The organism is Streptomyces sp. CoH27, from assembly GCF_020181035.1.
GTDB classification, from domain to species: domain Bacteria; phylum Actinomycetota; class Actinomycetes; order Streptomycetales; family Streptomycetaceae; genus Streptomyces; species Streptomyces camelliae.
The window spans coordinates 507,481-552,873 of the sequence record NZ_JAIQYY010000002.1; the positions used below are offsets into that span (position 1 = coordinate 507,481).

Here is a 45,393-nt window from a genome sequence, read left to right on the forward strand (position 1 = left end):
GGGACCGGCCGCCGGGCTGCGGTTCACGGGGTTCGGCACAACCCCGGCCACCGGGACACGCTCCCCCACCAGCTCCCGGTCCGCCCCCGACCCCTGGTCCGACCCCAACCCCGGCTCCCGGTCCGCCCCCAACCCCGGCCCCTGGTCCGATCCCGGCTCCGGTTCCTGGCCCGCCCCCAACCCCGGCTCCCGGTCCGCCCGCAACCCCGGCTCCGGTTCCTGGCCCGCCCCCAACCCCAACCCCGGCTCCGGCTCCGGCTCCGGCTCCGGCTCCGGCTCCGGCGCACTCTCGTCCGTCTCCCTGGCACCGTCCGGGCTCGCGGCACGGGGAACCGTCGGGGCAGGCCTCGCCGGCCCGGCAGCCCGGGGTGTCCCGACAGGACTGCTCCCCCGCTCGGCACCGGCCGGCGTCGCTGTCTCCGCAGGGTTTGCCGTCCGGGAAGAGCTGGGGCGGCGGGGCCTGGACCGCTCCGGGTACGGCTCCGGGTACGGCTCCGCCGACGGCGTCGCAGCTCATGGGGAGGGCGAGGGCGGCAGGGGCCGCGGAGGCGGCGGGACCGGCCAGCAGCAGCGCGGCACCGGCGGCGAGGGCGGCGGACAGGGCACGGGCGGTGCGGCGCATGGGGCGGGCTCCTCGACGGGCTGCGGCGGTTCGGCCGGGCCGCGCTACGACGGCACTGCCGGGCGGCGCCACGGGTACCGGGCACGGGGCCGGGGCACAGGGTGTGCCCTCGCAGCCATCTCAGCCCGTACGGGGCCGTACCGCGCGCGGCCGGACCCCATTCGCGGGACGTGCACGGCCGGTCGGGTGACGTGGGGTACGGAGGCGGTACGACGGGCTCAGGCGCTGGTGCCGGTGCCGGTGCCGGTGCCGGTGCCGGTGCCGGGGAGCGTCAGGGAGTGCCGGCCCATGCGCGTACCCGGGGTGACAGCCGGGGCGGGGAATGTACGCCGGGCAGGGGGCCGGGCCCGGATCCCGGTCGGGACCGGGAAGCGGACGGCCGCTGAAGAGCCGCGCGGCGGGCCCCGGTCGGGACTGGGAGGCGGGCGCCGGTCAGGTGCTGGATGCGCGGGGGGTCGCTGCCTCGCCGCAGCCGCGTTCGCGGGCGCCCTCGCGGGTGCGGCCCGAGCTGACCAGGCGGCGCGGGTTGCGGCGCAGATACTCGCCCTCCAGCTGCGCCATGCGCTCGTTGTGTGCCCGCAGCGCGTCGTTCGAGCCGTACAGGAGGGTGTCGTGGCGCGTGCGGTGGATCGTCTCCAGCTCTTTCATGAGCTGCTGGTCGTCCAGTCGGCTGGGGTCGACTCCGGTCATGGTGGTGCCCCGCTCGTCCTGTCCGTGGTCCCGGCCCCGAGTGTGTCCGGGGCGGAACCATGGAGCCGGCATTCCTGCATCCACCATACGAAGATCCACGGCCCGGGGCCTTGCGAGAGCCCGGCGGCCCCGGACGGATGGCTTCCGGGGCGCTCAGCGGGCCCGTTCCACCCGGCGTTCGTCCCAGACCGGTTCCGGGGTCTCGCGGACGCGGCCGTCGGTGCCGAAGACCAGGTAGCGGTCGAAGGAGCGGGCGAACCAGCGGTCGTGGGTGACGGCGAGGACCGTGCCGTCGAAGGCCTCCATGCCCTCCTGGAGGGCCTCGGCCGACTCCAGGTCGAGGTTGTCGGTGGGCTCGTCCAGCAGCAGCGCGGTGGCGCCGGCGAGCTCCAGCAGCAGGATCTGGAAGCGGGCCTGCTGGCCGCCGGAGAGCCGGTCGAAGGGCTGCTCGGCCTGCTGGGTCAGTTCGTAGCGGCGCAGCCTGGACATGGCCGCCCCGCGGTCCTGGGCGTGCTCCTTCCACAGGATGTCGAGGAGGGTGCGGCCGTGGAGTTCGGGGTGCGCGTGGGTCTGCGCGAAGTGGCCGGGTACGACCCGTGCGCCGAGCTTCCACGTCCCGGTGTGCGCGACGTCCTCGCCGGCGAGGAGGCGGAGGAAGTGCGACTTGCCGGAGCCGTTGGAGCCGAGGACGGCGACCCGTTCGCCGTAGAAGACCTCCAGGTCGAAGGGGTGCATCAGGCCGGTCAGTTCGAGTCCCTCGCAGGTGACGGCCCGGATGCCGGTGCGGCCGCCCTTCAGGCGCATGGTGATGTCCTGCTCGCGAGGCGGCTCCGGCGGCGGTCCGGCCTCCTCGAACTTGCGCAAGCGGGTCTGTGCGGCGGCGTAGCGGGAGGCCATCTCGTGGCTGACGGCGGCGGCCTGGCGGAGGTTCAGGACGAGCTTCTTCAGCTGGGCGTGCTTCTCGTCCCAGCGGCGGCGCAGCTCCTCGAAGCGGGCGAAACGTTCACGGCGGGCGTCGTGGTAGGTGGCGAAGCCGCCGCCGTGCACCCAGGCGTCGGCGCCGGCCGGACCGGGCTCGACGGAGACGATCTTCTCGGCGGCGCGGGCGAGGAGTTCGCGGTCGTGGGAGACGAACAGGACCGTCTTGCGGGTCTGCCGCAGCTGCTCCTCCAGCCAGCGCTTGCCGGGCACGTCGAGGTAGTTGTCCGGCTCGTCGAGCAGGAGCACTTCGTCGGTGCCGCGCAGCAGCGCCTCCAGCACGAGGCGTTTCTGCTCGCCGCCGGAGAGGGTGCGCACCTGGCGCCACTGGGCGCGTTCGTAGGGCATGCCGAGGGCGGCGGTGGTGCACACGTCCCACAGGGTCTCGGCCTCGTAGCCGCGGGCCTCGGCCCAGTCGGCGAGGGCCTGGGCGTACCGCATCTGGGCGGCCTCGTCGTCGACGGTCATGACGGCGTGCTCGGCCTCGTCCACCGCCCTCGCCGCCTCGCGGATGCGGGGCGGGGCGACGGACACGAGCAGGTCCCGTACGGTCGTTTCGTCGCGTACGGAGCCCACGAACTGGCGCATCACGCCGAGGCCGCCGCTGACGGTGACGGTGCCGCCGTGCGGCTTCAGCTCGCCGGAGATCAGCCGGAGCAGAGTGGTCTTGCCGGCGCCGTTCGGGCCGACCAGGGCGACGGCGGAGCCTTCGCCGACCCGGAAGGACACGTCCCCGAGCAGGGTCCTCCCGTCGGGGAGGTGGTACTCAAGGTGCGCGGCTTCCAGATGTCCCATGGGCAGGCATTCTGCGGGGCGGCCTCGGCCCGGGGCAAACGCTTATCCCCGGCAAACGCTCGTCCCCGGCAAACGCTCGTCCCCGGGCAGGCTTGCCTCGCGGGCACACAGCCGCGCCGGGTACACGCTCGCACCCGGCGCACGGCACGGGCCTGCGCCCCGGGCCGGTCCCCCGCCCTCCCGCTATCCCGCCGTGTCGAGTCCCGCGTCGAACCCCGCCGAGTCGAGCGCTTCCCCCGTCGGGCCGGGCTCTCCGGCCGGTTCCACCGCGGCGCCCTGCCAGGACAGGACTTTCCAGCCATCGGCCGGGGCGCCCTCCAGGATGACGACGCCGGTGTTGTCCAGGGGGCGGGCGGCGACGAAGGCGGCGTCGACGTTGGCGGCGCGTGCGGCGGTCCACACGCGGATCGCGGCGCCGTGGCTGACCATGGCGACGGTGCCGGCGCCGCCGGCCGCGGCCTCGGCGATCACGGCGTCGTAGCGGGCGAGGGCCTCGTCGCCGCTCTCGCCGCCGGGCACGCGCAGCGTGGTGTCCCCGGCCGCCCACGCGAACACCGTGCGCAGGTACTGCACGCCGCCCGGCGAGTCCCCGGGCAGCATCTCCAGGTCGCCGGCGGACAGCTCGCGGATGCCGGCGCGGACGATCGGCTCAAGGCCCCGGGCGGCGGCCAGCGGGGCGGCCGTCAGCTGGGTGCGCAGCAGTGTGGAGACGTAGAGAGCCTCGATGGCCTCGCCGGCGAGCGCCGCGGGCAGTGCGGCGGCCTGTACCTCGCCGAGCGGGGTCAGCCCCGGTCCGGGCACGGCGGTGTCCAGCAGGTGGTCCACGTTCGACGGGGTCTCACCGTGGCGGACGAGGAGCAGACGCATGCGGGGTTCTCCCTTCACGCCGGTCGGGCGCCCGGCGCGCGCACCCACCGGAAAGCGGGCCCTTGCAGGGTAACCACACCTGTCGGCATGCCCGGCCGGCCAAGGTTTCTGACGTTACGTCAGTCCATTATGCAAAACGACGGTCTCATTATTCGGCATGCGCGCGTACGGTGATGCGTACACCGCCGGAACCAGAGGTGAAGGGGAACACCATGCCGAAAGCGCAGGAGACCGCCGTCTACACGCACGGGCACCACGAGTCGGTGCTGCGTTCGCACACCTGGCGGACCGCCGCCAACTCCGCGGCCTATCTGCTCGGTTCGCTGAAGCCGCACATGAAGATCCTGGACATCGGCTGCGGCCCCGGCACCATCACCGCCGACCTCGCGGAACTGGTCCCCGACGGCCATGTCACCGGCGTCGACGCGGCGCCGGGCATCCTGGAGCAGGCCCGGGCCACCGCCGCCGGGCGCGGACTGGCCAACGTGGACTTCGCGGTCGCCGACGTCCACGCCCTGGACTACCCGGACGACACCTTCTGCGTGGTCCACGCCCACCAGGTGCTCCAGCACGTCGGCGACCCGGTGCAGGCGCTGCGCGAGATGCGGCGCGTGACGAAGCCGGGCGGGTACATCGCCGTACGCGACGCGGACTACGCGGCGATGACCTGGTACCCGGTGGTGCCCGGCCTGGACGACTGGCTGGACCTGTACGAGCGGGTGGCCCGCGCCAACGGCGGCGAGCCGGACGCCGGACGCCGGCTGAAGGCCTGGGCGCTGGCCGCCGGGCTGACCGACATCACCGCCACCACCGGCACCTGGACGTTCGCCACGGCCGAGGAGCGGGCCTGGTGGAGCGGCCTGTGGGCGGACCGCACTCTGGCCTCGGCCTACGCCGACCGGGCCACGCAGGGCGGGCACGCGACCGAGGAGCAGCTGCGGGCGGTGTCCGAGGCGTGGCGGGAGTGGGGCCGGCGCGAGGACGGCTGGTTCGCCGTGCTGCACGGGGAGATCCTGTGCCGCAAGGAGCGTGACTGACAGGAGCCGGCAGGCCTGCGGTCAGCGGGGTTCCTCGCCCGTGAAGGAGTACGCGGCCCAGGGGCCGGTGAGCTCCACCCGGACTCCCGGCTCCTCGGGTGTGCGGTCGATCAGTTCCACGAACTCCTCGCAGGCGGCTCGGGGCACCAGGTAGGCGGCGTCGAGCACGTTCCGGACTGCCGGGCCGGACACCGGGCAGGTCTGCGGGGCATGGATGCGGCAGTCCTCCGCCCGTCCGGCCAGGCGCTCGTGCAGGGAGCGGGCGAACGCCTCGCCGGGTGTGGCGACGGCTCCGGGTGCGGCGGCGGGCGCGGGCTCCGTGTACACCTTCACGCCCCACTCCACCCGGCCCTCCAGCCGGTCCAGGACGCGCCGGAAAGCGTCCCCGTGCATCTCCAGCATCGTGCGCACCATGCTGTCGTCCTCGCAGACGGTCGCGAGCCGCAACGGCAGCGGCGTGGTGACCGTGGTCAGCGCGGCGATCACACCCTGGTGGGCACGGGCCGTGGCGGCGAACCACACCGGATCCTGGAGATGCGCCTGCAGTGCCTCCTCGCCGAAGTCGGCCGCCGGGACCGTACTGACGACCGCGACCAGATCGCGGTGGCGCAGCAGGCCCGGCGGCACGCCCGCGACGCCCGTCAGCTGGGCCTGCAGGGGCGTGCCGAAGGGGCGGCAGACCGCGTAGACGTAGCGCAGCCCGGACATGGCGCCTCCTTCCGCCGCGACCTCGTACCCGCCCCCTGCCGTTCTCCTCGCTCCGTACAGTGTTCCTCGCCGCCGTCGTACGGCGAAACTGTCCGGCTCCACCGTCGTACGGCGGAACTGTCCAGGTCCAGCCTGACCCGGCGGCCGCGTCCGCGCCACAGATCGCGGCTCAGTGTGCGGCCGTCGTCTCCTCCACCAGCAGTCTGGCGGCCTGGACGATGCCCACGGCGTCGATGCCGGCCGCGTGCAGTTGCTGGTCGGGGGCGGCCGAGCCCGGCATGGTGCGGACCGCGAGCCGGACCAGCCGGGGCACCGGGCGGCCGTCGGCGAAGACCTCCGCGACGGCGTCGCCGAGGCCGCCCTCGGGATGGTGGTCCTCGACGGTGATCAGGCAGCCGGTCTCCTCGGCGGCCCGGCGCAGGGTCCCGGCGTCCACGGGCTTGACCGAGTACAGGTCGATCACGCGCACCCGGATGCCGTCCTCGGCGAGCCGGTCGGCCGCCGTCAGCGCCTCCGGCACGGTCACCCCGGCCGCGACGATCGTCAGCCGGTCCTCCTCACCGGACCGCAGTGTCCTGCTGCCGCCGACCGGGAACTCCTCGCCGGGGCCGTAGAGCACCGGGGTCGCGCCGCGCGAGGTGCGCAGATAGCGGATGCCGTCGAGGCCGGCCATGGCCGCGACCAGGTGGGCGGTCTGGTTGGCGTCGCACGGGTACAGCACGGTCGAACCGTGCACGGCGCGGAACATGGCCAGGTCCTCCAGGCCCATCTGGGAGGGCCCGTCCTGCCCGATCGCGACACCGGCGTGCGAGCCGACCAGATTGATCCCGGAGCCGCTGACGGACGCCATGCGCACGAAGTCGTGAGCGCGGGTGAAGAACGCGGCGAACGTCGAGGCGTACGGCAGCCAGCCGCGCGTGGCCAGGCCGACGCAGGCGGCGACGAGCTGCTGCTCGGCGATGTAGCACTCGAAGAACCGCTCGGGGTGGGCCATGGCGAACTCCTCGGTGCGGGTGGAGTCGCCGACCTCGCCGTCGAGGGCGACGACATCGCCGCGGGCGGTGCCGAGCGCGGCGAGGGCCGCGCCGAAGGCGTCCCGCGTCGCGACCTTGTCGCCCTCGTCGTAGCGCGGAAGCTGGAGCACCTCGGTGGTCAGGTCGCGCAGCGCGGCGGCGGCCTGCGGCTCGCCGACCCGGACGCGCAGGTCACGCGGGCCGCCGAGTTCGGCGACGGCCTGGTCGGCGTCCGGCAGCGGTTTACCGTGGAGCCCCTCGCGGTCCTCCACGGCGGCCACGCCCTTGCCCTTGAGGGTGCGGGCGAGGATCACCACGGGCTGCCCGATGGTGGACCGGGCCTCCCCGTAGGCCCGGTCGATCGCGTCGACGTCGTGGCCGTCGGTCTCGATGGTGTGCCAGCCGAAGGCCTGGAAGCGGTGGACGTAGGCGTCCAGGTCGTGGCCGTGCCGGGTGGGGCCGCGCTGGCCGAGCCGGTTGACGTCCACGATCGTGATCAGGTTGTCCAGCCGCTCGTACCCGGCGTGCTCGGCGGCCTCCCACACCGAGCCCTCGGCCAGCTCGCTGTCGCCGCACAGCACCCACACCCGGTAGCCGGTCCGCTCCAGCCGCTTGCCCGACAGGGCGATGCCGACCCCTACGGGCAGGCCCTGACCGAGGGATCCGGTGGCCGTCTCAACCCAGGGCAGCCGCCGGGGCGTGGGATGCCCCTCCAGCCGGCTGCCGAGCCCCCGGAAGGTGAGCAGTTCGCCGTCCTCGATCGCGCCGGCCGCCTTGTACGCGGCGTACAGCAGGGGTGAGGCGTGGCCCTTGGACAGCACGAAGCGGTCGTTGGCGGGGTGCTCGGGGCGTTCGAAGTCGTAGCGCAGGTGGTGCGCCAGCAGGACGGCCATCAGGTCGGCCGCGGACATCGAGGAAGTGGGGTGCCCGGAGCCCGCGGCGGCGGAGGCGCGCACACTGTCCACCCTCAACTGCTGGCCCAGTTCGGTGAGTTCGGCGGTATTCATGTTTCTCCACGGCTGTCGGTGCGGGTCGGCTCACGGGAGGCTTTCCGTGTAACCGGCGCCGGAGCACGTAAACCTCCGGCGGGTCACCCGAACGGCATGTCACGCGGGCGGCCTCGTGCCTCCCGGGGCGCCCCAACTAGGCTCAAGACCATGGAGATTCTGGGCGCCTCGCTGCGCATCTGCGTCGACGACCTCGAAGCCGCGGTCCCGTTCTACGAGCGGCTGGCGGGCGGCAGAGCCCTACGGTTCGAGCGCGGTGGGGTGCAGGTCGCCGCGATCGGCTCGTTTCTGCTGATGAGCGGCCCGGAGGCGGAGCTGGAGATCCTGCGGAAGGTGACGGCGACGATCGCGGTGAAGGACGTCGAGGAGGCGCACCAGGTGCTGACCGGCCTCGGCGCCCGGATCCTCGCCGGGCCGGTGCCGACGCCGGCCGGCCGCAATCTGCTGGCGATGCATCCGGACGGCGCCGTCTTCGAGTACGTGGACCAGCAGCGGTCCTGAGCCGCCCCGCTCAGGGCCGCTCAGAACCCGCCGCGCTCAGAAACCCGCCCCGCTCAGGGACCGGCCCGCTCAGGGCCGCTCCGGCCGCATCCGGAAGTCGTGGCGGGCGGGCAGCGGCTCGTCGGTGAGCCGCGCCCACAGCCGGCCGATCGCCTCCTCGCCCTCCCGGAGGTCGGCGACCTCGAAACCCGCGTCGAGGACGGCCCGCGCCGCGTCGGGCCGGCCCTCGGCGAGCAGCAGCTCGGCGTCGAGGAGCCGGAAGCGGCCGCGCTCGCGCACGGCGGGCAGCAGGCGGTCCCATACGGCACGGGCGTCCGCCGTGCGCCCTAGGCGCAGCAGGGCCTGAAGGGTCTCGCGGCCGAGCGCGGCTTGGGCGGCGGTCCAGTCGGCGCCGTCGTCGCGCCGCTCCCGGCACAGGTCGTCGAAGGCGTCGGCGTAGCGTTCGGCGGCCCGTTCGTGGTGGCCGGAGGTCTGGTCGGCGACGGCCAGGCAGCGCAGCAACGGCCAGCGGGAGGGGGCCAGTTGGAGGGCGCGTTCCCAGCTGCGGACGGCCTGGGCGCGGTCGCCGGCGTGCCACTGGGCGATGCCGAGGTGGTACTCGGTGTGCGGGGTGGCGGGCGCGGTCTCCAGCATGTCCCGCCAGTGCGGGGCGACGAGGGTCTCGCCGGGCGGCCGTACCCGGCGCGGCTCGGGCAGCGAGCCGGTGCGCAGCAGCTCCCGCCAGGGTGCCTGGGCCTCGCCGAGGGTGGACTCGGGGAACGGGGTGCCGGGCAGTTTCCAGTCGGCGCGCAGCACCTCCAGGGCGCCCCAGCCGGATCCGGTGGCCAGGGTCTCGCCGGGTTCGGTGTCGGCGCACGGCAGCCAGGCGGCGTAGGCCTGTTCGACGCGGGCGCGGGGCAGGGCCGCCTCCAGCCGGTCCTCGGCGTCCTGGACCACCTGGGCCCACTCCCCCGCGCCCGGCGCACCCGGCGCGTCGAGGGGACCGTACGCCTCCAGCCAGGACACCTCGCTCTCCGCGTCCAGCCGGACGTGTTCGAGCTGGGTGCGGGCGAGGCCGGCCTGGATCTCGCAGTAGCCGCCGGTGCCCGGCTCGGTCAGCCACTCCTGCCAGCGCCGGCCGCCGGGCAGATGGCCCCACACGAAGAGCTTGCGGCCGCGCAGGGTGTCGGTGGAGGTCTGCGCCAGCCCGTGCCCGTCGGCGTCGAGAGCGGCGATCCAGCGGCGCCGGCCGTCGGGGACGTCGTAGAAGTAGTCGGCGGCGTACGGGCTGTTGAGGGGGTGGCTGCGGTCGACGCCGTCGTACGACGGGACGGGCACCCGGCGCAGCCGGCGCTCGTAGCCGAAATGCCAGGCCTGCTCGGCCGGGGCGAGGATCCTGCGTTCCTCGGGTACGGCGATGTTGGACCACCAGTAGGTGGGCACGGGCCGTTCGTGCGGGTTGCGGACGCGGACACCGGCGTAGAGGAAGTCGGAGCCGTCGGGCAGCCACAGGTCGACCTGGAAGGGCAGGTCACGCAGCCGCTCCCACTCCCACAGGCGCAGCATCTGACCGCCGTCGGGAGCCGGGACGCAGGCCGCGTGCAGGGGGGCGCAGGACAGGGTGGTGTGGCCGGTGGCGCCGATGTTCCACTCGATGCCGCCGGAGTACCAGGCGCCGTTGAGGGCGAAGTCGGCGGGCTGGAACACCGGGTTGCGGTACAGGAGTTCGCGTCCGGTGGGCAGGTGGAGCAGGGAGACGATCCGGCCGCCGAGGCCGGGCAGGACGGTGGCGCGCAGCCGGTCGTTCTCGATCACCAGGGTGTCGAGGGCGCGGGGTTCACGGGTTCTGCCGTAGCCGTCGCGGACCCGGACCGGGAGCAGGCTGTGCAGGGGCTCGTGACCGACCTGGCGGGCCATGTCCCGGGGCATGCCGTCCCGGTCCCGGTCGTCGATGCGGTGGACCTCGTCGAGGGGGTGCAGCGGGGGCAGCGGGTTGTCCGGGCCCAGCTGCGCGGCGGGCAGGGTCAGTACCTCACGTCGGATCCTCGTCACGAGTCCCCATGGAACCCGGCGTGCGGTGAGTCGGCCAGGGGAGGTACGGGTCAGGATTGCGCAAAAGCCTCCACGACCGCGTCCGCGAGCAGGGACCGGTCAGCCGGGGTTACGCATCTCCGCGGTCAGTGCCCAGCGTTCGTGGTCGCGCCAGGCGCCGTCGATGTAGATCATGGCGGGCGAGAAGCCCTCCAGGCGGAAGCCGCCGCCTCGGGCCAGCGCGACGGAGGCGGCGTTCTCGGGCTGGACGTTGATCTCCAGCCGGTGCAGGCCCAGTGGTCCGAAGGCGTACCCGACGACCAGGTCGAGGCCCTCGCGCATCAGGCCGCGTCCGGCGGCGTGCGCGAAGGCGCCGTAGCCGAGGGCGCCGCACTGGAAGCCGCCCCGGACGATGTTGTTGATGTTGATGAATCCGGCGATGTCCCCGCTGTCCTTCTCGCACACCAGGAAGCCGGCCTTGGTGGGGTCCTCGATCAGCCGGCCGGCATAGGCGGCGTAGGCCTCGTCGGTGTCCGGCGGGAACAGCCACGGCCGGTGCAGATCCTTGCTCTCGCGGGCACGGGCCGTGAACTCGGGACCGTCCTCGGGGGTGAAGTGGCGGATGGCCACGCGGGGGCCCTCGGCGAGCCAGTGGGGTGCGGTGTGCGGCATCCGGCCAGGGTACGACGTCACCGCCCGCGCCGTCCGCGGGATTCCGCCCGGACGGCGGGGGTGCACGGCACGGACGGCGGGGGTGCACGGCCGGCACCCACCCCGGTCCGGGACGCCGGGGCGGGTCAGCGCAGGGCGGGCTCGTCCAGAGTCAACGTGCCGGAATCCGCGTCGAGTTCGGCGGGGACGCCGAAGGGAATGGTCAGGGCGCCGGCGCAGTGGCCGAAACCGAACTCCTCCACCACCGGCACGCCGAGCCCGCCGAGCCGGTCGGCGAACATCGGCCGCAGTGTGGCGTAGTCGCCGCAGCTCTCCCAGGAGCCGAGCAGGATCCCGCGCACGCCCTCCAGCCAGCCGGAGCGCAGGAGCTGGGTGAGGTAGCGGTCCAGCTGGTACGCGGTCTCGCCGACGTCTTCCAGGCACAGCAGCCCGCCGGCCGCCGAGGGGCGGGCGTGCGGGGTGCCGCGTTCGGTGGCGAGCAGGGCCAGACAGCCGCCGAGAGTGATGCCGCGGGCGCGGCCGGGTACGAGGGCCGTGCCGCCGGAGGTGATGGTGCGGACGGTCTCCGGGGCGAAGAGGGTGGCCCGCAGATGGTCCTGTGCGCGGGCGTTCTTGATGAAGTCGACGCCGGCCGCCATCGGCCCGTACAGGGTGGCGAGGCCGAGGCGGGCGGCGAAGGCCTCGTGCAGGACGGTGATGTCGCTGAAGCCGACGAGGACCTTGGGCCCGGCCGCCCGCATCGCCTCCCAGTCGAGCAGGTCGATCATCCGCTGTACGCCGTATCCGCCGCGGGCGCACAGGACGGCGTCCACGGTGGGGTCGCACCAGGCGTTCTGGAGGTCGGCCGCGCGGTCGGCGTCGGTGCCGGCGAGGTAGCCGAACTCGCCGTGCCGGTCGAGGACATGGGGGGCGACGACCGGGTCGAGGTCCCAGCCGCGCAGCACGTCGAGCCCGGCCTGGAGCCGCTCCTCGGGCACCGGCCCGCTGGTGGCGACGACGGCGACGCGGGCGCCGGGGGCCAGCCGCTTCGGCCGGGTCAGTGCCTTCGCGTCCTTCACGTGCTTCACGTCCCTCGCGTCCTTCACGGGTGCAGCTCCAGTCTCGGGACGTCGGGCACGTCCAGTCCGAACACCTGAGCGTACAAGGACAGTTCCGCCTCCAGCGCACGCACCATCGTCTCGGCCCGCCGGAACCCGTGGCCCTCGCCGGGGAAGGTCAGGTAGGCGTGCGGCACGCCCCGGCCCTGGATCCGGGCGAGGAAGCGTTCGCACTGGGCCGGCGGGCAGATCACGTCGTCCAGGCCCTGGAGCAGCAGGAACGGCACGGTGAGCCGGCCGGCGTGGGTGGTCGGCGAGCGCTCGGTGTACCGGGCCGGCACCTCGGCGAGGGGCCCGATGAGCGACTCCAGGTAGCGGGACTCGAAGTCGTGGGTCTCCCCCGGTCCCCAGGTGGCGAGGTCAAGGACGGGGTAGACGATGGTCCCGCAGGCGTAGACGTCGGTGGTGGTCAGGGAGGCTGCGGCGGTCCAGCCGCCGGCGCTGCCGCCGCGGATGGCGAGCCGGGCGGGGTCGGCGGTGCCCTCCTCGGCGAGGGCGCGGGCGACGGCCGCGCAGTCCTCGACGTCGACCACACCCCACTGCCCGCGCAGCCGCTCCCGGTAGGCGCGTCCGTATCCGGTGGAGCCGCCGTAGTTCACCTCGGCGACCCCGATGCCCCGCGAGGTGAAGTAGGCGATGGTCAGGTCGAGGACGAGCGGCACCCGGCTGGTGGGCCCGCCGTGCGCCCAGATGACGTACGGCGGCGCCTCGCCGTCGGGTGCGATGCGGGCGGGGTGGTGCGGCGGGTGGACGTGGGCGTGCACCTCGCGGCCGCCGGGGCCGGTGAAGGTGCGGGTGCGGGGCTGCGGGTAGTAGGCGGGGTCGACGGCGTCCCGGTGCCGGGCGCCGACGGCGCGGGCCCGGCCGGTGCCGGTGTCCAGCTCGACCACCTCGTGGGCGGTGCGCGGGCCGGCGCCGACCGCGACGACCCGGCTGCCGCGAGCGGCGAGCGTGCCGGCGAACTCGGTCCACGGTCCGGCGACGTCGCCGATCTCGCCGGAGACGGGATCCAGTATCCCGAGTACGGTCGGCCCCCTGCCGTGTACGACCGCGATCAGCCCGCTGTCCAGCGGTGCGAACCAGCGCAGTCCGGGCCGCCACAGCGGCCCGGCGAACTCCTCCTCGCGGGGGCAGAGCGGGGTGCCGTCGTCCCGGTAGAGGTTCCACCAGCCGCTGCGGTCGCTGGTGTACAGAAGACTGCCTTCGGCAGACCATTCGGTCTGCGCGATCGCCTCGTGCGGCCCGCCGGCGACCGTGCGTACGGCATGCAGTATTCCGTCGACACCGATCTCGCCGACGAGCAGCTCCGTCCCCTCCCACGGCATCCGCGGATGGTCCCAGGCGAGCCAGGCGGCCCGGCGGCCGTCGGGTGAGAGGCGGGGGCCGGTGACGAACCGGTGGCGGCCGTCGGTGAGTTCGCGCACCGCGGAGCGGTCCTCGGCGGCGGAGCCGTCCAGCGGTACGGCGGCCAGGACGCGCCGGACGTCGCCGGGGCCGTCCCCGGTGAACTCCTCCAGCACGCACCACACTTCACCGCGGGCGAGGTGCAGGTGCGGGTCGGCCCAGCGCAGTCCCGCGCCGACCGCGGACAGCGGGGTCAGCGGGCGCGGCTCGCCGCCGGGTTCGTACCGGTACAGCCGCTGGTCGGCGAAGTGGGTGAAGACGATCAGCGGCCGGCCGGCCGGCACCGCCCCGGTCCAGGGGCGGCCACCGTACTCGACGACCCGGTTGGCCACGTTCCACGGCGCGGACAGCACCGTCTCCTCCGTGCCCTCGGCCGTGCGCCGCACCAGTGCCCGGCGGCCGCCCTCGGCGGGCCGGGGGTCGGTCCACCACACCTCGTCCCCGACGAAGCCCACCCAGTCCGGCTGTCCGTCGTGCGCGGCGGCCAGCGCCGCGTCGACGGGTGACGGCCACGTTCCGTACGGCGACGTCAGCACGTGTGTGTGCCCTCCTTCTCGGCTTCTTGAGCGGCTCGAAAGGCTGCCCTAGGCCGTGCGCAGGAAGCGGTCGAGGACGCGGACGCCGAAGTGCAGCGCCTCGACGGGCACCCGCTCGTCCACGCCGTGGAACAGCGCCTGGTAGTCGAGATCCTCGGGCAGCTTCAGCGGGGCGAAGCCGTAACCGGTGATGCCGAGCCGGGAGAACTGCTTGGCGTCCGTGCCGCCCGACATGCAGTACGGCACCACATGCCCGTCCGGTGCGAACTCTTCGACGGCGGCCCGCATCCGGGCGTAGGTGGGGGATTCCACCGGCGCCTGCAGGGCCACCTCGCGGTGCGCGAACTCCCAGCTCACGTCCGGGCCGGTGAGCTGATCGAGGGTGGTGGTGAACTCCTCCTCGCCGCCCGGCAGATAGCGCCCGTCGACGTAGGCGACCGCTTCGCCGGGGATGACGTTGATCTTGTAACCGGCTTCCAGCATGGTCGGGTTGGCGCTGTTGCGCAGGGTTGCCTCGACCAGCGCGGCCGCCGGGCCGAGCTTCTCCAGCAGCCGGTCCACGTCCCGGAAGTCGGGCTCGATGCCGTACAGGGCGGCGAGTTCGGTGAGTGCGGCCCGCACCGTCGGGGTGAGCCGGATCCGCCATTCGTGCTCGCCGATGCGCGCGACGGCGGCGGCGAGCCGGGTGACCGCGTTGTCCTCGTTCACCTTGGAGCCGTGCCCGGCCCGGCCGCGCGCGGTGAGTTTCACCCAGCCGGTGCCCCGCTCCCCGGCGCCGATCGGGTAGAGCTGCCGGCCGGCGCCGTCGTGGAAGGTGAAGGCTCCGGACTCGCTGATGCCCTCGGTGCAGCCCTCGAACAGCTCCGGGTGGTGGTCGGCGAGGAACCCGGAGCCGTCCTCGGCGCTGGCCTCCTCGTCGGCGGTGAAGGCGATGACGATGTCCCGGCGGGGCCGTACGCCCAGCCGGGCCCAGGCACGCACGACGGCGAGGATCATCGCGTCCATGTTCTTCATGTCGACGGCGCCGCGGCCCCACACCACCCCGTCGCGGATCTCCCCGGAGAAGGGGTGCACGCTCCAGTCGGCGGCCTCGGCCGGCACCACGTCGAGATGGCCGTGGACGAGCAGCGCGTCGGCGGCGGGGTCGGTGCCCTCGATCCGGGCGACGACGTTGGTGCGGCCCGGTGTGCGCTCCAGCAGCAGCGGTTCCAGGCCCGCGCCGGCCAGCCGTTCGGCGGCGTACTCGGCGGCGGGCCGCTCCCGGCAGTCCCCGCCGCCCCGGTTGGTGGTGTCGATGCGGATCAGACCGGAGGTGAACTCCACGACCTCGTCCAGCGCCTGAAGGTCGGTCTGCCGGTCGGTGTGCTGGTCAGCCATACTGCTCCTCCACGGCGGCGGAGACGATCGTGGTGACCGCCTTGAACGTCCTGATCCCCTCGTACATGGTGGCGCTGGTGTACGCCACCTTCCGCTCCCCGATGCGGGCGACCCCCGGGACGACGGTGGCGGCCATCGCCAGATGCTCGGCGTCGAACTCGACGGCGACGGTGAACGGCCCGGCCTCGACGGGTGCGTGGCGCACCGCGAGCCGGGCGGCCTCCTTCGCGGCGGCGCGGATGTCGGCGGCGGTGCGGGCCGGGGTCCGGCACACCGCCGCGTACCGCGACACATGGTCCTTGACGGCGACCTTCAGCGCCTCGGGGGCGTACCCGAGCGCGTCCTCGCAGGCCACGTCGTCGCCGGTGACGAGGACGACGGGGACGCCGTACTCGGCGACGACGTGCGCGTTGAGCAGACCCTCGCTGGCGCGGGCGTCGTTCAGCCACACGCCGGTGATCTGGTTGGCGAGGTAGGTGTGGGCGAGGACGCCCTCCATGCCGGCGCCGGCGTGGTAGCCGACGAAGGCGATGCCGTCGACGTCCCCGTGCTGCACGCCATCCACCATGGACAGCGCCTTGTGCCGGCCGGTGAGCATCTCGACCCGCTCGTCGAGCCGCTCCAGCAGCAGATTCCGCATGGTCCAGTGGGCCTCGTTGACGAGCACCTGATCGGCGCCGCCGTCGAAGAAGCCCTCCGCGGCGGCGTTCACGTCCGAGGTGAACATCGCCCGGCACCGCTCCCACTGCGGCGTCCCCGGCAGCACATCCGCCGGCCACGTCACCCCGGTGGCACCTTCCATGTCGGCACTGATCAGGATCTTCATGGTGCGTCACGTTACGCGCCGACGGGGGAACTTCCTACGAGGCGGAGATCCCGACTCAGGAGACACGGGAGGTACCTGTCCGGCGGAGCCTGCGGACCTGGCGGACGAGCGGCGCCACCTCGGCGAGCTGGACCACTGCGGAGTGCTGCCAGGAGCACCGTCGATGCCGTCGGCCACCCCCACTCGACCGCATCGGCCGGCCGCAGCACCTTCTAGTGGGGCGGCGTGCCCGCGGCGCCCGTGTCGTGGGAGGGCGCGCAGTGTTCCAGCAGTGCGGAAACCGGGCCGTCGACGAGCCGGTAGCGCACGATCCTGCCCTCCTTCTCGCCCTCGACGACACCCGCGGCGCGCAGCAGGCGGAGCGCCTGGGAGACGGCGGTGTCCCGCATCCCGGTGGCGACGGCGAGGTCCGAGACGGCGATGGGGCCGGCCTCGTGGAGGGCGAGCAGCAGGGAGAGGCGTCCGGGGTCGGAGAGCAGGGAGAAGCGATCGGCCCAGGCACGTACGCGCTCGGGCTCGCCGACGGCGGCGATCGCATCGCAGACCCGGTGGCCGTCGATGGTGCGCTGCCCGGCACGTTCCGCGGGGACGAGATGCATGGCCTCATCATCCCAGCCGCACCGTTCCGGTCGTCACACCTGCATAGTTGTGCAGTCTTGCAGCCCTTGACCGCGGCACTCTAGGGTGGGCGGGCCGTGGTGTTCGGGAAGACCGGTGACGGCCCCTCAGGGGGCTCAGTCCGGAGCGGCCCTCGCCACTGTGATCGGGAAGTTTCCGCCCCACGCATTGCCACTGGCCTCGCGGCCGGGAAGGCAGGGGCGGGCGCGTCGACCCATCAGCCAGGAGACCGGCCACGGCATCACGAAGCTGATCCACGAGGTGCTGGAGCGTGACCGAATGACCGTGTCCTCAGGCGTGCCCGAAACCGCCGCCACCACGTCCTTCCGCTGGCGGCGCGAGGACACCGTCCGAACCGCGGGCCTGCTGGCCGTGATCGTCGCTCTGCATGTGGTGGCCTTCGGGATCCTCTTCGTTCTGGTGATCCCGCATCACTATGAGGTCGGCACCAAGGCGTTCGGGGTCGGCCTCGGCATCACCGCCTACACCCTCGGCATGCGGCACGCCTTCGACGCCGACCACATCGCCGCGATCGACAACACCACCCGCAAGCTGATGGCCGACGGCGAACGGCCGGTGTCGGTGGGCTTCTGGTTCGCGCTCGGGCACTCCAGCGTGGTGGTCGTCATGGCCGCCCTGGTCGCGGGAGGCGCGAAGCTCGCCGGCACCCTGATGAACGACGGCTCCCGGACCCACCAGGTCCTCGGCACCGTCGGCACCACGGTCTCCGGCGGTTTCCTGTACCTCATCGCCGCCCTCAACCTCGTGGCGCTGTTCGGCATCGCCCGCGTCTTCAAGGCCATGCGCGCCGGGCAGTACGACGAGGCCGAGCTGGAGGCGCACCTGGACTCGCGCGGCTTCATGAACCGCATCCTGGGCCGGCTCACCAAGTCCGTCCGCCGCCCCGGCCAGATGTTCCCGCTGGGCTTCCTCTTCGGGATCGGCTTCGACACCTCGACCGAGGTGCTGCTGCTCGCCCTGGCCGGCAACGGCGCGGCCGCCGGTCTGCCCTGGTACGCGGTCCTGTGTCTGCCCCTGCTCTTCGCCGCCGGCATGAGCCTGTTCGACACCCTCGACGGCACCTTCATGAACTTCGCCTACCAGTGGGCCTTCTCGAACCCCGTCCGCAAGGTGTTCTACAACCTCACCATCACCGGTCTGTCCATCGCCGTCGCCTTCTTCGTCGGCACGATCGAGCTGGTCGGCGTCCTGCATGACAAGCTCGGCCTGAGCGATGGCGTCACCGGCTGGATCGCGGGCCTGAACCTGGACAACGTCGGCTACGTCATCGTCGGCCTGTTCGTCGTCGTCTGGGTCATGGCCATCGCCTACTGGCGCCTGGCCAAGGTCGAGGAGCGCTGGAGCGCCCGCACCACGGAGACCGGCTGACTCCTACGAGGCGGTGCCACCGGGACCTGGGCCAGGGCCTGCTGCGCGTAGGCCGTCAGCCGCGTCTCGTGGTCCGCCACCGCCGTACGGTCGACGGCCGTCAGCCCGGGAGGTCCCAGCACATCACGGTTCCGTCGGACGGCGGTCGGTGACGATCTCGTCCCCGTTCTCCATGGACCGAGAACCTTGGGGCCGCCCGGCTCACGTGGGCGGAGCATGACCGCGACGAGCGCACGGGCGGGAGGCTCGGGCCCCCTGCGCACCCCCGGGTGAGACGGTGCGGGGCCCGCGCGCCTGCCGGGTCCTTCTGTCCGGCTACTTCCCGGCGAGGACGAACCAGCGGGCCGGCAGGTCGATGCGGGTGCCGTCCACGAGGTGTTCGGTCTGCGGCAGGGTCGTCTCGCCCTCGGCGAGGACCCTCAGGCCGGCCGCGGCGAGCAGCTTCGGGATCTCCTCGTCGTCGGCGTCGGCGGGCTTGAGCCCGTGCTGGAAGACGCGCTGGAGCTTGGGCCCCGGGCCGCCCGGCTGGGACGCGGCACGCCTCAGCACGTCCCGGGAGCCGGAGGTGAGTTCGACGACGAACGCGCGCCCCGCGCCGCCGATGATCTCGGCGACGGCGGCGGCGACCGCGTGCCGCGCCTCCGGTTCACTCTGATGGATGACGGCCCGCATATAGACGTGGGCGTCGCCGAGCTGCTCGTGCAGGGCACGGACGGCGCCCGCGTCGGTGAGGTCGAGCTGCTGGAACTCCACGGTGTCGCCGGGCGTGGCGCGGCGCGCGTGCTCGACGGCGGCGTGCGAGAGGTCGACGCCGACGGCGCGGGCGAACCGGGTGGCGAGATAGCGGGTCGTGGTGCCGTTGCCGCAGCCGAGGTCGACGATGGTGCGCTCCGCATCGGCGTGAGGCAGCAGCAGGGCGCTGTGCGGCTCGGCGGAGAGGGCGGGATCGCAGTCCCAGATCGCTTCGCCCGCCTCGTCCGAGGTCTCGCTCCAGTAACCTTCCCAGGCGTTGCGGTAGTTGTCCGAGACGTTCATGCGCTCTCCCCACGGTTCGGTTCCGTGATCGGGATATCGCGGAGGCCCAGGCCAGGGCAAGATGCGAGCGCCCACCTTCACGAGATGTACGGGCGCCTGACAGGCCGGGGGCGTGCGCAGACAGGGCGCGCACCCCACGCGGCCCCGTGCGTGACGCCCGCTCACCCCCGTCCGGTGACCGCCTGTTCGAACCAGACCGTCTTGCGGTGGCCGCTCGCGGTGGCGCCCCACTCCCGGGCCAGTCGGCTGACCACGCGCAGGCCCCGTCCCGACTCGTCGTACGGGCCGGGGCCGAGCATGGTGGGCAGGGCGGGTTCGTCGTCGGTGACCTCGAAGAGCAGGGCGTCGGCGCGGACCACGCGCAGGTCGACGGGCCGGCTCCCGGCGTGCCGGACGGCGTTGGTGACGACCTCGCTGACCAGCAGCTCGGCGGTCTCCACCGCCTGCGGCAGGCCCCAGGCGAGGAGCTGGGCGCGGACCAGGCGGCGGGCCCGGCCGACCTCGCGCGGGTCGGGGTCGAAGCGCCATTCGGCGACGTGGTCACCGGGGATGCCGTTGAGGCGGGCCATGAGCAGGGCGACGTCGTCCTTGCGGCCGCCTCGGGTGTTGAGGGCGCGGATGATGGTGTCGCAGGCGTCGTCCATGGAGGCGGCGGGGTGCGCGGCGGACTCGCACAGCGCGGCGAGGCCCTCGCCGATGTCGGAGCCGCGCACCTCGACCAGGCCGTCGGTGCACAGCACCAGCCGGTCACCGGGCGCGACCTCGACCCGCACGGACTCGAACGCGACACCGCCGACGCCTATGGGGGCGCCGGTCGGCAGGTCGAGGAGTTCGCTGCTGCCGTCCTCGGCGCGCACCAGGACGGGCGGGATGTGGCCGGCGTTGGCGAGGTGCAGCTCGCCGCGGATGGGGTCGTAGACCGCGTAGAGGCAGGTGGCGAGGTAGGTGTCGCCGAGCCGGCGGGCCAGGTCGTCCAGGTTGCGCAGAAGCTGGGCGGGTGGGGTCTCCATCGCGGCCATGGTCTGTACGGCGGTGCGCAACTGGCCCATCATCGCGGCCGAGTTGAGGCCGTGGCCCATGACGTCGCCGACGACGAGGGCGGTGCGCGAGCCGGGCAGTTTGATGGTGTCGAACCAGTCGCCGCCGATCCGGCCCAGCCGGGTGCCGGGCAGATAGCGGGTGGCGACGTCGCACCCCGCCATCCGCGGGTTCACCTGCGGCAGCATGCTGTCCTGGAGGGTGTCGGCGACGTTCTCCTGGTAGGTGTACATGCGGGCGTTGTCGAGCACGAGGCCCGCGCGGGCGGCGAGTTCGGCGCCGGTGGTGCGGTCCATGTCGTCGAACGCCACCCGGTCGGGGCGGCGCATCAGCACCATGAAGCCGAGGACGACGTTGCGGGCCTTGAGCGGCACGATCAGCAGCGAACGGCCGCCGATGAGGGGCCTGAGGTCGCGCTTCTCGAACTCGCCGGAGATCCGCTCGGACAGCTCCTCGGTGACCCGCGGGATCAGCACCGGCTCACCGGTCACCATGCACCTGTAGAACGGGGTGTGCTCGGGGAAGGCGAAGGCCTCGCCGACGGGCACGGTGTCGTCCCAGCGGCCCGGTTCGTCGTTGTGCTCGACCCAGACGCGGAACATCACGGTCTGCGCGTCCGGCGGGCCGTCCGGGAAGCCCTCGCCGGCGAGGACGGCGGCGCGCAGATGGGTGCCGGCGAAGTCGGCGAACCGGGGTACGGCGGCGCTGGTGACCTCGCGGATGGTCTCGCCGAGGTCGAGGGAGGAGCCGATGCGGGAGCTGACCTCGTTGAGGAACTCCAGCCGCTCGCGCACCGCCGCGTACTCCAGGTCCTCCTCGGCGCCGGCCGGGACCAGGACGGGTGCGCCGGTGCGCTGCTGCGGTACGACGGGTTCGGCGCGGCGGCGGCCCGGGCGGCGGGGCACGCCCCAGTACGGGGTGACGGGCACCCGTTCGGACTGGCTGAACTCCAGGACGGGATAGCCCAGTTCGAGGACCTGGGCGACGATGCGGGAGCTGAGTCCCGGGCCCATGTTGGGCAGGATCTCGGGCAGCCGCCGCTCCAGCTCGTCGGAGGCGGGCAGCTCGGTGTGGCGGGCGAAGCCGGGTGAGATGCGCTCGGCGGTCTCGTCGTCGTAGCCGCGTTCCTCGCGCAGCCGGCCGGCGTCGGCGGCGAGCACGAGCAGGCGGGACGGGCCGGGGCCGACCAGCGGGTAGGCCCACCACAGCACGTCGAGCCGCTCGCCGGCGGGAACACCGGGTGCGGCGATGCGGGCACGGCCCGCCGTGGCGTAGCCGGTGTGCCCGTCGAGCGAGGCCTCCAGGTCGGGGCCGGGCCCGTCGTGACGCGGGTACGCGCCGGGCATCGCGTCGTCGTTTACGTCGCCGTGCGCGTCGTCGGGGAGGGCTCCGGAGACCGGCAGCAGATCGGCCGCGGGCCTTCCTACGGCGTCTTCGCGTCCGGCGCCGAACAACCGCCGGGCTCCGCTGCTCCAGTGGGACACGAGGCCGGCGCGGTCGACGACGACCACGGCCAGCGGAATGCGGCCGGCGGCGGCGTCATCCGCGCCGCGGCCGGGAGGCGTGTCCCGCGTGCTGCCACGGTCGTCGCCGAAATCCATGGCCCAGGCCCTTTCTCCCCGCGGCTGTTCGCAAACGATCTGTGAAGCCTGCCACTACCGTACGGCGGCGGCCGGTCGCGATGTGTGCCAATCCTGGAATTGGTTTCACCGCATCGCACCGGCGCGCAGCTCAGCGCCCCGCGGACGCCCCCCGCCCCCGCCTGGTCAGTCCTCGTGCCCCAGCTGCAGGTCGCGTTCGGTGCGGCCGCCGCCCGCGACCTGGAGCACGGTGGCGACCGGCGGGTATCCGGCGGCGATGACGGTGTACTCGCCGGAAGACAGGTCGACGAACCGGAACGTCCCGTCCGCTCCGGTGGTGAGGGTGTCGACGACGTCGCCGGCGGCGTCGAGGAGGGTGACACGCGCGTCCTCGACGGGCCGGCCGCCGCTCGCCTGGACGGTGCCCCTGAGCATGGCGCCGCCCGCGAGTTCGACGTCCTGCCGGGTCTCGCGGGAGGCCTGCACGGTGACGGGAAGGGCGGCCGGCCGGAAGGCGGGGGCGCTGGCGGCCAGGGTGTACTCGCCGGCGACGAGTTCGGTGATGACGTAACCGCCCTCGCGGCCGCTGCGGGTGGCGGCGACGACCTCGCCGTGCACGTTGGTGAGGGTGACGGTGGCGTCCCGTACGGGGCTGCCGTCGGCGGTGCGGACGCTGCCGGCGAGGCGTCCGGCGCCACCGAGGACGACGTCGAGCTCGACGGGCCGTTCGCCGACGGTGACGGAGACGGCCTGCGGCTGGTGGCCGCCGGCGGCGGCGATGAGCACGTACGAGCCGGAGCCGGGCGTGCTGAGCGCGTACCGCCCGTCCTCGCCGCTCGCGCCCCGGCCGATCTGCTGTCCGGCGACGTCGATGAGGGTGAGGGCGGCGCGGGGCACCACGGTGCCGTCGGGGTGCTGCACGGTGCCGCAGACCGGGATTCCGGCGGTGTACGGCGAACGGGCCTGCGGGATCGGGGGGTTCACGGTCTCGGGCCCGGTCTCGGCGGTGGGATGGGACACCAGGGGTTTCTCCTTGAGGAAGAAGGCGAGGAGCAGGCCGGCGAGGAGCACCGGGACGAGGTAGAGGAAGATCCGGGGCATCGCGTCGGCGTAGGCACGGATGTAGGCGTCACGCAGCGCCGGGGGCAGCGCGTGCACGAGCTGCGGGGTGATGGAGTCGGCGTCGGGCAGCCGGGCGCCCGCGCGCGGGGGCAGTTCCCGGCGGAGCGCGGCGGTGAGCCGGCCGGCGAAGAGGGTGCCGAAGACCGCGGCACCGACGCTGCCGCCGATCTGGCGGAAGTAGTTGTTGGCGCTGGTGGCGGTGCCGAGGTCGGAAGGCCGTACGGAGTTCTGCACGGCGAGGACGAGGACGGGCATCACGAGGCCGATGCCGGCACCGAGGACGGCCATCCAGATGCTGTAGTTCAGCCGGGGCGTGTCGGTTTCGAGGCGGGACAGCAGCCACATGCCGACGGCGGAGACCGCGCCGCCGAGCACGGGGAAGACCTTGTAGCGGCCGGTGCGGCTGATGAGCTGGCCGCCGATGACCGAGGCGCCGACGATCCCGGCCATCATGGGCAGCATCAGCAGCCCGGACTCCGTGGCGCTGACGCCGTCGACCATCTGCAGGAAGGTCGGCAGATAGCTGGCGGCGCCGAACAGGGCGACGCCGATCACCAGGCCCACCAGGGCGCTGACGTTGAAGACGGAGTCGCGGAACAGCCGCAGCGGGATGAGGGGTTCGGCGGCGAAGCGCTCGGCGACGAGGAAGAGGGCCGTGGCGGCAAGGGCACCGGCGCCGAGGCCGATGATCTGCCGCGAGCCCCACGCGTACTCGGTGCCGCCCCAGCTGGTGAGCAGCACCAGGCAGGTGGAGGCGGCGGCGAGGAGCATGGCGCCGAGGACGTCGAGGCGGCCGCGGGTGGCGGGCCTGGGCAGCTTCAGGACGGCGGTGACCACGGCCAGGGTGATCAGGCCGAAGGGGACGTTGACGTAGAAGCACCAGCGCCAGGAGAGGTGGTCGGTGAAGTAGCCGCCCAGCAGCGGGCCCGCGACGGAGGCGAGGCCGAAGGCGGCGCCGATCAGGCCCATGTAGCGGCCGCGTTCGCGGGGCGGCACGATGTCGGCGATGATCGCCTGTACGCCGATCATGAGGCCGCCGGCGCCGACGCCCTGGACCGCGCGGAAGGCGATGAGCTGGTCCATGGACTGGGCCCGGCCGGCAAGCGCGGAGCCGACGACGAAGACGGCGATGGCGAACTGGAAGACGCCCTTGCGGCCGACGAGGTCGCCGAGCTTGCCGTACAGCGGCAGCCCGATGGTGGAGGTGAGCAGATAGGCGGTGATCGCCCAGCTCATCCGGTCCAGGCCGTGCAGTTCACCGACGATCTTCGGCAGCGCGGTGGCGACGATCATCTGGTCGAGCGCCGCGAGGAGCAGGGCGAGCATCAGCCCGAGGAAGACCAACCGCACGCGCCGAGCGCCGAGTCGGGGGACTGCCTCTGCGGTCGCCGGTGCGGTCGGCGCGTCGCGGGGTGTGTTCTCCCCCGCCGCCGGCGCCGCGACCGGCTCGTGCGTCACCAGAGTCGTCCCGCCCACGTACCGCTCCCCTCGTCACATCTGTCACATGTCCCGCGTACGGCGGCAACGGGGAACAACTGCGGCGGGTTACGGCCTGGTTCCGGACGGGAGGGAGATCCACTCGAACCGGTGAAGGGGCACAACGCCCCTTCACCGCAGGAGGCTTGGGCTACTTCTCGACCTCGGCGGCGAGGCCCGCCAGCACAGCGTCGTAGATCCGGCCGAGGCCCTTGGGCGCGAAGGTCTTCTCGAAGAAGCCGCCGATGCCGCCGGCGCCGTTCCAGGTGGTGGTGACGACGACCCGGGAGCTGCCCTCGCCCGCCGGGGTGACCGTCCAGACGGTGACCATCGAGGAGTTGCGGTCCTTCTCGACGAGCTGCCCGTCGGTGGGCTCGCTGACCTCCAGCAGGCAGTCACGGACCCGCTTGCTGGTGGCCTGGAGCTTCCAGTGGACGAGGGTGCCCTCGCCGTCGCCGCCCTCGCGGACCTCGTACTCGCTGAAGTGCTCGGGCAGCAGCTTCTGCCGCGTGCCGCGGTAGTCGGCGAGGGCGTCGAACACCTTCTCCGCGTCCGCCGCGACGACCCGCTCCGTAGTGGCCTCGACCTGCGCCATTGCGTTCCTCCAGGACCTGGTTTCTCGGGATGGGACCAAGCCAACCACCCCGGCGCCCGGCGCCCCAAATCGGGGTCGTCGACACGGGGCGCACGATCATGGGAACAGATGTTCTATTGTGTGCGGCAGTGCTACCGAGGAGGCGTCATGCGCTGGGACAACCTCACGGAGGAGAGCGAACACGGCCGGGCCGAGGCCGCCCTGTTCGGCGCGGACGCGGTGACGACCCGCACCTTCGACATGCCCGAGTTCCGGGGGATCACCTTCCACGAGGTCCGGGCGCGCTCGGTGCTGAACCGGGTGCCGGGCGCCTCACGCATGCCGTTCGAGTGGACCGTCAATCCGTATCGCGGCTGCACGCACGCGTGCGTGTACTGCTTCGCCAGGAAGACCCACGGCTATCTGGACCTCGACACCGGCATCGGCTTCGACACCCAGATCGTGGTCAAGGTGAACGCGCCCGAGGTGCTGCGCCGCCAGCTCGCCTCCCCCCGCTGGCAGGGCGAGCACGTCGCGATGGGCACCAACGTCGACTGCTACCAGCGGGCCGAGGGCCGCTACCGGCTGATGCCGGGCATCATCTCCGCCCTCACCGAGCGCGCGAACCCGTTCTCGATCCTCACCAAGGGCACGCTGATCCTGCGCGACCTGGACCTGCTGGTGCGGGCGGCCGAGGTGACGGACGTCGGCATCTCGGTCTCGGCCGGCTTCCTCGACACCGAGCTGTGGCGCACGGTGGAGCCGGGCACGCCCGCGCCCGAGCGCCGGCTGGACGTCGTACGCGCCCTCGGCGAGCGCGGCATCGGCTGCGGGGTGCTGATGGCACCGGTCATCCCGTTCCTGAGCGACCATCCGGACCAGCTGCGCGCCACGGTACGGGCGATCGCGGCGGCCGGGGCGACCTCGGTGACCCCGCTGACGCTGCATCTGCGGCCGGGCGCCCGGGAGTGGTTCATGGCCTGGCTCGCCCGGCACCATCCGCACCTGGTGCGGCGCTACGAGCGGCTGTACGCGGCGGGCGCCTACGCGCCCACCTGGTACCAGCGCCGGATCACCCGTCAGGTGCACGAGCTGGCACGGGAGTACGGCATCGGGCCCACGCGCGCGGGAGCGGCCCGCCGCATCCGCCCGACGTCCGCGGCCCCGGACGGGCCGGACGCGGAGCCGGCGGCCGAGCCGACCCAGCTCACCCTCATGTGACCGCGTCCGGGTGAGGACGTTCGAGGGCTTCGCGCGGCCCAATCGGGTCAACTCCGGGCGCAACACGTTCTCCAGGGCCCCGGTCCCGGGACGATGCGGCGAGGGCCGTGATCCTCGCGGTCCGCCGATCCCTCCGCGTCCGTCCCGGGAGGACCCATGAGAACTCGCGCAGTTGTGCTGTGCGCTGCCGCCGCCGTGCTGGCGGGGGCGGTCACCGCCCTGCCCGCGCAGGGGGCCGCGGCCGCCCCCGCCGCACACCTCGCCTGGCAGAAGTGCGGTACCGGCGACTACCCGACGCTGCAGTGCGCGTCCCTGGCGGTGCCGCTGGACCACGCGAACCCGGCGGGCCGGCAGATCACGCTCGCCCTGTCCCGTGTCCCGCACACCTCGCCGGACTTCCAGGGCCCGCTGCTGGTCAACCCGGGCGGCCCCGGCGGCAGCGGCCTCACCCTCGCCGGGTTCGTCGCCTCCGCACTGCCGAAGAGCGTCGCCGCCCGGTACGACGTCATCGGCTTCGACCCGCGGGGGGTCGGCAGGTCGGCCCCGGCCCTGGACTGCGCGCCCGGCCACTTCAAGGCGGTACGCCCGGACACCGTGCCCACGACGGCGGCCCTGGAGCAGGCGAACCTCGCGCGCGCGAAGTCCTTCGCCACCGCCTGCGGCCGCAAGCACGCCGATGTGCTGCCGTACATCGACACCGTCAGCGCCGTACGCGACATGGACGCCATCCGCGCAGCGCTCGGCGCCCCGAAGATCAGCTACTTCGGCTACTCCTACGGCACCTACCTCGGTGCGGTCTACGCCAAGCTGTTCCCCGAGCGGGTCCGCCGTCTGGTGCTGGACTCCGTCGTCGACCCGGCCGGGGTCTGGTACGCGGACAACATCGGCCAGGACTACGCCTTCGACGACCGCCACCGCGCCCTGATGGCCTGGATCGCCCGGTACGACTCGACGTACCACCTCGGCAAGGACCCCGAGAAGATCGAGGCCATGTGGTACGCGATGCGGGCGGCGCTGGCGAAGAAGCCGGCCGGCGGCACGGTGGGCGCCGCCGAACTGGAGGACACCTTCGTCCCCGGCGGCTACTACAACGGCTACTGGCCCTACCTCGCAGGGGCGTTCGCGGCGTACGTCCGCGACAGGAACGCCGAGCCGCTGGTGGCGGCGTACAAGAACTTCGGCGCCGTGAACCACACGGGCGACAACGGCTACAGCGTCTACTCGGCGGTGCAGTGCCGGGACACGGCCTGGCCCGCGTCCTGGAACCGGTGGCGCGCGCAGACCTGGGCGGTGTACCGCAAGGCGCCGTTCTTCGCCTGGAACAACGCCTGGTACAACGCGCCGTGCGTCTTCTGGCCGGGTGCGCGGCGCGAGCCGGTGAACATCGCCAACGGCAAGCTGCCGCCGGTGCTGCTCTTCCAGGCGACCGACGACGCGGCGACGCCCTACCCGGGCGGGGTCACCGTGCACCGGCTGCTCGCCCGGTCCAGCCTCGTGGTCGAGGAGGGCGGCGGCAACCATGGGATCACGCTGAGCGGGAACGCCTGTCTGGACCGGTATCTGAGTGACTATCTGACGGACGGGCGCGTGCCGCGCAGCCTCGCCGGCGTGGCCGACGCGGTGTGTGCGAAGTCGGCCGATCCCAAGCCGTTGGTGGCGAAGGCCGCAGCCATGTCTGCGCGGGGGTCGGCGCTGCACGGGTTGCTGGGTTTCCGCCGGTAGACGCGCCTCACGCCTCCTTCTGCCGGGGGATGCGGGCCAGGGCGTGCACGGCCGCCTCCGCGAGGGCCGGGTGGGCCAGGGCCTCGTTCAGGACGCGGCGGGCGCGGGGGTCGCCCAGGGAGCCGAGGCCCTCCACGCAGGCGAGGGCGACCCTGCGGTAGGGGTCGTGGGGGCTCAGCCGGCGTTCCAGGGTGGTGATCAGCGCGGGCACGGACTCGGGGGCGCGCAGGGAGGTCAGCAGCCGTACCGGGTGCAGGGCGTAGGCGACGCGCAGTTCGTTCGTGGCGAGGGCGGCGGCCGCGCGGGCCGTGCGCGGATCGCCGAGGCGGGCCAGGGCGTGCGCGGCGGAGGCGCAGCGCGCGGGGTCGCGGTGGTTCAGGAGCAGCACCAGGGATTCGAAGGCGCGCCGGTCTCCCGCACGTCCGAGGCGGAATGCGGCCAGTTCCCTGGCCCACAGCGGCTGTCCGGGCGCGCTGAGCACCTCCGCGAGTTCGTCGTGGTCCTCGGTCGCCAGCAGCCGGTCGAACGCCGCCGTGCCGTACGACTCCTGCCGTAAGCGCTCCGTGAGCGATCGCAACTCTTCGTCCACGAAGTCCAGCGTAGGCGGGTGGCGAGGCCGGGGGGAGCTACATCACAAAGTCGGATTCGGGCGCCCCTCTGGCGCGCTCGTTACCCGCGGGTTAAGCTCAGACGAGCGAGTTACCCACTCGCGTTCTCGCTGGCGACGGTTTGGTGACGCGGCCGTCGCGAGCAGCAGGCAGTTCGGTACGGCTCGTACCGCTGTACGACCCGGCTCCGGGACAGGGCCGGTCGGAATCCCCGCCGTTCTCCGCAGGCGTGTGCGCGCCCTCGGCACCGGCGGCACCGGGCGTGTGCGCTCGCAGCCCGGCAACACCCGCACTCCTTTCCGCTCCGCGGTGCGTCTTCCGGCGCACCCGGCGCGTTCCTCGTCGTCACCCTCATTCCTGGAGTCCCGCGATGGCCACTCCCCTGTCCCCCCAGTCCGGCACCCCGCTGCCCGCCCTCAAGACGATCGCCGTCGTCGGCCTCGGCACGATGGGCACCGGCATCACCGAGGTCCTCGTGAAGGCCGGCCGCGAGGTGATCGGCATCGACGTCAGCGAGGCTCAGGCCGCGCGGTGCCTCGCCGCCCTGGAGGCCTCCACCGCCCGAGCCGTGGAGCGCGGCCGGCTCACCGGGTCCGAGCGCGCCGACGCCCTCGCCCGGGTGCGCACCGGCACCGATCTCGCGGCGGCGGCCGACGCCGACCTCGTCATCGAGGTGGCCCCGGAGTCGTACGAGGTCAAGCACGCGATCTTCCGTGAGCTGGACGGCATCGTCCGCCCGGAGACGGTCCTCGCCACCGGCACCAACGCCCTGTCCGTGACCCGGCTCGCCGCCGACTCGGCGCACCCCGAGCGGGTGCTGGGCCTGCACTTCTTCAACCCGGCGCCCGCGATGAAGCTGGTCGAGGTGGTCTCCTCGGTGCTGACGGCGCCAGCCGCCGTCGCCGCGGTCACCGACCTCGCGATCGAGCTGGGCAAGGAGCCGGTCGCGGTCGGCGACCGTCCCGGCTTCGTGGCCGACGGTCTGCTGTTCGGCTACCTCAACCAGGCCGCCGCGATGTACGAGGCGCGCTACGCCTCCCGCGAGGACATCGACGCGGCGATGCGGCTCGGCTGCGGCCTGCCGATGGGCCCGCTCGCGCTGCTGGACCTGATCGGCATCGACACCGCACGGACGGTCCTGGAGGCCATGTACGCCGCCTCCCGCGACCGGCTGCACGCCCCCGCCCCGATCCTGAAGCAGCTCAGCGAGGCGGGCCTGACCGGCCGCAAGTCCGGGCGCGGCTTCTACAGCTACGAGGCGCCGGGCAGCGCCACGGTCGTGCCGGACGCACTGACCCCCGACGCCGGCGGCACCCACGCTCCCGGCCGCGAGGTCCGCTCCGTCGGCGTCGCCGGCTCCGGCACCATGGCCTCCGGCATCGCCGAGGTGTTCGCCAAGGCGGGCTACGACGTCGTCCTGGCCGCCCGCAGCGAGGAGAAGGCGCAGGCGGCCAAGGCCCGCATCGGCAAATCCCTGGCGCGCTCGGTCGACAAGGGCCGGCTGACCGCCGAGGCCGCCGCCGAGGTGCTGGACCGGATCGCCCCGGCGGGGTCCTACGACGCGTTCGCCGACGTCGACCTGGCCGTCGAGGCGATCGCCGAGGACCTGGCGGTCAAGCAGCAGCTGTTCGCCGCGCTGGACAAGGTCTGCAAGCCCGGTGCGGTCCTCGCCACCACCACCTCCTCGCTGCCCGTCGTCGCCTGCGCCCGCGCCACCTCGCGCCCGCAGGACGTCATCGGCATGCACTTCTTCAACCCGGCGCCGGCGATGAAGCTGGTCGAGGTCGTGCGGACCGTGCTGACCGCCGACGACGTCCACGCGACCGTCCGCGAGGTCTGCGCGAAGATCAAGAAGCACGCGGTGGACTGCGGCGACCGGGCCGGCTTCATCGTGAACGCGCTGCTGTTCCCGTACCTGAACAACGCCATCAAGATGGTCGAGGAGCACTACGCGTCCCTGGACGACATCGACGCGGCGATGAAGCTGGGCGGCGGCTACCCGATGGGCCCCTTCGAGCTGCTGGACGTGGTGGGCCTGGACGTCTCGCTGGCCATCGAGAAGGTGCTGCACCGCGAGTTCCGCGACCCGGGCCTCGCCCCGTCCCCGCTGCTGGAGCACCTGGTGGCGGCGGGCTGCCTCGGCCGCAAGACCGGCCGCGGCTTTCGCGAGTATGCCCGCCGCTGACGGCGCCGGCGACTGGTCCCACGCGGAGACGGACTGGGGCGGACTGCTCGATCCCGCCGCGCATCCCCTCCCCGCCCGGGCAGGCGGTCCCCCGCCCCTCCCGGGCGGGGAAACCCCCACACCTGCGCAAAGAGCTGCGCACATGCAGTACGTTCGGGTCATGTCCCAGCCCGCCAAGTCCTCACGTACACCAGCTACGCCCGACGCGCCGGAAAGTGCCGCAGGCAGCCGCGCCGCCGCCCAGCGGCTCAAGATGCGCCGAGAACTGGCGGCCGCAGCCATGGAGCTGTTCGCGACCAAGGGGTACGAGGCGACCACCGTCGACGAGATCGCGGCCGCCGCCGGGGTCGCCCGCCGCACCTTCTTCCGCCACTTCCGCTCCAAGGAAGAGGCGATCTTCCCGGACCACGACGACACACTGATCCGCGCCGAGGCCGTCCTGAACGCCGCCCCCGCGCACGAGCACCCGCTCGACACCGTGTGCCGCGGCATCAAGGAAGTCATGAGGATGTACGCGGCACGGCCCGAGATCTCGGTCGCCCGCTACAAGCTCACCCGCGAGGTGCCCACCCTGCGCGAGGCCGAGATCGCCTCGGTCGCCCGCTACGAGCGCCTGTTCACCCGCTACCTCCTCGGCCACTTCGACGAGCACGCGCACGCCGACGACGCCAACGACGATCCGCTGCTGGCCGAGGTGGCCGCCTCCGCCGTCGTCACCGCCCACAACCACGTGCTGCGGCGCTGGCTACGGGCGGGCGGCCAGGGCGACGTCGAGGCACAGCTCGACCACGCCTTCGCGATCGTGCGCAAGACGTTCGGCACGGGGATCGGGGCGGGCCGCACCGCGCCGGCGAGGCCCGCCGCGGCATCGACCTCCTACCAGGGCGAGGTCCTGGTGACCGTCGCCCGTACCGACGCCCCGCTGGACGAGGTCATGCGGACCATCGAACAGGCCCTGAAGGAGCACTGACCCCGCTCCCCCGCTGTGATGACGGCCACCCTTCGGGGTGGCCGTTTTGCCATATCAGGCGCTGTTTTCGAGGGGAATTCCAGCGCCGTTCGATCGATCATCGCTCATTTGTTACGTAAAGATTTCATCTGAGACCGCGTTCTGGCACTGAGTGCCTTGCGGCCTGACACGCGGTGTCATACGTTGGAGGTGTCCGGGCTGTCCCGGCAGGCCCACCGCCTGCGCGCCCGAACGCCTGCGTCACAGGCACCCTCCCGCGCCACAAAGCGCTGCCGAAGCACCACCGAGCCGAACCGACGGCCCATTCCCGAACCCTCAGCAGCACTCCCAGCAGCACCGACGAACCCTCAGCGCCCCCTCCCCTCAAGGGGGCGCACACCGCCGGAGGCAACACCGTGACCGTGAAGGACATCCTGGACGCGATCCAGTCGAAGGACGCCACGTCCGCCGACTTCGCCGCCCTGCCGCTCCCCGAGTCGTACCGCGCGATCACCGTGCACAAGGACGAGACGGAGATGTTCGCGGGCCTCGCGACCCGCGACAAGGACCCCCGCAAGTCGATCCACCTGGACGACGTTCCCGTGCCCGAGCTGGGCCCGGGCGAGGCCCTGGTGGCCGTCATGGCCTCCTCGGTCAACTACAACTCGGTGTGGACCTCGATCTTCGAGCCGCTGCCGACGTTCGGCTTCCTGGAGCGCTACGGCAAGCTCAGCGAGCTGACCCGCAGGCACGACCTGCCGTACCACATCATCGGCTCCGACCTCGCCGGCGTCGTCCTGCGCACCGGGCCGGGCGTCAACGCCTGGAAGCCCGGTGACGAGGTCGTCGCCCACTGTCTGTCCGTCGAGCTGGAGTCCTCCGACGGCCACAACGACACGATGCTCGACCCCGAGCAGCGCATCTGGGGCTTCGAGACCAACTTCGGCGGCCTCGCCGAGATCGCGCTCGTGAAGTCCAACCAGCTGATGCCGAAGCCGGCCCACCTGAGCTGGGAGGAGGCCGCGGCCCCGGGCCTGGTCAACTCCACCGCCTACCGCCAGCTGGTCTCCCGCAACGGCGCCCAGATGAAGCAGGGCGACAACGTGCTGATCTGGGGCGCGAGCGGCGGCCTCGGCAGTTACGCCACCCAGTTCGCGCTCGCCGGCGGCGCCACCCCGATCTGCGTGGTCTCCAGCGAGCAGAAGGCCGAGATCTGCCGGAAGATGGGCGCCGAGCTGATCATCGACCGCAACGCCGAGGACTACCGGTTCTGGAAGGACGAGCACAACCAGGACCCGCGCGAGTGGAAGCGGTTCGGCAAGCGCATCCGCGAACTGACCGGCGGCGAGGACGTCGACATCGTCTTCGAGCACCCCGGCCGCGAGACCTTCGGCGCCTCGGTCTACGTCACCCGCAAGGGCGGCACCATCGTCACCTGCGCCTCGACCTCCGGGTACAACCACGAGTACGACAACCGCTACCTGTGGATGTCCCTGAAGCGGATCATCGGCTCCCACTTCGCCAACTACCGCGAGGCCTGGGAGGCCAACCGCCTCGTCGCCAAGGGCAAGATCCACCCGACCCTGTCGAAGGTGTACTCCCTTGAGGAGACCGGCCAGGCCGCCTACGACGTGCACCGCAATCTGCACCAGGGCAAGGTCGGCGTGCTGTGCCTCGCGCCCGAGGAGGGCCTCGGTGTGCACGACGAGGAGATGCGCGCCCGGCACATCGACGCCATCAACCGCTTCCGCAACGTCTGAGAGCCATAGATGACAGAGCGTCAGCCTTCGGACTCCCGGAGGGAAAAGGACCGTCCGTGGCTCATGCGGACGTACGCGGGCCACTCGACGGCCGAGGCGTCCAACGAGCTGTACCGGCGTAACCTCGCCAAGGGCCAGACCGGTCTGTCGGTGGCGTTCGACCTGCCGACGCAGACCGGCTACGACCCCGACCACATCCTCGCCCGCGGCGAGGTCGGCCGCGTCGGTGTGCCCGTCTCGCACCTCGGTGACATGCGCCGGCTGTTCCAGGACATCCCCCTGGAGCAGATGAACACCTCGATGACGATCAACGCGACCGCCATGTGGCTGCTGGCGCTCTACCAGGTCGTCGCCGAGGAGCAGGGCGCGGACGTCACCAGGCTCCAGGGCACGACCCAGAACGACATCGTCAAGGAGTACCTGTCCCGGGGCACCCATGTGTTCCCGCCGGGGCCCTCGCTCCGGCTGACGACGGACATGATCGCGTACACCGTCTCCCACCTGCCGAAGTGGAACCCGATCAACATCTGCAGTTACCACCTGCAGGAGGCCGGGGCCACGCCGGTGCAGGAGATCGCGTACGCGATGTCCACGGCGATCGCGGTGCTGGACGCCGTCCGGGACTCCGGCCAGGTGCCACAGGAGCGCATGGGCGATGTCGTCGCCCGGATCTCCTTCTTCGTCAACGCGGGCGTCCGCTTCGTCGAGGAGATGTGCAAGATGCGTGCTTTCGGCCGCATCTGGGACCAGGTCACCCGCGAGCGCTACGGCATCGCGGACCCCAAGCAGCGCCGCTTCCGCTACGGCGTCCAGGTCAACTCGCTCGGCCTGACCGAGGCGCAGCCGGAGAACAACGTCCAGCGGATCGTGCTGGAGATGCTCGCCGTGACGCTGTCGAAGGACGCACGCGCGCGTGCCGTACAGCTCCCGGCCTGGAACGAGGCCCTCGGGCTGCCCCGGCCCTGGGACCAGCAGTGGAGCCTGCGCATCCAGCAGGTGCTCGCCTACGAGAGCGACCTGCTGGAGTACGAGGACATCTTCGAGGGCTCGAAGGTGATCGAGGCGAAGGTGGACCAGCTGGTCGCCGACTCCCTCGCGGAGATCGACCGGATCCAGGAGATGGGCGGCGCGATGGCCGCCGTGGAGTCCGGCTACCTGAAGTCGCAGCTGGTCGCCTCGCACGCCGAGCGGAGGGCGCGGATCGAGTCCGGCGAGGAGAAGATCGTCGGCGTCAACGCCTTCGAGGGCACCGAGCCGAACCCGCTGACCGCCGATCTGGACACCGCGATCCAGACGGTCGACCCGGCAGTCGAGGCCCGTGTCATCGCCTCGCTCCAGCACTGGCGCGACACGCGCTACCAGCCGCCCTTCAATCACCCGCGCCCCTGCAAGGCGCTGGAGCGCCTGAAGGAGGCCGCCAAGGGCACGGACAACCTCATGGAGGCCACCCTGGAGTGCGCCCGCGCCGGGGTCACCACCGGCGAGTGGGCGGGCGCCCTGCGCGAGGTGTTCGGCGAGTACCGGGCGCCCACCGGGGTCTCCTCGGCGCCCGTCGCCGTCCCCGCCGAGGCCGGCTCGGCGCTCGCCGACGTGCGCGCCCGGGTGGCGGCCACCGCCCGCGACCTCGGCGTCGGCAAACTGCGCTTCCTGGTCGGCAAGCCGGGCCTGGACGGGCACTCCAACGGCGCCGAGCAGATCGCCGTGCGGGCCCGCGACGCGGGCTTCGAGGTGGTCTACCAGGGCATCCGGCTGACGCCCGAGGAGATCGTGGAAGCGGCCCTGGCCGAGGACGTCCACGCCGTGGGCCTGTCGATCCTGTCCGGCTCGCACGCCCAGCTGGTGCCGGACGTGCTCCAGCGGCTGCGTGTGGCCGGTGCCACAGATATACCGGTGATCGCCGGTGGCATCATCCCGAATGGTGACGCCGAGCAGCTGAAGGAAGCCGGAGTGGCCGCCGTCTTCACCCCGAAGGACTTCGACATCACCGGGATCATCGGCCGCATCGTCGACGAGATCCGGAAAGCGAACAAGCTCGACCCTCTGGAGGTCCCCGCATGACGACCGTCAACCGCCTTCGCCCGCGGCGCTCCTGCCTGGCCGTGCCGGGCAGCAACCCGCGCTTCCTGGAGAAGGCGCAGGGCCTCCCGGCGGACCAGGTCTTCCTGGACCTGGAGGACGCGTGCGCGCCGCTCGCCAAGCCCGAGGCGCGGCACACCATCGTCAAGTTCCTCAACGAAGGCGACTGGACGGGCAAGACGCGAGTCGTGCGCGTCAACGACTGGACGACCGAGTGGACGTACCGGGACGTCGTGACCGTCGTCGAGGGCGCCGGCCAGAACCTCGACTGCATCATGCTGCCGAAGGTGCAGACGGCCGAGCAGATCGTCGCGCTGGACCTGCTGCTCACCCAGATCGAGAAGACCATGGGCTTCGAGGTCGGCAAGATCGGCATCGAGGCACAGATCGAGAACGCGCAGGGCCTGAACAACGTCAACGCGATCGCGCAGGCCTCCCCGCGCGTCGAGACCATCATCTTCGGCCCGGCCGACTTCATGGCCTCCATCAACATGAAGTCCCTCGTCGTGGGCGAGCAGCCGCCCGGCTACCCGGCGGACGCCTACCACTACATCCTGATGAAGATCCTGATGGCCGCCCGCGCCAACAACCTCCAGGCGATCGACGGCCCCTACCTGCAGATCCGCAACATCGACGGCTACCGCGAGGTCGCCCAGCGCGCCGCCGCCCTCGGCTTCGACGGCAAGTGGGTGCTGCACCCGGGCCAGGTCGAGGCGTCCAACGAGATCTTCTCGCCCTCCCAGGAGGACTACGACCACGCCGAGCTGATCCTGGACGCGTACGACTACTACACGTCCGAGGCGGGCGGCAAGAAGGGCTCCGCGATGCTCGGCGACGAGATGATCGACGAGGCCAGCCGCAAGATGGCTCTGGTCATCTCCGGCAAGGGGCGTGCCGCCGGCATGCAGCGCACGTCGAAGTTCGAGATCCCGGAGGCCTGAGCGCGATGCAGTTCGGACGCACCTACGAGGAGTTCGAGGTCGGGGCGACGTACAAGCACTGGCCGGGCAAGACGGTCACGGAGTACGACGACCACCTGTTCTGTCTCCTCACCATGAACCACCACCCGCTCCACATGGACACCAACTACGCCGAGAAGACGACGGACTTCGGCAAGAACGTGGTGGTCGGGAACTACATCTACTCGCTGCTGCTCGGCATGTCCGTGCCGGACGTCTCCGGCAAGGCGATCGCCAACCTGGAGATCGAGTCGCTCCGGCACGTGGCGCCCACGTTCCACGGCGACACCATCTACGGCGAGACGACCGTGCTGGACAAGTGGCCGTCGAAGTCGAAGAACGACCGCGGCATCGTGCACGTCGAGACCAAGGGCTACAAGCAGGACGGCACCCTGGTGTGCGTCTTCCGCCGCAAGGTCATGGTGCCCACCGAGACGTACATCAAGGAGCGCGGCGGCGAGCAGCCCGGCCGCCCGGAACTGACCGCACCTGCGGAAAAGAACACGGAGAAGTAGGCCATGGCCCGTCTCGCCCAGACCGCCGGTCTGACCGACGTCCAGCAGGAGATCCTCTCCACCGTCCGGGACTTTGTCGACAAGGAGATCATTCCTGTCGCGACCGAGCTGGAGCACCGCGACGAGTACCCGCAGCAGATTGTCGACGGCCTGAAGGAACTCGGCCTGTTCGGTCTGATGATCCCCGAGGAGTACGGCGGCCTGGGCGAGTCGCTGCTCACCTACGCGCTGTGCGTGGAGGAGATCGCCCGCGGCTGGATGTCGGTTTCCGGCATCATCAACACCCACTTCATCGTCGCGTACATGCTCAAGCAGCACGGCACCCAGGAGCAGAAGGACCACTTCCTGCCCCGTATGGCCGCCGGCGACATCCGCGGCGCCTTCTCGATGTCGGAGCCGGGCCTGGGCTCCGATGTGTCGGCGATCACCTCGAAGGCGGTCAGGGACGGCGACGAGTACGTCCTGAACGGCCAGAAGATGTGGCTGACGAACGGCGGCACGTCGTCCCTGGTGGCCGTGCTCGTCCGCAGTGACGAGGGCCACCCCGAGGGCACGGCGCCCCACAAGTCGATGACGACCTTCCTGATCGAGAAGGAGCCGGGCTTCGGCGAGGTCCGCCCGGGCCTCACCATCCCCGGCAAGATCGAGAAGATGGGCTACAAGGGCGTCGACACCACCGAGCTGATCATGGACGGCCTGCGGCTGCCGGCCGACCGGGTGCTCGGCGGGGTCACCGGCCGCGGTTTTTACCAGATGATGGACGGCGTCGAGGTCGGCCGGGTGAACGTGGCGGCGCGTGGCTGCGGCGTCGCCCAGCGTGCCTTCGAGCTCGGCGTGAGCTACGCCCAGCAGCGGCACACCTTCGGCAAGCCGATCGCCCAGCACCAGGCCATCCAGTTCAAGCTGGCGGAGATGGCGACCAAGGTCGAGGCCGCCCATGCGATGATGGTCAACGCCGCGCGCAAGAAGGACTCCGGGGAGCGAAACGACCTGGAGGCCGGGATGGCGAAGTACCTCGCCTCCGAGTACTGCAAGGAGGTCGTGGAGGACGCCTTCCGGATCCACGGCGGCTACGGCTTCTCCAAGGAGTACGAGATCGAGCGCCTGTACCGCGAGGCGCCGATGCTGCTCATCGGTGAAGGTACCGCCGAGATCCAGAAAATGATCATCGGCCGCAGACTGCTCGAAGAGTATCGATTCCAGGGCTGATTGTCCGGGTACGGGGTGTTTTCTTCGAGAAGAAGATCACACCCCGTAGACATTGTTCAACCGGTCTTCGGCCGCCGACTCGGCTTCCTGGCTTGCCCAGTTACGGCCCGCGACCGGTACGATCCCGGGAAAGCCGCCGTCCCCCGTTACAGCGCGGCATCATCCGCTACGAAGGTCATCCATGCCCCACAGCCAAACCTCTGCACATCGAGACAGCCTGGCCGGCGTACGCCTCGCGCGCGGAGCATCGCCGTGGCTCCTCCCGACCGTCGCCACCGCAGCCCTCAGCCTGGCCCGTGCCCGCCGCTCGGGCGCCGCCAAGGCCGTCGCCGTACCCGCCACCGCGCTGGCGGCGGGCATGCTGTGGTTCTTCCGCGACCCCGAGCGCGAGATCGCCACGGGCCGGGTCATCTCGCCCGCCGACGGTGTGGTCCAGAGCATCATGCCGTGGAAGGACGGGCGTACCCGCGTCGCGATCTTCATGAGCCCGCTCAACGTCCACGTCAACCGCGCGCCCCTGTCGGGCACGGTGACATCGGTCGAGCACATCCCCGGAGGCTTCGTTCCGGCCTTCAACAAGGAGAGCGAGAACAACGAGCGCGTAGTCTGGCATTTCGACACCGAACTCGGCGACATCGAGATGATCCAGATCGCCGGCGCGGTGGCCCGCCGCATCGTGCCCTACATCCCCGAGGGCACGAAAGTCGAGCAGGGCGACCGAATCGGTCTGATCCGCTTCGGCTCGCGTGTCGACCTCTACCTGCCCGAGGGTGTGGAGGTAGCGGTCGAGGTCGGACAGAAGACCGTGGCTGGGGTGACTCGCATTGACCGTGATTGATCCGGAGACCCAGGCGGGCTGGGTGCCCGAGGCCGACGAAGTGGACGAAGACGAGGAGATGCCCCTCTCGCTGCGTCTGTCGATAGCGGACACCCTCACGCTCGGCAACGCCACGTGCGGCTTCATGGCGGTGTACTTCACCACCACCGGCATTCTGATCCCGCACCTCACGGGCAGCCAGGAGTCCGGCATGGCCCGCCACAGCGCGGCCACGGCGGTCATCCTGATGCTCTGCGCGGCCGTCTTCGACCTGTTCGACGGACTGGTGGCCCGCAAGCTGCGCTCGTCCCCCATGGGCGCGGAGCTGGACAACCTGTCCGACCTGATCAGCTTCGGGCTCGCGCCCGCGTACTTCGTCCTCGTCTACGGCATGGTCGCCGACGACGCGCACCAGAGAATGGCGGCGCTGGGGGCGATCGTGGTGCTCCTGGCGGTCGTCCTGCGACTGGCCCGCTTCTCCTGCGTGACGATGAAGGACGGCATGTTCCAGGGCATGCCGTCACCGTTCGGCGCGCTGACGGTCGTCTCGATCGTGCTGCTGGAGCTGCCCTTCGTGGCGACCCTGCTGGCGATCCTGGGCACCGCGTGGCTGATGGTGAGCCGCGTGGAGTACCCGAAGCCGCGGGGCCGCCTCGCCGGGGCCATGCTGTCCTGGATCGTCCTGTCGATGGGCCTTCTGGCCGCCTGGGCCTTCGACGCCCCGAGCGGTCAGCTGCTGCTCCAGACGGGCTGCGCGCTGCAGCTGGTCATGGGCGCGGTGATCCCGCTGTTCGCCACGGCCCGCCGGGTGAACAACTTCCGCGACAACCGACGCGAGGCACGGGCGGCCCAGCTGCCCTGACCCTCGTCTCAGCACTGACGGGTGTGGCCCGAGCCCTTGCGGCTCGGGCCACACCCGTTTCGCGTTCAAGGGCTGCCCCCGATTGCCCATTGAGTAGTCAACTACGGCTGTTCTCCGCCGAGTTGCTGCGGTCCGGCGCAGGGAGCACGGTGGATTCAAGGGGGTTGTCAGGGGCATATGCCCCACTCTGGGGGTTTCTCTCACGCAACCCGATGGGAGGACGTTCATGTCCGCCATCACCATCACGGACCGCAGTATCCCGTTCACCTCGACCATCCCGGCCAACGCCACCCAGCAGGTGCGCCTGTTCGTGCGGGAGTACGACGGCACCCGGCCCGGCCACGAGCGCAGGCCGGTGCTGATGCTCCACGGCAGAAGCGCGCCGGCGGCCGCGTCGTTCGACCTCGTGCTGCCCCACGATTTCGGCGACGGCGGCCCCGAGGACCGCTACAGCTGGGCGCGGTACCTGGCCGGCGCGGGCTACGACGTGTTCATCATGGACATCCAGGGCAACGGACAGTCCACACGCCCGGCGGTGATGGACGTACCGTGCAACGCCAATCCCGCCCAGCAGCTGCCGGTCCTGGTGCCCAACCCGCTCCCCCAGCCGTGCACCCCTCGCTACGACCGCCAGCTGGGCAACTCCGAGAGCGAGTGGGCGGAGCTGACCGCCGTGGTCCGGTTGATCAGGGGGCTGTCCACGGACCGGGACAAGCCGATCGAGTGCATCGGCTGGTCCTCGGCCGCGTTCGTGCTGGGGCCCTATGCCCTCCAGCACCCGGCCGACGTCGCCCGCCTCATCCTCCTGGCCCCGATCTTCCCGCCTCAGGGCCGCTGGTCCACACGGATCGGCGACCCCTTCGGCCGCCCGCCCGAGGCGCCGACGATGCCCGTGTCCCAGCCGCCCAAGCTGTTCGGTTTCCCGCTGAACGTCGGCAGCAAGTCCGGCTTCGCGTCCTCGTGGGACATCGAGCAGGGCGTCCCCGAGCAGCGGGAGCCGGGCATGACCGACCAGGTGTGGGAGGCGATGATCGCCACCGACGACGTCGGCCTGAAATGGGGCCGCCCCTCGGATCCGCACGGGCCGCCCGAGGGCGTGCTGCGCTTCCGGAACAGCTACTGGTGGGGCTGGAACGACGAGACGGTCCCGCTGACGGACGACTCGGGCACGCCCGTGCTCGGCGGCCGGGTGCCCGTGCTCATCCTCTACGGCGCCCACGACACCCAGGCCAACAACTCGCCCGCGCTGCCACCGGCCGCGCACTTCTCGGTCCCGGACCTCTACCAGGCCATCGCCGGGCGCGAGAAACTCATGTTCCGCTACGCCGATGCCGGGCACATGATGGCCTGGGAACGCCCGGCCAAGTTCCTGCACCACATGTCACGCCAGTGGCTGGACGAGGGCAAGGTGGAGGGTCTCACCACCGGGAGCTACCTCCGGGATGCCAACGGCGAGATCACTCCCGTGCACTAGTGCCGCAACAGGCAACGTTCGCCCCGTCGCGACGCCCTGCACGCTCCCCCAGAGGGGGTACCCCCACTCGCCGCACCGGCCGAAAGCCCAAGTACGTCCAGTACGAGGGCTTCCGGCCGGCACTCCCCCAGCCTTCGGCCGGGGGGACCCCCAGAGCACGCACCGGACGCCGCTCCTTGACGGGCAGACGTTGCCTGCCGCGGCACTAGCCGCCGGCCGGGCGGACACCTCGCCCGCCCGCCGTCCGGCTCCGGCTCAGACCAGCCGGTCCCGCGCGATCCGCTCCGCCACGTCCTCCAGGATCGGCCCGGCCTCCGCGATGCACCGCGCCACGTCCGGCTCGACCGAGGTGAGCGGATACGCCTGCCCGATCCCGGCCCGCTCCAGCGCCTCCGGGGGCAGCGCGAGCCGCCCGCACACCGCCACGACCTCCCTGCCCGCGGCCCGCGCCGCCGCGGCGACCCCCGCCGGTGCCTTGCCGTGCAGCGTCTGCTCGTCCAGCGAGCCCTCACCGGTGATCACCAGCGAGGCCCGCGCCAGCGCGGGCGCGAAGCCGAGGACGTCCAGCATGACCTCGATGCCGGGGCGGAAGCGGGCACCCAGCAGCAGGGCGCCGTACCCGATGCCGCCCGCGGCGCCCGCGCCCGGCGCCGCCGCGTACTCGGCGGCCCGCGGCCCCACGGCCGCCTCCAGCACCTTCGCGAAGTGCCCGAGCGCCGCGTCCAGGGCCGCCACGTCGTCCGGCGAGGCGCCCTTCTGCGGGCCGTAGACGGCCGGCGCGCCCTTCGGGCCGGTCAGCGGGTTGTCGACGTCGCTCGCGAGGACCAGTTCGACCGAGGACAGCCGCGGGTCCAGACCGGACAGGTCGGCACGGGCCAGGTCGGCCAGGCCCCCGCCGCCCGGCGCCACCGGCTCGCCGTCCTCGCCCAGGAACCGGGCGCCCAGCGCCGCCAGCATCCCGGCGCCGCCGTCCGTCGTGGCGCTGCCGCCGACGCCGAACACGATCGTCCGCGCGCCTGCGTCCAGCGCGGCCCGCAGCAGCTCTCCGGAGCCGTACGTCGAAGCCGTCAGGGGCGCCAAGACACCGGCCGGGAGGCGCTGCAGGCCGCTCGCCTCCGCCATCTCCACGACCGCGGTGTCCCCGCGCAGCGCGTACGCGGCCGTCACCTCCTGGCCCAGCGGCCCGGCGACCCGCACCTCACGGCGCTCGAAACCGGCCGCGACCGCCGCGTCCACCGTCCCGTCGCCGCCGTCGGCCACCGGCAGCGCCTCGACCGGAAGGTCCGGCACGACCCGGCGCAGCCCGGCCGTCACCCGCTCGGCGACCTGCACGGCCGTCAGCGAGCCCTTGAACTTGTCCGCGGCGATGAGCACCCGACGGGTCTCGTCCGCTGCAGCGTGAGCCACCTTGCTTTCCCCTTGCTCTCCGGGCCCCGCGCACGTCAGGGCCAGTCGCGCCGCTGCGACCTTAACCTCAGCGGGCCCCCGCCGTCATGCCCCGGCCGAAGGCTGGGAACCGGCTGGGAACACTCCGGGGAAAACGGGTACACCCCAGCCATGACCACCCAGCCCACCGTGGCCCCCCGGCGCACCGGGCCCGACCTCGCCGACCGCATCCACGGCGGCTGGCTCGGCCGGATCGCGGGCAACATGCTCGGCAAGCCGGTCGAACAGGGCGAGGTGTGGACCCGCGACCGCATCGACCGCTATCTGGAGCGGGCCGGGGCGCTGCCGCTCACCGGCTATCTGCCCGAGCCCGCCGACCCGGCCGACCGCGCCGTGCTGCGCCCGGAGTGGCGGGCGTGCGTGCGCGGCCGGATCCACGGCAGCTGCCGGGACGACGACGTGGACTACGCGATCCTCGGCCTGGACCTGCTGGAGACCCATGGCTTCGGCTTCAGCACCGAGCAGGTCGGCGACCTGTGGCAGCTGCGGCTGCCGTACCTGCAGACCTTCACCGCGGAGCGGGCGGCGTACCGCAATCTCGTCGGCGGGCTCAGACCGCCGCTGACGGCGACGCACCACAACCCCCACCAGGAGTGGATCGGGGCGCTGATCCGCGCCGACGTCTACGGCTGGACCTGCCCCGGCGACCCGGTGCGTGCCGCCGGGCTGGCCCGCCGGGACGCGGTGCTGTCGCACACCGGGAACGGCGTCTACGGCGCGATGTGGGCGGCCGCGCTGATCGCGGCGGCGTTCACCGCGCCGACGGTGCGGGAGGCGCTGGAGAGCGGGCTCGGGGTGATCCCGGCGGGCAGCCGGCTCGCCAGGACCGTACGGCGGGTCGCGGCACTGCACGAGTCGGGGCTGCCCTGGGAGGAGACCCTGACCGTGATGTCCGGGGAGACCGCCGGGCTGGGCTGGATCCACACGGTCCCCAACGCCGCCGTCCTGACCGCCGGGCTGCTCTACGGCGACGACGACTTCACCCGGACCCTCGCCCTGACCGTGCGCGGCGGCCTGGACACCGACTCCACCGGGGCGGCCGCCGGCTCGGTGGCCGGGGTCCGCACCGGCGCGGCCGGGATCCCCGCCCAGTGGACGGAGCCGCTTGAGGACACGGTCCGCAGCGCGGTGTCCGGCTTCGACGGCGTACGGATCAGTGCGCTGGCCGAACGCACCCTGCGCCTGGTGACGGCCGGGCCCTAGCCGTGCGGCGGCTGGTTACCCTTCCTCAATGACCACGACTTCGCAGACGCCTGACTTCGCCACGTACATCGCGAGCCTGCCCCGTGTCCTCGCCGGCGCCGCCGCGCTCTTCCGGGACGCCGAGGGGCGGGTGCTGCTGGTCGAGCCCAACTACCGTGAGGGCTGGGCGCTGCCGGGCGGCACCATCGAGTCCGACGACGGCGAGACTCCGCGCGAGGGCGCGCGCCGGGAGACGCTGGAGGAGATCGGCCTGGACCGCGCGCTCGGCCGGCTGCTGACCGTGGACTGGGTGCGCGGCGAGGCCCACCCGCCGCTGGTGGCGTACCTGTACGACGGCGGAGTCCTCACGGAGTCCGATCTGACGGCCATCCGCCTGCAGGAGGAGGAGCTCCTGTCCTGGCGCCTGGTCCCGCGCGAGGAGATCACCGCCCACCTCCCCGGCGCCCTCGGCCGGCGTGTCCTGGCCGCCCTGGACGTCCTGGCCGACGGCTCCGGCACCGCCGAGCTGGAGAACGGCCGGCGGGTGGCCTGACCGCCGGCGAACAGGCCGGGGGCCGACCGATATCCGCTCGCTCCGACCGGGCGGGCGTCCTACTCTCGGCCCATGAACAGGCCTCTCGTAGCCATACTCAGTGGCGCAGGTATCTCCACCGATTCCGGGATCCCTGACTATCGCGGGCCGAACGGGCTGTGGCGGCGGGATCCGGAGGCCGAGAAGCTCGTCACCTACGAGTACTACATGGCCGACCCGGAGATCCGGCGGCGGTCCTGGCAGATGCGGCGCGAGAACGGCGCGCTGACGGCCGAGCCGAACGCCGCGCACCGGGCCGTCGCCGAGCTGGAGAAGTCCGGGATTCCGGTGCGGGTGATCACGCAGAACGTGGACGGACTGCACCAGCTGGCCGGCCTGTCCGCCCGCAAGGTGCTCGAACTGCACGGCAGTGCACGGAGCGTCGTGTGCACCACATGTCATGCGCGCGGGCCGATGGAGGACGCCCTCGCCCGCGTCGAAGCCGGCGAGGAGGACCCGCCGTGCCTCGCGTGCGGGGGCATCCTGAAGTCGGCGACGGTGATGTTCGGCGAGCGGCTCGACCCGGTGGTCCTCGGCCAGGCCCTGTCGATCAGCAAGGCCTGCACCGTCTTCGTCGCCGTCGGCAGCAGCCTGCAGGTGCAGCCTGCCGCCGGGCTGGTCGGCGTCGCCGCCGACCACGGCGCCCACCTGATCATCGTCAACGCCGAACCGACCCCGTACGACGACCTCGCGCACGAGGTCGTACGGGAGCCGATCGGCACCGCGCTGCCCCCGCGCCTGCGTGCCCTCGTCACGGAGTCCGGCGCCTAGTACTGCAACCGCATCTGGGGTGACGATCAACGTCGCCTGTCGTTGATGTGACTGTGTGCTGATGCGCTGACGG

The 45,393-nt window shown here is 72.3% G+C and carries 36 protein-coding genes and 1 riboswitch; of the genes, 18 read left to right on the forward strand and 18 right to left on the reverse strand.

Going from position 1 to position 45,393, the window contains the following annotated elements:
• Nucleotides 1–1,054: 1,054 nt before the first annotated feature.
• From LE548_RS05085 to LE548_RS05095, 3 genes are all read right to left on the reverse strand, one after another.
• Nucleotides 1,055–1,384, reverse strand: a complete 330-nt coding sequence (locus tag LE548_RS05085) for a DUF6158 family protein (RefSeq protein ID WP_374116020.1) — start codon at nucleotides 1,382–1,384, stop codon at nucleotides 1,055–1,057.
• A gap of 81 nt (nucleotides 1,385–1,465) precedes the next feature.
• A complete protein-coding gene (locus LE548_RS05090) occupies nucleotides 1,466–3,085 on the reverse strand; it encodes an ABC-F family ATP-binding cassette domain-containing protein (protein ID WP_225095387.1) in 1,620 nt (539 codons plus the stop codon).
• Between the two features lie 183 nt (nucleotides 3,086–3,268).
• A complete protein-coding gene (locus LE548_RS05095; RefSeq protein ID WP_225095388.1) occupies nucleotides 3,269–3,952 on the reverse strand; it encodes a histidine phosphatase family protein in 684 nt (227 codons plus the stop codon).
• Between the two features lie 212 nt (nucleotides 3,953–4,164).
• On the opposite strand from LE548_RS05095, the gene LE548_RS05100 reads away from it, so the two are divergent.
• A complete protein-coding gene (locus LE548_RS05100; protein WP_225095389.1) occupies nucleotides 4,165–4,989 on the forward strand; it encodes a class I SAM-dependent methyltransferase in 825 nt (274 codons plus the stop codon).
• A 21-nt stretch (nucleotides 4,990–5,010) separates the two neighbouring features.
• Here the strand turns inward: LE548_RS05100 and LE548_RS05105 are convergent, their stop codons facing one another.
• Both LE548_RS05105 and LE548_RS05110 read right to left on the reverse strand, forming a co-directional pair.
• The gene (locus LE548_RS05105) at nucleotides 5,011–5,697 is read right to left on the reverse strand and encodes a GvpL/GvpF family gas vesicle protein (protein ID WP_225095390.1); all 687 of its coding nucleotides are present in this window, start codon (nucleotides 5,695–5,697) and stop codon (nucleotides 5,011–5,013) included.
• A gap of 169 nt (nucleotides 5,698–5,866) precedes the next feature.
• Entirely contained in the window at nucleotides 5,867–7,717 is a 1,851-nt protein-coding gene (locus LE548_RS05110) for a transketolase (RefSeq protein ID WP_225095391.1), read from the reverse strand.
• Between the two features lie 150 nt (nucleotides 7,718–7,867).
• Between LE548_RS05110 and LE548_RS05115 the strand changes: the two genes are divergently transcribed.
• Nucleotides 7,868–8,218, forward strand: a complete 351-nt coding sequence (locus tag LE548_RS05115; protein ID WP_225095392.1) for a VOC family protein — start codon at nucleotides 7,868–7,870, stop codon at nucleotides 8,216–8,218.
• Between the two features lie 69 nt (nucleotides 8,219–8,287).
• Here LE548_RS05115 and LE548_RS05120 read toward each other — a convergent pair whose 3' ends face one another.
• The 7 genes from LE548_RS05120 to LE548_RS05150 all read right to left on the reverse strand — a co-directional run bounded on the left by LE548_RS05120 (nucleotide 8,288) and on the right by LE548_RS05150 (nucleotide 16,739).
• Nucleotides 8,288–10,249, reverse strand: coding sequence for a DUF5107 domain-containing protein (locus tag LE548_RS05120; protein WP_225095393.1), 1,962 nt, complete (start codon nucleotides 10,247–10,249; stop codon nucleotides 8,288–8,290).
• A 99-nt stretch (nucleotides 10,250–10,348) separates the two neighbouring features.
• Nucleotides 10,349–10,900, reverse strand: a complete 552-nt coding sequence (locus tag LE548_RS05125) for a GNAT family N-acetyltransferase (RefSeq protein ID WP_225095394.1) — start codon at nucleotides 10,898–10,900, stop codon at nucleotides 10,349–10,351.
• Between the two features lie 125 nt (nucleotides 10,901–11,025).
• Nucleotides 11,026–11,958 (reverse strand): LD-carboxypeptidase, encoded by a 933-nt coding sequence (locus tag LE548_RS05130; RefSeq protein WP_225095442.1) that lies wholly within the window; start codon nucleotides 11,956–11,958, stop codon nucleotides 11,026–11,028.
• A gap of 23 nt (nucleotides 11,959–11,981) precedes the next feature.
• Entirely contained in the window at nucleotides 11,982–13,937 is a 1,956-nt protein-coding gene (locus LE548_RS05135) for a prolyl oligopeptidase family serine peptidase (protein ID WP_225095395.1), read from the reverse strand.
• Nucleotides 13,938–13,985: 48 nt separating this feature from the next.
• Nucleotides 13,986–15,314, reverse strand: coding sequence for a M20/M25/M40 family metallo-hydrolase (locus LE548_RS05140; RefSeq protein ID WP_225095396.1), 1,329 nt, complete (start codon nucleotides 15,312–15,314; stop codon nucleotides 13,986–13,988).
• A complete protein-coding gene (locus LE548_RS05145) occupies nucleotides 15,307–16,140 on the reverse strand; it encodes a M55 family metallopeptidase (protein WP_225095397.1) in 834 nt (277 codons plus the stop codon). The genes LE548_RS05140 and LE548_RS05145 overlap by 8 nt, the downstream gene beginning before the upstream one ends.
• Before the next feature lie 212 nt (nucleotides 16,141–16,352).
• Nucleotides 16,353–16,739 (reverse strand): metalloregulator ArsR/SmtB family transcription factor, encoded by a 387-nt coding sequence (locus LE548_RS05150; RefSeq protein WP_225095398.1) that lies wholly within the window; start codon nucleotides 16,737–16,739, stop codon nucleotides 16,353–16,355.
• A gap of 80 nt (nucleotides 16,740–16,819) precedes the next feature.
• A riboswitch (cobalamin riboswitch) is annotated at nucleotides 16,820–17,011 on the forward strand.
• A gap of 26 nt (nucleotides 17,012–17,037) precedes the next feature.
• On the opposite strand from LE548_RS05150, the gene LE548_RS05155 reads away from it, so the two are divergent.
• Nucleotides 17,038–18,147 (forward strand): HoxN/HupN/NixA family nickel/cobalt transporter, encoded by a 1,110-nt coding sequence (locus LE548_RS05155; RefSeq protein ID WP_225095399.1) that lies wholly within the window; start codon nucleotides 17,038–17,040, stop codon nucleotides 18,145–18,147.
• 315 nt (nucleotides 18,148–18,462) lie between these two features.
• Here LE548_RS05155 and LE548_RS05160 read toward each other — a convergent pair whose 3' ends face one another.
• The 4 genes from LE548_RS05160 to LE548_RS05175 all read right to left on the reverse strand — a co-directional run bounded on the left by LE548_RS05160 (nucleotide 18,463) and on the right by LE548_RS05175 (nucleotide 24,993).
• Nucleotides 18,463–19,182: a bifunctional 2-polyprenyl-6-hydroxyphenol methylase/3-demethylubiquinol 3-O-methyltransferase UbiG gene (locus LE548_RS05160; RefSeq protein ID WP_225095400.1), complete on the reverse strand. Its 720-nt coding sequence runs from the start codon at nucleotides 19,180–19,182 to the stop codon at nucleotides 18,463–18,465.
• 161 nt (nucleotides 19,183–19,343) lie between these two features.
• Nucleotides 19,344–21,821, reverse strand: coding sequence for a SpoIIE family protein phosphatase (locus tag LE548_RS05165; RefSeq protein WP_225095401.1), 2,478 nt, complete (start codon nucleotides 21,819–21,821; stop codon nucleotides 19,344–19,346).
• 165 nt (nucleotides 21,822–21,986) lie between these two features.
• Entirely contained in the window at nucleotides 21,987–24,398 is a 2,412-nt protein-coding gene (locus LE548_RS05170) for an MFS transporter (RefSeq protein WP_225095402.1), read from the reverse strand.
• A gap of 151 nt (nucleotides 24,399–24,549) precedes the next feature.
• Nucleotides 24,550–24,993 carry an SRPBCC family protein gene (locus tag LE548_RS05175; protein ID WP_225095403.1) on the reverse strand — a complete coding sequence of 148 codons (444 nt, stop codon included), beginning with the start codon at nucleotides 24,991–24,993 and terminating at the stop codon, nucleotides 24,550–24,552.
• A gap of 147 nt (nucleotides 24,994–25,140) precedes the next feature.
• Between LE548_RS05175 and LE548_RS05180 the strand changes: the two genes are divergently transcribed.
• Together LE548_RS05180 and LE548_RS05185 are read left to right on the forward strand one after the other, a co-directional pair.
• Complete coding sequence (locus LE548_RS05180; RefSeq protein WP_225095404.1) at nucleotides 25,141–26,193, forward strand: Rv2578c family radical SAM protein; 1,053 nt, start codon at nucleotides 25,141–25,143, stop codon at nucleotides 26,191–26,193.
• A gap of 156 nt (nucleotides 26,194–26,349) precedes the next feature.
• The gene (locus LE548_RS05185) at nucleotides 26,350–27,915 is read left to right on the forward strand and encodes an alpha/beta hydrolase (protein WP_225095405.1); all 1,566 of its coding nucleotides are present in this window, start codon (nucleotides 26,350–26,352) and stop codon (nucleotides 27,913–27,915) included.
• Nucleotides 27,916–27,922: 7 nt separating this feature from the next.
• On the opposite strand, the gene LE548_RS05190 is transcribed toward LE548_RS05185, so the two are convergent.
• Nucleotides 27,923–28,504, reverse strand: a complete 582-nt coding sequence (locus LE548_RS05190; RefSeq protein WP_225095406.1) for an adenylosuccinate lyase — start codon at nucleotides 28,502–28,504, stop codon at nucleotides 27,923–27,925.
• Nucleotides 28,505–28,893: 389 nt separating this feature from the next.
• Here LE548_RS05190 and LE548_RS05195 point away from each other — a divergent pair, with 389 nt between their 5' ends.
• From LE548_RS05195 to LE548_RS05240, 10 genes are all read left to right on the forward strand, one after another.
• Nucleotides 28,894–30,708, forward strand: coding sequence for a 3-hydroxyacyl-CoA dehydrogenase family protein (locus LE548_RS05195; RefSeq protein ID WP_225095407.1), 1,815 nt, complete (start codon nucleotides 28,894–28,896; stop codon nucleotides 30,706–30,708).
• A gap of 160 nt (nucleotides 30,709–30,868) precedes the next feature.
• On the forward strand, nucleotides 30,869–31,678 hold the full coding sequence (locus LE548_RS05200; protein WP_225095408.1) for a TetR family transcriptional regulator: 810 nt from the start codon (nucleotides 30,869–30,871) through the stop codon (nucleotides 31,676–31,678).
• Nucleotides 31,679–32,079: 401 nt separating this feature from the next.
• Nucleotides 32,080–33,417 (forward strand): crotonyl-CoA carboxylase/reductase, encoded by a 1,338-nt coding sequence (gene ccrA, locus LE548_RS05205; protein ID WP_225095443.1) that lies wholly within the window; start codon nucleotides 32,080–32,082, stop codon nucleotides 33,415–33,417.
• A gap of 9 nt (nucleotides 33,418–33,426) precedes the next feature.
• Complete coding sequence (locus LE548_RS05210) at nucleotides 33,427–35,475, forward strand: protein meaA (RefSeq protein ID WP_225095409.1); 2,049 nt, start codon at nucleotides 33,427–33,429, stop codon at nucleotides 35,473–35,475.
• On the forward strand, nucleotides 35,472–36,434 hold the full coding sequence (locus tag LE548_RS05215; RefSeq protein ID WP_225095410.1) for a CoA ester lyase: 963 nt from the start codon (nucleotides 35,472–35,474) through the stop codon (nucleotides 36,432–36,434). The genes LE548_RS05210 and LE548_RS05215 overlap by 4 nt, the downstream gene beginning before the upstream one ends.
• Before the next feature lie 5 nt (nucleotides 36,435–36,439).
• On the forward strand, nucleotides 36,440–36,967 hold the full coding sequence (locus tag LE548_RS05220; protein WP_225095411.1) for a MaoC family dehydratase: 528 nt from the start codon (nucleotides 36,440–36,442) through the stop codon (nucleotides 36,965–36,967).
• Between the two features lie 3 nt (nucleotides 36,968–36,970).
• Nucleotides 36,971–38,176, forward strand: a complete 1,206-nt coding sequence (locus LE548_RS05225; protein WP_225095412.1) for an acyl-CoA dehydrogenase family protein — start codon at nucleotides 36,971–36,973, stop codon at nucleotides 38,174–38,176.
• Between the two features lie 181 nt (nucleotides 38,177–38,357).
• Nucleotides 38,358–39,014 carry a phosphatidylserine decarboxylase gene (locus LE548_RS05230; RefSeq protein WP_225095444.1) on the forward strand — a complete coding sequence of 219 codons (657 nt, stop codon included), beginning with the start codon at nucleotides 38,358–38,360 and terminating at the stop codon, nucleotides 39,012–39,014.
• Nucleotides 39,015–39,036: 22 nt separating this feature from the next.
• Nucleotides 39,037–39,855: a CDP-diacylglycerol--serine O-phosphatidyltransferase gene (pssA, locus tag LE548_RS05235; RefSeq protein WP_225095445.1), complete on the forward strand. Its 819-nt coding sequence runs from the start codon at nucleotides 39,037–39,039 to the stop codon at nucleotides 39,853–39,855.
• Between the two features lie 226 nt (nucleotides 39,856–40,081).
• The gene (locus LE548_RS05240) at nucleotides 40,082–41,329 is read left to right on the forward strand and encodes an alpha/beta fold hydrolase (protein ID WP_225095413.1); all 1,248 of its coding nucleotides are present in this window, start codon (nucleotides 40,082–40,084) and stop codon (nucleotides 41,327–41,329) included.
• A 255-nt stretch (nucleotides 41,330–41,584) separates the two neighbouring features.
• Here LE548_RS05240 and LE548_RS05245 read toward each other — a convergent pair whose 3' ends face one another.
• The gene (locus LE548_RS05245; RefSeq protein ID WP_225095446.1) at nucleotides 41,585–42,703 is read right to left on the reverse strand and encodes a glycerate kinase; all 1,119 of its coding nucleotides are present in this window, start codon (nucleotides 42,701–42,703) and stop codon (nucleotides 41,585–41,587) included.
• Between the two features lie 183 nt (nucleotides 42,704–42,886).
• Between LE548_RS05245 and LE548_RS05250 the strand changes: the two genes are divergently transcribed.
• The 3 genes from LE548_RS05250 to LE548_RS05260 all read left to right on the forward strand — a co-directional run bounded on the left by LE548_RS05250 (nucleotide 42,887) and on the right by LE548_RS05260 (nucleotide 45,320).
• On the forward strand, nucleotides 42,887–43,978 hold the full coding sequence (locus tag LE548_RS05250) for an ADP-ribosylglycohydrolase family protein (protein ID WP_225095414.1): 1,092 nt from the start codon (nucleotides 42,887–42,889) through the stop codon (nucleotides 43,976–43,978).
• 28 nt (nucleotides 43,979–44,006) lie between these two features.
• Nucleotides 44,007–44,510, forward strand: a complete 504-nt coding sequence (locus tag LE548_RS05255; RefSeq protein WP_225095415.1) for an NUDIX hydrolase — start codon at nucleotides 44,007–44,009, stop codon at nucleotides 44,508–44,510.
• Nucleotides 44,511–44,582: 72 nt separating this feature from the next.
• Nucleotides 44,583–45,320 carry a Sir2 family NAD-dependent protein deacetylase gene (locus LE548_RS05260; RefSeq protein ID WP_225095416.1) on the forward strand — a complete coding sequence of 246 codons (738 nt, stop codon included), beginning with the start codon at nucleotides 44,583–44,585 and terminating at the stop codon, nucleotides 45,318–45,320.
• Nucleotides 45,321–45,393: the final 73 nt, after the last annotated feature.

Excerpts from the sequence above, each read along its gene's own strand:
- LE548_RS05085 (WP_374116020.1), bottom strand. The coding sequence starts at position 1,384 with ATGCCGGCTCCATGGTTCCGCCCCGGACACACTCGGGGCCGGGACCAC.
- LE548_RS05090 (WP_225095387.1), bottom strand. The coding sequence starts at position 3,085 with ATGGGACATCTGGAAGCCGCGCACCTTGAGTACCACCTCCCCGACGGG.
- LE548_RS05095 (WP_225095388.1), bottom strand. The coding sequence starts at position 3,952 with ATGCGTCTGCTCCTCGTCCGCCACGGTGAGACCCCGTCGAACGTGGAC.
- LE548_RS05100 (WP_225095389.1), top strand. The coding sequence starts at position 4,165 with ATGCCGAAAGCGCAGGAGACCGCCGTCTACACGCACGGGCACCACGAG.
- LE548_RS05105 (WP_225095390.1), bottom strand. The coding sequence starts at position 5,697 with ATGTCCGGGCTGCGCTACGTCTACGCGGTCTGCCGCCCCTTCGGCACG.
- LE548_RS05110 (WP_225095391.1), bottom strand. The coding sequence starts at position 7,717 with ATGAATACCGCCGAACTCACCGAACTGGGCCAGCAGTTGAGGGTGGAC.
- LE548_RS05115 (WP_225095392.1), top strand. The coding sequence starts at position 7,868 with ATGGAGATTCTGGGCGCCTCGCTGCGCATCTGCGTCGACGACCTCGAA.
- LE548_RS05125 (WP_225095394.1), bottom strand. The coding sequence starts at position 10,900 with ATGCCGCACACCGCACCCCACTGGCTCGCCGAGGGCCCCCGCGTGGCC.
- LE548_RS05140 (WP_225095396.1), bottom strand. The coding sequence starts at position 15,314 with ATGGCTGACCAGCACACCGACCGGCAGACCGACCTTCAGGCGCTGGAC.
- LE548_RS05145 (WP_225095397.1), bottom strand. The coding sequence starts at position 16,140 with ATGAAGATCCTGATCAGTGCCGACATGGAAGGTGCCACCGGGGTGACG.
- LE548_RS05150 (WP_225095398.1), bottom strand. The coding sequence starts at position 16,739 with ATGCATCTCGTCCCCGCGGAACGTGCCGGGCAGCGCACCATCGACGGC.
- LE548_RS05155 (WP_225095399.1), top strand. The coding sequence starts at position 17,038 with ATGACCGTGTCCTCAGGCGTGCCCGAAACCGCCGCCACCACGTCCTTC.
- LE548_RS05160 (WP_225095400.1), bottom strand. The coding sequence starts at position 19,182 with ATGAACGTCTCGGACAACTACCGCAACGCCTGGGAAGGTTACTGGAGC.
- LE548_RS05165 (WP_225095401.1), bottom strand. The coding sequence starts at position 21,821 with ATGGATTTCGGCGACGACCGTGGCAGCACGCGGGACACGCCTCCCGGC.
- LE548_RS05175 (WP_225095403.1), bottom strand. The coding sequence starts at position 24,993 with ATGGCGCAGGTCGAGGCCACTACGGAGCGGGTCGTCGCGGCGGACGCG.
- LE548_RS05180 (WP_225095404.1), top strand. The coding sequence starts at position 25,141 with ATGCGCTGGGACAACCTCACGGAGGAGAGCGAACACGGCCGGGCCGAG.
- LE548_RS05185 (WP_225095405.1), top strand. The coding sequence starts at position 26,350 with ATGAGAACTCGCGCAGTTGTGCTGTGCGCTGCCGCCGCCGTGCTGGCG.
- LE548_RS05195 (WP_225095407.1), top strand. The coding sequence starts at position 28,894 with ATGGCCACTCCCCTGTCCCCCCAGTCCGGCACCCCGCTGCCCGCCCTC.
- LE548_RS05200 (WP_225095408.1), top strand. The coding sequence starts at position 30,869 with ATGTCCCAGCCCGCCAAGTCCTCACGTACACCAGCTACGCCCGACGCG.
- LE548_RS05210 (WP_225095409.1), top strand. The coding sequence starts at position 33,427 with ATGACAGAGCGTCAGCCTTCGGACTCCCGGAGGGAAAAGGACCGTCCG.
- LE548_RS05215 (WP_225095410.1), top strand. The coding sequence starts at position 35,472 with ATGACGACCGTCAACCGCCTTCGCCCGCGGCGCTCCTGCCTGGCCGTG.
- LE548_RS05220 (WP_225095411.1), top strand. The coding sequence starts at position 36,440 with ATGCAGTTCGGACGCACCTACGAGGAGTTCGAGGTCGGGGCGACGTAC.
- LE548_RS05225 (WP_225095412.1), top strand. The coding sequence starts at position 36,971 with ATGGCCCGTCTCGCCCAGACCGCCGGTCTGACCGACGTCCAGCAGGAG.
- LE548_RS05230 (WP_225095444.1), top strand. The coding sequence starts at position 38,358 with ATGCCCCACAGCCAAACCTCTGCACATCGAGACAGCCTGGCCGGCGTA.
- LE548_RS05240 (WP_225095413.1), top strand. The coding sequence starts at position 40,082 with ATGTCCGCCATCACCATCACGGACCGCAGTATCCCGTTCACCTCGACC.
- LE548_RS05250 (WP_225095414.1), top strand. The coding sequence starts at position 42,887 with ATGACCACCCAGCCCACCGTGGCCCCCCGGCGCACCGGGCCCGACCTC.
- LE548_RS05255 (WP_225095415.1), top strand. The coding sequence starts at position 44,007 with ATGACCACGACTTCGCAGACGCCTGACTTCGCCACGTACATCGCGAGC.
- LE548_RS05260 (WP_225095416.1), top strand. The coding sequence starts at position 44,583 with ATGAACAGGCCTCTCGTAGCCATACTCAGTGGCGCAGGTATCTCCACC.